The sequence below is a fragment of the Streptomyces sp. NPDC054883 genome, from assembly GCF_053610645.1.
Map to the genome: position 1 here is coordinate 171,625 of NZ_JBSGYT010000003.1, position 55,654 is coordinate 227,278.

Below are 55,654 nucleotides of genomic sequence, written 5' to 3' on the forward strand. Positions count from 1 at the left end.
GTCCGCGAGGACGGCCGGATCGGCGAGGAAGTCGGCGAACTGCTCGGGCGACAGCCCCTTGATCCCGTCGAGGGTGCAGGGCACGTTGACGGCCAGGCCCCGGGTGGTGGGTGCGCTCTGGGCGGCCGGGGGCTTTCCGCTCGGGTCCGTCCGCTGCGCGGAGGCGGTGGCACCCGCGGCCGGTGCGGCGCCGGGAACCTTGCCGTCGGATATCGCCCGGCCGCCGGGGGCCGGGGCCGGTGCGGCGGTGGTGGAGGACAGGGCGTCGGCGCGGTGCTCGACCTCGTCGAACGGGTTCGGCGCGATGGCGCCGGGGGCTCCGCCGGTGGCGGCGGCCGCCGAGCCGGAGGCGAAGGTGGCGGGTACCGGGGCACCCGCCCCTGCCGCGTGGGTCACGGCCTGGCCGGCGGAGGCGAGGAGCGTGACGGCGACGGCGGCGGAGAGGAAGGACGAACGCACGACTCTGTGCTGGGACACCAAGGACTCCTGTGGGGAAGGAAGGGCGAGGACATGCGCAGTGCATGAGGTGCGCGGTGCGGGAAGTGCCCTGCTTCACGCGGCGTTTGACGGGGATTAACGCGGCGCGGTGTGAGCTGTAACATAGTAATGTGAAATTGCACTGACAACCCCCGTGCGCCCACCAGTTCGCTTCTCTCTCAGGGAGCCCCTGTGACCGACGCCTCCGCCCGCCTCCACACAGGCAGCCACGACCTGCCCGTTTCCCGGGAGCTGTCCCGTTTCATGGCGGGCGGCTGGGCCCCTTCGCCGCTGCCCGGCTCGACCAGGACTCCGGCGTACGACGTCACTCCCGCCCGGCGGACCCGGCTCTCGGCGCTCTTCCCGGGCGAGCGGCTGATCGTCCCGGCCGGTGAGCTCAAGGTCCGCTCCAACGACTGCGACCACCGCTTCCGGCCGCACAGCGCGTACGCCTGGCTGACGGGCCTGACCGGCGAGGACCAGGTGGGTCACGTCCTGGTACTGGAGCCTGCGGGCCCGCACGGGCACGAGGCGGTGCTCTACCTGCGCCCGCGCTCGCCGCGCACCGGCGGCAACGAGGAGTTCTACCGGGACCGCCGGTACGGGGAGTTCTGGGTCGGCCGCCGCGCCGACCTGGCCGAGGCGGAGCGCCTGACGGGCATCCGCTGCGCACACCTGGACTCGCTCGGTTCACCGACCGGCCGAGACGCCTCCTCGGACGGTGAACTGGCCACGGCCCTGTCCGAGTTGCGCCTGGTGAAGGACGCCTGGGAGGTGGACCAGCTGCAACTGGCGGTGGACCACACGGCCGCCGGGTTCGAGGACGTCGTACGGGCCCTGCCGCGCGCGCTGGAACACCCGCGCGGCGAGCGCCGGCTCGAAGGGGTCTTCGGCCTGCGCGCCCGGGCGGAGGGCAACGGGACCGGGTACGACACCATCGCCGCCTCGGGTGCGCACGCCTGCGTACTGCACTGGATCCGCAACGACGGCCGGCTGGACCGCAAGGATCTCCTGCTGCTGGACGCGGGAGTGGAGACCGACACCCTGTACACGGCGGACATCACCCGCACCCTCCCGCTGTCGGGGCGGTTCTCCCCCGTCCAGCGGCAGGTGTACGAACTGGTCCTGGCCGCCCAGGAGGCGGGCATGGCGGCGCTGCGGCCGGGCGCCAGCTTCCGGGACTTCCACCGGGCGGGCATGCGGGTGATCGCGGAGGGGCTCGCGGAGTGGGGCGTGCTGAAAGACGCGGAGGGCGACCTGCACCGGCGCTACACGCTGTGCAGCAGCGGCCACATGCTGGGGCTCGACGTCCACGACTGCGCGCGGGCGCGGGCGCGCACCTACCTGGACGGCGTGCTGGAGGAGGGCCAGGTCCTCACCGTGGAGCCGGGCCTCTACCTCCAGCCCGACGACGAGACGCTGCCCGCGGAACTGCGCGGCATCGGGGTCCGCATCGAGGACGACCTCGTCATCACGGCGACGGGCGCCCGACTGATGTCGGGCGCCCTGCCGCGCACGGTCAGCGGCATCGAGGAGTGGATGGGCGCCCTGCTGGAAGGGTGAGCCCGCCGGCCGGTTCCCGCCGCAGGGACCGCCGCTAGAGTCCGCCGGGCGCGGCGCCGCATTCCGCGCACGGGGTGGGACGGGCCGGCTGGGCGACGGCCGGCGCTCCTTCCGCCCGGGGTTTCAGCGCCGGTTCCCGGCTGGACAGGACGTGCTTGAAACGTTGCTGGCGGCGCAGCTCACGGACGTCCATCGCGTGCATGCGGCCCACCCCGGACGAAGTCCAGGCGGCGCATCCCGTGCCCAGTACGGCACAGATCAGCGCGATTCTCAGGAGGGTGTCTGGCACAACAGCGGGTCCTCTCCGGTGATTGGTGACAAGGGCATGTGTCATGGGCCCTCTCGTACCTCGACATAACGCAGTGGCATATGCGGGGTTGCGCAGCGTCAGCCGATTGCATCCAGGGGAGGGAAGAGCGCCGGCCGCGGACGGAGCGGCCCCGGGGCGCGTGAGCGGGCACGCGCGCCCCGCTACGGCGCAGTATGCGCCGTCGGCCGGTGCGTTCCGTGCGGTCGCCGCCGCCGCGGTCCGCCGCCGGCCGTTCCGCACGGCCGAGAAATGATTAAACGCAATGGTCAAATGACGTTTACCAGGCTCGCCATCACCTGGATGGACCACACCCTCCCCGCCGCCGGGAGCGTTTATGGACTATGACAAATGCAAAGCACTCGGCAATGTTTCCGCAGCGCACGGAATGCGTCGGCGACGACCTCGGCACCCGGGCCACGAGGGCGGGCAAATGGACGTACACGGCCTGGACCCCTGAAAAGGGCGCGACCCTGCACCAGGAGGGACAGCAGGTGGATCTCCACTACTCGTCCTCGATCTTCGAGGACTTCCTGGAGACGATGAACCGGCTCCAGGCCGACTTCGGCCGGCGGTCGTCGGACGCGGGGCCCGGGCCGTCCGGGATCTCCACCGACGAGCGTCCGGGGAAGACCTCCTGTGTTTGAGCACTACGACGGGAACGGCTCCCACCACCCGCAGCCGGACACCTCCGCATTCTGGCCGGCTCCGGACCTGGAGCAACACCCCGCTCACCAGGAGCAGTTCCTCGGGCCGGGCGAAATGAACGCCCCGTGGGATCCGGCGGAGGAACTGGCCCAGCTCCTCCAGGAGGCCGGCCGGCCGAGACCGGCGAAGACGTTCGACCCGTTCGGCTTCGACGAAGCCGGCGATCCGGGCGCTCCCACCGGCCTGCTGGCCGATCCGCCACCGGTGACCGGCGAACGGCCGCCGCCCATCCGCCACGGGCACCGCAGGACGCCGTCGACGACATCGGTGGTGACCCTGCTCAGAACGGGGAGCTTTTTCACCGCCCTGCTGGTCGCCGTCATCGCGGCCGTGGTGAGCACCTTCAGCGGTCTGGCCATCTGCGAGGCCCTGCGGCTGAGCGCCGGCCCGCGCACGGCGAGCGACGTCGTCAGCTGGTGGCCGCTGCTGATCTACGGGCCCTGGCTGGTCGCCTCGCTGTCCATCCTCCGGGCCGCCCTACATCAACGCCGCGCCGTTCATTCATGGTCCATCGTCCTGTTGTTCTCCACCCTTGCCACGCTCCTGTGCGTGGCCCAGGCGTCCGGCACCTTCGCGGCGCAGGCGGCGGCCACGCTCCCGCCCATCGCAGCGCTGGCCTGCTTCCAGCAACTCGTACGCCAGATCACCCTCACCCGGCCGCCGCGCCAAGCCGCCCCGCGACACCGCCAGCGCCCGCTCTCGCTGCTGCGACCGCCGGCCGCCGGGCCCGCCCCGGACCCCGTACTGCCGAACTACCCGCTGCAGCGCGGTCGGGCGTGGCCGGCTTCGTGAACACGTGCGTCCCTCCCAGACTGAACGAGTGTGATCTTGCAACACAGGAACGAAGATCCAAACCCATAAGTCACGGGCTTCACACGGTCTCAGCCCTACGGGTAAGCCCCGCACCCCCGCACGTCTGCCGAAGGTCTCCCGAGGTCTCCCGCGAGAGGACACGATCATGCCCCACGAACCCACCCACGCCGAGCGGCTCCGGTACAAGCGGAGCCAGGACGCCGCCTACGAACTCGGCGAGGAAGCCGTCACGAACCTCCAGGCCGCCCTCGCGCTCGCCGGCCTGACCCTGCCTTCGCTCTGCAACGACGGGCCGGTGGGCTGCCGCGGCTTCGTGCGGCTCGGAGGCTGCAGCGCGGCCGTCGCCAACCGGCTCGCCGAGGTCATCGCCGCCGGCGCGCACGCGCTGCAAGACCTGTGAGCGTGCCGCCGGAAGGGCTCGACCCCTACCGGTTCCCGGGAATGCGCGGTCTGCCGGACGACGAGGCGGGCGAACACCCGTGGCTCCGGCTCCCGTACCCGCGGCCCACGTCCCCGGTCCGGCCATCGCCGGGATTCCTCAGCCCATCGCGCCGCCTCGACCTACAGGCTTGCCTGACCGTCGCGGGCATCACCCTCGTCGCGGAAGACCTGCACGCGATCGAAGCAATTGCCGGTCTCGACGAGACCACTTACGCGGCCGTCCGGCGATGGATCAGCAGCGCCCAGTGACACCCTCTCCCCCTGCCGTTCGAGCCGCATTAGTCCGAACTGATGATGCTGGGCGCGCGGATGCCCCGCGTGTCGGATCGGGTATGCACAATGCGTTTTGCCGATATCGGCCGTGGGGTGAGGTGACCTCTGCGTGATGTTCCTGAGCTGGAGGTACACCGCCCATGGCGGCCAACGGAAATCCCACGGTCAGAAGGCGCCGTCTGGGCGCGGAGCTTCGCCAGCTGCGCAAGGCCACGGGCATGACGTCCCTCCAGGCGGCGAAACACCTTATGGTGTCCCAGCCCAAGATCAGCCTCATCGAGACCGGACGCCGCCCGATCAACCCGCGTGACGTACGCGACCTGTGCCGGATCTACGGCATCACGGACCAGCCGTTCGTCGACTCGCTGATGCGCATGGCGAGGGAGTCGGGCCGCCAGGGCTGGTGGGTTTCCTGCGGGGACGTTCCGTACGGGGTCTACATCGGACTGGAGACGGAGGCCTCGTCCATCCACTCCTACGAACCCCTGGTGGTCCCCGGTCTCCTGCAGACTCCCCGCTACGCGGCCGCGGTCATCGCCGAGACGGTCCCGTGCCCCACGGCCGAGCAAGCCGCCATCAGCCTCGACGTTCGGCTGCGGCGCCAGCACCGCGTGCACCACCCGGCCCGGTCATTCCGTTTATGGACCATCCTGGACGAGTCCGTACTGCACCGGACCGTCGGCAACCGCGACGTCATGCGCGCACAACTGGAGCACCTGAACTCCCTGGGCGCGGAGCGCCACATCACGGTGCAGGTCCTTCCCCACAGCGCCGGGGCCCACCCCGGCGTCTTAGGGCAGTTCTCCATCCTCACGTATCCCGAATCGGACACGGGCGTCGTCTACCTGGAACGCTTCACCAGCGACCTGTACCTGGAGAAGCACGCCGACCGGCACCCGTACCAGGTCATGTACGACCACCTCCAGGCGCAGGCGCTCAACCCCGACGCCACGCGGCAGTTCGTCAACGACATGATCAGGGCGTACAGCAGGGCCCGTTGACACGGTCAGCGGGCCCTGCCCCGGCGTCACCAGTTATCGCCGTCACCGCCGTGGTGGTTCCGGCCGGACCCGTTGTCGTCCCATCCGGCGTTCTTCCAGCCGCCGTTGTTCCAGTGGCTCTGGGAGTCGTGGTTCCGGTTGCCGTTGCTCCGGTTGCCGTTGTCGTGGTGGTCGTTCCCGCACCGGTCGCGCCCGCCGTCCCCCCGCCACTGGTCGGAGCCGTGCTGGTGGTGTTGCGGGAGGGTCGCGGCGAACGCGCCGCTCACCGGCATCAGGCCGAGCGTTACTCCGGCGGCCCCTGCCACGACCGCAGCGATGATCCCACGGCGCATAATGATGCACCTCCGAGCATTGACGATGTTCTGGATGAAAAGGTCATTTCAACCCTCTCTCCTCTCCCCGCCGCTGTCAAAGGCGCCCGCGACGCGGGAGTCAGTCCAGGACGGCGATGCCGTCGAGTTCGACCAGGGCCTGTTCGTCCCACAGCCTGACGGCGCCGATCACCGCCATCGCCGGATAGTCGCGGCCCGCCAGGGCCCGCCAGATGCGGCCGAGTTCCGGGGCGTGCCGGCGGTACGCCTCCACGTCCACCGGATACACCGTCACACGGGCCAGCCGCTCGGGGCTCCCGCCCGCCGCCGCGAGCGCCGTGAGCAGGTTGGACAGCGCACGCTCGAACTGTTCCGGCAGGGTGTCCCCCACCACCTTGCCGGAGCCGTCCAGCGCGGTCTGGCCGGCCAGGAACACCAGCCGGGAGCCGGTCGCGGCGACGGCGTGCGAGAAGCCGGCCGGCGGGGCGAGGTCCGCCGGATTGACACGTTCCAGGCTCATCGCGCCGCCACCTCCCGGTAGAGCTCCTTGGCGATGATCGTGCGCTGGACCTCACTGGCCCCCTCGTAGATGCGCGGGGCACGGACCTCCCGGTACAGGTGTTCCAGCAGGTGGCCCCGCTGGAGGGCGATCGCGCCGTGCAGCTGGACCGCGTGGTCCACCACGTACTGGGCCGTCTCCGTCGCCAGGAGCTTCGCCATGGCCGCCCGTCGCGGCACCTCGGGGGATCCGCTGTCGTAGGCCCCGGCGGCCGCGTAGACCAGCAGCCGGGCGGCCTCGGTCCGCGTCGCCATCTCCGCCACCCGGTGCGCCACCGCCTGGAGGTCCGCCAGGACCCCGCCGAAGGCGGCGCGGCCCGCCGTGTGGGCGAGCGTCGCGTCCAGTGCGGCCCGGGCCATGCCCACGGCGAAGGCTCCGACGCTGGGCCGGAACAGGTTGAGGGTGTCCATCGCGACGCGGAACCCGCACCCCGGCTCGCCGAGCACGTCCTCGGGGCCGGCCGGCACCCCGTCGAAGGAGAGCGAGCCGATGGGGTGCGGCGAGAGCATGTCCAGCGCCTCGCCCGTCAGGCCCGGCCGGTCGGCGGGGACGAGGAACGCGGTGATGCCCTTGGCCCCCGGCCCCTCACCCGTACGGGCGAACACGGTGTAGAAATCCGCCTCGGGGGCGTTGGAAATCCACCGCTTCTCCCCCGTGAGCCGCCAGCCCTGGCCGTCCCGCCGCGCCGACAGGGCCAGCGCCGCCGCGTCCGAACCGGCGCCGGGCTCGCTGAGGGCGAACGCTGCCACCAGCCGGCCCGTCCGGACGCCCGGCAGCCACCGCTCCCGCTGCGCCGGGCTTCCGGCCCGCAGCACCGGGTACCCGCCCAGCCCCTGGAGGGCCAGCGCCGTCTCGGCCTCCGTGCAGCCGTACGCCAGCGACTCCCGCAGCAGGCACAGCTCCAGCGCGCCCGCGGCGAACACCCGCTCCAGCAGGCCCTCTTCCCCGAGCGCGGCCAGCAGCGGCCGGTTGACCCGGCCCGGGCCGCCCTTCTCGGCCAGCGGCCGCAGCCGCTGTGCCGACAGGGTGCGCAGCCGCCCGCACCATTCCTCTTCGTCCGCCCCGAGCGCGAATCCGGTCATGCAAACAACCCCGCATCTATCGCGTCCTGTTGACTGCCGTCACCGTCACGATACGCTCGTCCCGCGACCCGCGACCGTCCCGAGGGGGCGAACCAGCCTTGGAGCTCAAGCCTTCCGCGCACGTCGACACCTTTACCCGCGACCGCCTGCCGCCCGGCGGAGCCTGGCCGCGACTGCTGTTCGACCTGCCCGAGCTGGCCTATCCGGACCGGCTGAACTGCGGGGCCGAGCTGCTGGACGCCACCATCGACCGGTTCGGGCCGCACCGCCCCGCCTTCCGGGGCGGCGGCGGCGAGGTGTGGTCGTACGGGGAGCTGCGCGAGCGCGTCGACCGGCTCGCCCACGTCCTCACCGCCGAGCTCGGCGTCGTCCCCGGCAACCGGGTGCTGCTGCGCGGGCCGACCAGCCCGTGGCTGGCGGCCTGCTGGCTCGCGGTGCTGAAGGCGGGGGCGGTGGCGGTCACCGTACTGGCCCGGCAGCGCGCCCAGGAGCTGGCCACGGTGTGCGCGATGGCCGAGGTGCGCCACGCCCTGTGCCACGTGGACGTGCTGGACGACCTGGTCAAGGCCGAGGTGCCGGGGCTGCGGATCACTCCGTACGGCGGGGCGGCCCCCGACGACCTCCTCCGCCTCGCCGCAGGGCACGCGGAACCGTTTCCCGCCGTCGCGACCTCAGCCGACGACGTGGCCCTGATCGCCTTCACCTCCGGCACCACCGGCCGCCCCAAGGGCTGCCTGCACTTCCACCGGGACCTGCTCGCCGTGGCCGACACCTTCTCGCGCCACGTGCTGCGCCCCCGCCCCGACGACGTGTTCGCGGGCAGTCCGCCGCTCGGCTTCACCTTCGGGCTCGGCGGTCTGGTGGTCTTCCCGCTGCGCGCCGGCGCCTCCGCGCTGCTGCTGGAGCAGGCGGCGCCGCGGCAGCTGCTGCCGGCCCTCGCCGAACACCGGGTGACCGTCCTGTTCACGGCGCCCACCGCCTACCGGGCGATGCTGGACACCCTGGGTCCGTACGACGCCGGCGCCTACGACCTCGGCGCGCTGCGGCGCTGCGTCTCGGCGGGCGAGAACCTGCCGGCCGCCACCTGGCAGGCCTGGTACGAGCGCACCGGGCTGCGCATCATCAACGGCATCGGGGCCACCGAACTGCTGCACATCTTCATCTCGGCCGCCGACGAGGACATCCGGCCGGGCACCACGGGCCGGGCGGTGCCGGGCTGGGAAGCCCGCGTCGTGGATCCGGCGGGGCGGCCCGTGCCGGACGGGGAGCCGGGGCTGCTGGCCGTCCGGGGGCCGGTGGGCTGCCGCTACCTGGCCGATCCGCGGCAGGCGGAGTACGTACGGGAGGGCTGGAACCTGACCGGGGACACGTACGTACGCGACGCGGACGGCTACTTCCGGTACGTCGCCCGCGCCGACGACATGATCATCTCCTCGGGGTACAACATCTCCGGCCCGGAGGTCGAGGAGACGCTGCTGCGCCACCCGGACGTGGCGGAGGCCGCGGTGGTCGGGCGCCCGGACGAGCGGCGGGGCCAGGTCGTCGTGGCGTACGCCGTCCCGCGGGACGGCGCCACGCTGACGGAGGAGGCGCTGCGGGCCTTCATGCGGACCGAGCTGGCGCCGCACAAGTGCCCGCGCTCCTTCGTCTTCGTCCCGGCGCTCCCGCGGACGCCGACGGGCAAACTCCAACGCTTCCGGCTGCGCGATCTAGAGTGAACCCGTGGCCGAGCAGCACACCCCGCGATCCCTGATCGTCACGTTCTACGGTGCCTACGGGCGGGCCTTCGAGGGCCCGGTCCCGGTGTCCGCGCTGATCCGCCTGCTGGGCGCGGTCGGCGTGGACGCACCCTCCGTCCGCTCGTCGGTGTCCCGGCTGAAGCGGCGCGGCTTCCTGCTGCCCGCACGGGCGGCCGACGGGTCGGCCGGGTACGAGCTGTCCGAGGAGGCCCGGCAGCTGCTGGAGGACGGCGACCGGCGGATCTACGGGTCCCCGCCCCGGCTGTCGCAGGAGTGGCTGCTCGCCGTCTTCTCCGTCCCGGAGCAGGAGCGGCACAAGCGGCACCTGCTGCGTTCCCGGCTGGCCCGGCTGGGCTTCGGCGCGGTGGCGCCGGGCGTCTGGATCGCCCCGGCGCACCTGTACGAGGAGACCGGCCGCACCATGGAGCGGCTGCACCTGACGCCGTACGTGGAGCTGTTCCGCGGCGCCCACCTGGGTTTCGCGCCGACGGCCGAGGCGGTGGCCCGCTGGTGGGACCTGACGGCGCTGGCCAAGCAGCACGAGGAGTTCCTCGACCAGCACGAGCCGGAGCTGCGGGCGCTCCAGTCGGGCCCGGAGCCGACCCCGGAGCAGGCCTACCGGCGCTACCTGCCGGCCCTGGACAGCTGGCGCCGGCTCCCCTACGCCGACCCGGGGCTGCCGCGCGAGCTGCTGCCCGCGGACTGGCCGGGTGACCGCGCGGCGGCCGTCTTCGCGGAACTGCACGCCCGGCTGCGGGACGCCGGGGGCGGGTTCGTGCAGGCGTAGCACCCGAAAAGGGGGGTGCGGGCGCGCCGGGCGGTGGCCAAGATGGTCCGGCATGACGTGGACCTTCAGCTCCGACTTCACCGCCTTCGTGGCCGCCGCCGGCCCGGCCGTCGCATCGCAGCCCGTGGAGAACACCTCCCTCCTCACCGTCATGGATGCCTTGGAGCGGCGCGGCCCGACGGCCTACGGGTCCCACGCCCCTGTGTTCGGCTGGTGGACCGGCGCCGACGGGGGCGTGTCCGGAGCCCTGCTGTGCACCCCGCCGCGCCCGCTGCTGCTGGGCGTGGTGCCGGTCGGGGCTGCGGCGGCACTCGGGGCCGTGCAGGCCGTCGAACCGCTCCTGGCCGGGGTCGAGGGCTACAACGTCCGCCGCCCGGACGCGGCGGTGCTTGCCGGGGCGTGGGGGACGCCGCCGCGGATCGCGGAGGAACACCGGTTGTACCGGCTGGCGGGCCTGCACCCCCCGGTCCCGACGCCGCAGGGCGGGGCCCGGGTCGCCGGCGAGGCGGACCTGCCGCTGCTGGTCGACTGGGTCAACACCTTCAAGCGCCAGGCCGGCGAGCCCGGAAGCGCCTCCGAGGCGGTCCTGCGCCACCGGATCTCGTACGGCGGGATGCTGCTCTGGGAAGACGCGGGGGCGCCCGTGTCGATGGCGGGCTTCTTCCGCCCGATCGGCTCGGTCTCCCGCGTCGGGCCCGTCTACACCCCGCCGGAGCTGCGCGGCCGGGGGTACGCCGCCGGGGCCACCCACGCCGTGAGCGAGGCGGCGTACGCGGCCGGCGCCACGGAGGTGCTGCTCTTCACGGACCTGTCGAACCGCACCAGCAACGGCGTGTACCAGCGCCTCGGCTACACGCCGGTGGAGGACCGCGTCGTGCTGACGGCCGTATGACGCACCCGCACCCCTATCCGCGCCCGGTCGGCGGCTTGCGGCTGCCCGCCCGGTAGGGGGCCGGCCAGGGTGCGGCCGGGACGGTGTAGGACTGGTCGGCGGCGGCGTGCAGGGTCCAGTGCGGGTCGTAGAGGTGCGGGCGGCCCACCGCGCACAGGTCGGCGCGACCGGCCAGCAGCAGGGAGTTCACGTCGTCCCAGGAGGAGATCGCGCCGACGGCGATCACCGGGACGCCCAGGGCGTTGCGGATCCGGTCGGCGTACGGCGTCTGGTAGGAACGCCCGTACTCCGGGGACTCCTCCGCCACCACCTGGCCCGTGGACACGTCGATGGCGTCCGCGCCGTGTGCGGCGAAGGCGGCGGCGATGTGTTCGGCGTCCTCGGGGGTGGTGCCGCCGGGTGCCCAGTCGGTGGCCGAGAGCCGCACGGTCACCGGGCGGTCCTCGGGCCAGGCCTCGCGGACCGCGTCGAAGACCTCCAGCGGGAAGCGGAGCCGGTTCTCCAGGGAGCCGCCGTAGGCGTCGGTGCGCTTGTTGGTGAGCGGGGAGAGGAACCCGGACAGCAGGTAGCCGTGCGCGCAGTGCAGTTCGAGCAGGTCGAAGCCGCAGGCGGCGGCCCGGCCGGCGGCCCGGACGAATTCGGCCCGGATCGCGGCGAGGTCCGCGGTGGTGAGGGCGCGCGGGACGGCGGAGACGCCGGGCCGGTACGGCAGCGCGGACGCGGCCACCACCGGCCAGTTCCCCTCGGGGAGCGGGTCGTCCATGCCCTCCCACATCACCTTGGTCGAACCCTTGCGGCCCGAGTGGCCGAGCTGCACGCCGATCGCGGCTCCGGGCGCGCAGGTGTGCACGAAGTCGGTGATCCGCTGCCAGGCGGCGGCCTGCTCCGCCGTGTACAGGCCCGCGCAGCCGGGGGTGATCCGGCCTTCCGCGCTGACGCACACCATCTCGGTCATGACGAGGCCCGCGCCGCCCAGGGCCCGGGCGCCGAGGTGCACCAGGTGGAAGTCGCCCGGCACGCCCTCCCGCGCCGAGTACATGTCCATCGGTGACACCACGACCCGGTTGCGCAGGGTCAGCCCGCGCAGGGTGAGGGGGGTGAACATCGGCGGGGTCCGCTCGTCGGGGCAGCCGAAGTCGCGTTCCACGGCCCGCGTGAACCGTTCGTCGCGCAGGCGCAGGTTGTCGTGCGTGACCCGGCGGCTGCGCGTGAGCAGGTTGAAGGCGAACTGCCGGGCGGGCTGGTCCACGTACCCGGCGATCTCCTCGAACCAGCGCATGCTGGCGGCCGCGGCCCGCTGGGTGCTGGCGACGGCCGGTCGCCGCGCCGCCTCGTACGCGGCGAGGGCGGCCGGTACGTCCGGCTCGGTGCGGACCGCCTCGGCGAGGGCGAGGGTGTCCTCCACGGCCAGTTTGGTGCCGGATCCGATGGAGAAGTGCGCGGTGTGGGCCGCGTCGCCGAGCAGCACCACGTTGCCATGCGACCAGCGCTCGTTGACGACGGTATGGAACCGCGTCCAGGCCGAGCGGTTGCCGTGCAGCGGCCGCCCGCGCAGGGCCTCACTGAAGATCTTGGCGCAGCGGGCGGCGGACTCGGTCTCGTCGCACAGGTCGAAACCGGCCGCCCGCCACACCTCTTCGCGCATCTCGACGATGACGGTGGAGGCGTCCGCCGCGTACGGGTAGGCGTGCAGCTGCATCACGCCGTGCTCGGTCTCCGCGATCTCGAAGCGGAAGGCGTCGAAGGCGAAGTCGGCGGCCAGCCAGACGTACCGGCAGCGCCCACCGGTGACGGTCGGCGCGAACCGGTCGGCTCCGGCGTCGCGCGTCGCACTGTGTACCCCGTCCGCCGCCACCACCAGGTCGTGGGAGCCGGCCAGGGCGAAGGCGTCGGGTGCTTCGGCGCGGAAGCGGAGCCGGACGCCCAGCCCGGCGCAGCGCTCGTGCAGGATCTCCAGCAGCCGGCGCCGCCCGAGGGCCGCGAAGCCGTGGCCGCCGGAGGTCAGCAGCCGTCCGCGGTGCACGATGTCCACGTCGTCCCAGCGGACGAACTCGGCGCTCAGGGCCGCGTACACCGCGGAGTCGGCCCGCTCGATGCCGCCGAGCGTCTCGTCGGAGAGGACCACGCCGAAGCCGAAGGTGTCGTCCGGCGCGTTGCGTTCCCAGATGTCGACGCTGTGGCCCTGGCGGGCCAGCAGCGCGGCGGCGTACAGCCCGCCCGGTCCGCCGCCGACGACGGCGACCCGCATGGCGTCCGCGGACATGGGGCTACCTCCCCTTCCACTCCGGCGGCCGCTTCCCGGTGAAGGCGGCGTGGAACTCGGCGTAGTCCTCGCCGTGCATCAGCAGCGCCTGCGTGCTGGCGTCGAGCTCGACCGACGCGGCCAGCGGCATGTCCAGCTCGGCGGTGAGCAGCGCCTTGGTCTGCGCGTAGGCGAGGGCGGGTCCGGCGGCCAGGTGCGCGGCCAGCTCGGCGGCCCTGGCATGGGCCTTGCCCTCCTCGGTGACCTCGCTGAGCAGACCGATCCGCTCGGCCTCGGGCGCGCGTACGGGCTCTCCGAGCATCAGCAGCCGGGTGGCGTGCCCGAGGCCGACGACCCGGGGCAGCAGGTAGGCGGCGCCCATGTCGCCGCCGGAGAGGCCGACCCGGGTGAAGAGGAAGGCGAAGCGGGCGGTGGGGTCGGCGATGCGGAAGTCGGCGGCGAGCGCGAGGACGGCCCCGGCTCCGGCGGCCACTCCGTGGACGGCGGCGACGACGGGGAAGGGACATTCGCGGACGGCGCGGACCACCTGGCCGGTCATCCGGTTGAAGTCGAGGAGCTGGGCGGTGTCCATGGCCAGGGTGGCGCCGATGATCTCGTCCACGTCTCCGCCGGAGCAGAAGCCGCGTCCCTCGCCGCCCAGCACGAGGGCGCGCACCGAGCGTTCGCGGGAGAGTTCGGCGAGCAGATCGCGCAGGTCGGCGTAGGCGCCGAAGGTGAGCGCGTTCAGCTTCTCGGGCCGGTCGAGGGTGACGGTGGCCACGCCGTCCTGCCGGGTCACCCGGAGGTGGCGCCACCGTTCGGTCGCTGGGGTGGAACCGATGAAGGGGCTCACGGCTCCGACGGTATCACCGACTCGTGACTCCCGTCACAGAAACGCGATGCCGACGCGCCGCAAGACGCCGTGCCGGGCGCGGTCATGAGAACGGGGCCGGTCCTGCCGGACCGGCCCCGGGGGTGGATCCGCGTATGACTATGCGGGCAGCTGCGCGCCGGGCGCCGCGAGGGTCGCCACGAGGACGGCCTTGATGGTGTGCAGCCGGTTCTCGGCCTCGTCGAAGACGACGGAGTGCGGTGATTCGAAGACCTCGTCCGTCACTTCGAGGGACTCCAGGCCGTGCCGGGCGTGGATGTCGCGGGCCACCTGCGTGCCGAGGTCGTGGAAGGCGGGCAGGCAGTGCATGAACTTCACGTCCGGGTTGCCGGTCGCGCGCAGCACGTCCATGGTCACCGCGTACGGCGACAGCAGCCGGATCCGCTCGTCCCAGACCTCCTTGGGCTCGCCCATGGAGACCCAGATGTCGGTGATGACGAAGTCGGCCTGGGCGACGCCCTCGGCGATCTCCTCGGTCAGTGTGATCCGGGCGCCGCTGTGCTCGGCGAGGGCGCGGGCAGCCGAGACCACGGACTCGGCCGGCCAGTAGGCCTCGGGCGCGACGATCCGGACGTCCATGCCCAGCAGGGCGCCGGTCACCAGATAGGAGTTGCCCATGTTGAAGCGGGCGTCGCCGAGGTAGGCGAAGGCGATCCGCTCCAGCGGCCGGGCGCAGTGCTCGGTCATGGTGAGCACGTCGGCCAGCATCTGGGTGGGGTGCCAGTCGTCGGTGAGGCCGTTGAAGACGGGTACGCCCGCGCACGCGGCCAGTTCCTCGACGGCCGCCTGGCTGTCGCCGCGGTACTCGATCCCGTCGAACATCCGGCCGAGGACGCGGGCGGTGTCGCGGACCGACTCCTTGTGGCCCATCTGGGAGCCGGAGGGGTCGAGGTAGGTGGTGCGGGCGCCCTGGTCGGCGGCGGCGACCTCGAAGGCGCAGCGGGTGCGCGTGGAGGTCTTCTCGAAGATCAGCGCGATGTTCCGGCCCCGGAGGTACTGCTGCTCGGTGCCGGCCTTCTTGGCGGCCTTGAGGGCGGCGGCGAGCTCGATCAGACCGCGGAACTCGTCGGCGGTGAAGTCGAGCTCCTTGAGGAAACTGCGGCCGACGAGGTCGGTGGCCATGGGGACGCTCCAGGGTGACGCTAACAGGGGATGTTGGAAGTCTATACGACCAACCGTATTGATATACAGACCCCCCACGGCCCTCCCGCCCGGGGTCAGACGGCGTCCCGCTCCACCGGGCAGCTCATGCACCGCGGGCCGCCCCGGCCCCGCCCCAGTTCGCTGCCGGGGATCTCGATCACCTCGATGCCCTCCTTGCGCAGATGGGTGTTGGTCGTGACGTTGCGCTCGTAGGCGACGACCACACCCGGCTCCACCGCCAGCACGTTGCACCCGTCGTCCCACTGCTCGCGCTCCGCCGAGTGCACGTCCTGGGTGGCGGTGAGCACCCTGATGCCGCCGAGCCCGAGGGCCGAGGCGATGGCCCGGTGCATGTGCTCCGGCGGGTGGTCGGTCACCTTCAGCTCGCTCGCGCCGGCGCCGGGCTCGATCGTGTAGGAGCGCAGCATGCCCAGGCCCGCGTACTGGGTGAACGTATCTGCGTCCACCATCGTCATCACCGTGTCCAGGTGCATGAAGGCCCGCCGCTTGGGCATGTCCAGCGCCACGATGCTCGTCGCGGACCCGGCGGCGAACAGCCCGCGCGCCAGCATCTCCACCGCCTGCGGGGTGGTCCGCTCGCTCATCCCGATCAGCACGGCGCCGTTGCCGATGACCAGCAGGTCACCGCCTTCGATGGTGGACGGGTAGTCGGCCAGCCCCTGCGACCAGTAGTGGAAGGCGCCGGAGGAGGTGAACACCGGGTGGTGCTTGTAGATCGCCTCGAAGTGGACGGTCTCGCGCTGTCGGGCGGGCCAGCGCATGGCGTTGATGGAGACGCCGTCGTAGATCCAGGCGGAGGTGTCCCGGGTGAACAGGTGGTTGGGCAGCGGCTGGAGGAGGAAGTCGTCCAGCTCCAGCGCGTGGAAGCGGACGGAGACCGGCTCGGCGTGCCGCTCCAGGAACTCGCGCTTGGTCATGCCGCCGACCAGCGCCTCCGCCAGCCGGTCGGAGGTCAGGCCGTCGAAGATCTGGCGCAGGTGGTCGGTGGCGAGGGGCCCGTACTCCTTCTCGTGGAAGACCCGGTCCAGGACGAGGTGTCTCGCCTCCGGGATCTCCAGGGCCTCGCGCAGCAGGTCGCCGAAGAGGTGGACCTCGACGCCCCGGTCGCGCAGTACGTCGGCGAAGCCGTCGTGCTCCTGGCGGGCGCGGCGCACCCACAGCACGTCGTCGAAGAGGAGGGCGTCCTTGTTGCTTGGAGTGAGCCGCTTCAGCTCCAGGTCGGGCCGGTGGAGGATGACGCGGCGCAGCCGCCCGGTCTCGGAGTCGACATGGAATCCCATGCCGTACACGTTCCCAGACCGGACGGCGTTTGACCCGGGGTCGGCCGGGCCCTGTCCGCGGAGCGCTCAGCGCAGGCCGAGAAGCGCCGTCGGGGTGCCGACGAGTTCCGGGGCGAGCAGCCCCAGCTTGGGGGTGACGACGTTGGGGATCCCGAAGTTGCTGCCGTCCGGCATCGACAGCGGGGCACCGACGATCGCGCCGGGGGTGCGGGTGAGCAGCGTGGTCTCCTTGGCGTCCAGCGAACCCTCGCCGTCCGTCTCGGGGCTGCCCGCCAGGTTCGGCACCGGGGAGGTGACGAGGGTGCGACCGAGGTCCGTGCTGATCGGGACGACCGGCAGGAGCGGGGTCGGGAGCAGGTCGCCGGTGTGGAAGCGCGGCGCCTCCGGTGCGCCGACCATCGGTACCGGCACCCCGGTGGCCACGCGCGGGGTGTCCACGCCCAGCGTGGTCTTCACGGCGTCCAGCGGGACACCCACCGGAACCGAGTCGGCCACGGCCGGGGTGGCCGCGCCGGCCGCGGCCATACAGGTCATGAGCGCCGCAATGCTTCCGCGCGCGGTCATCTTCATAGGTGACGTTCCGTCCTTCCAGGGTCGCGGACATTCCGCTGCCCTGGATGAACGATCCCGCCGGTGGTTTTCCCGGAGTTCTCGGCGAAAGTTCCCCCATACGACCTAATTACCGGCCGTACGGGGGCGGCGCCTTTACGCTCCGGGTCACGGGCGGGGACCCGGGTGCATCCGTCCGCCGCGGTTGCGAGCAGGAGCGCCGCGTCGCGACCGAAGGGTTGACATCATGCGCGCAATGACGACCATCCCGTTTCGGCATGTCACCCACGTCGCTGATCTCGCAGCCGCCCCGGACCGGTTGGGCACCGTGTTCAGACGGTTCGACGAGCAGGGTTCCGGCTGCGTCTCCTACGGTCTGCTGGCTTCGGGGAAGCGTTGGTTCGTGAAGACCGCCACGACTGCGGAGGGGATCGCGTCCCTGCGCCGCGCGTTGTCGCTTCACGGCCAGGTGTCCCACGCGTCTCTCGTCCCCCTCGCGTACTCCTTCGCCACGGACGACGGCCTCGTACTCGTCCATCCATGGATGAGCGGCGAGGTGCTCTACCACCCCACCCGCTCACGGCGCGGGGGCCGGGCCGTTCCGGGCAGTCCCATGGCGCGGTTCAGGGCTCAGCCGCTCCCTCGTGTCCACGCCGCGCTGGAGTCCGTCCTCTCCGCCCACCGGGCGGTGGACGACGCCGGGTTCATCGCGGTCGACTTCTACGACGGATGCATGCTGTACGACTTCGACCTGCATCGGATGGTGTTGTGCGACCTGGACGAGTACCGGCCCGGCCCGTTCGTCCTGGAGGCGGACCGGCTGCCCGGGTCGACGCGCTACATGGCTCCGGAGCAGTTCGCGCGCGGATCGCTGATCGACTCCCGGACGACCGTGTTCGGCCTGGGCCGGGCGCTCCGTCTCCTCTTGGACGCGGGCGACGAGGAGAAGCAGTGGCGTGGGACGCCGGAACAACTGGCAGTGGTCCGACGAGCGACCGCCACCCTGCCGGAGCGCCGGTATCCATCCGTCCGCTCACTCATCGACGCATGGCGGGCAGCCACCTGAAGCACGACACCCTCAGGACAGGCGGGCCCCGAGGGCCGTGATGTCAGGGGGGCCGATGCGGCAGCAGCCGCCGAGGAGGCGGGCGCCGGTGGCGCGCCAGGCGGTTACCGGCCAGGGGAGCCGGGCCGGCGGGGGGTGCCAGCGGCCGGTGGCCGCGTCCCAGACCGAGCCGTCGTTCGGGTAGGCCAGCAGCGGCTTGCCGGTGACGGAGGCGGCCGCTTCGAGGGCGGGCCCCACGTCCTGGGGGTCGCAGCAGTTGACGCCGAGCGCGATGACCTCCGGGGTCCGCGCCGCCAGGGCGAAGGCCTCCGCGAGGGGCTGGCCGGCCCGGGTGCGGCCGCCGGCCACCGTGTAGCTCAGCCAGGTGGGCACGCCCGTCCCGGCGAGCACGCCGAGCAGGGCCTCGGCCTCGGTGGTGTCCGGGATCGTCTCCACGGCCAGCACGTCGGGTCCCGCCTCGACCAGCGCCTCGATCCGGGGCCGGTGGAAGGCGGCCAGCTCGGCGACGCCGAGCCCGTACCGGCCCCGGTACTCGGAGCCGTCCGCGCGCACCGCCCCGTACGGGCCGACCGAGGCTGCCACCCAGACCTCGTGGCCGGCCGCCCGGGCGGCGCGGTCGGCGAGGGCGACGCTGCGCCTCAGCAGTGCGCCGGCCTGCGGTGCCCGGTACCCGATCTGGTAGCTCGCGGTGATGAGCACCTCGGCGCCGGCCCGCACGTACGCGGTGTGGGCCGCCTCCACCTGGTCCGGGCGCTCGGCGAGCACCCGGCCCGTCCAGAGGCCGCCGGACAGGTCACAGCCCTGGGCGGCGAGCTGGTTGCTCAGACCGCCGTCCAGGAGCACGGCCCTGCGGGCGAGTACCTCGGCGAGCGGGCCGGCCGCACGGGGCACGGGTCGTCGCCTCCCTCAGCCGAGCTGGGACAGCACCTGGGAGGAGATCAGCTCCAGGTGGTCGAGGTCGTGGAGGTCGAGCAGCTGGAGGTAGACGCGGGAGGAGCCGATGGCGCCGTACGCGCCGATCTTCTCCACGACCTCGGCCGGGGACCCGGCCAGGCCGTTGGCCTTGAGTTCCTCCACGTCACGGCCGATGGCGGCGGCCCGGCGGGCCACCTCGGCGTCGTCCTTGCCGACGCAGACCACCAGGGCGTTGGAGTAGACCAAGTCCTCGGGCTTGCGGCCGGCTTCCCGGGCGGCCTCCCGGACCCGGCCGAACTGCCGCTCGCTGTCCGCGATCGAGGCGAACGGCATGTTGAACTCGTCCGCGTACCGGGCGGCGAGGCGGGGGGTGCGCTTCGCGCCGTGGCCGCCGATGAGCACGGGCACCTTCGACTGCGCGGGCTTGGGCAGCGCCGGGGAGTTCTCCACCTGGTAGTGGACGCCCCGGTAGTCGAAGGCGGCGCCGGGCTCGGTGGCCCACAGGCCGGTGACGATGGCGAGTTGCTCCTCCAGCCGGGCCATCCGGTCCGCCGGGAAGGGGATGCCGTACGCCTTGTGCTCCTCCTCGAACCAGCCCGCCCCGAGGCCGAGCTCGACGCGCCCGCCGGACATCTGGTCGACCTGTGCGACCTGGATGGCGAGCACTCCGGGCAGCCGGAAGGTGCCCGCGGTCATCAGCGTGCCCAGCCGGATCCGCTTGGTCTCGCGGGCCAGTCCGGCGAGGGTGATCCAGGCGTCGGTGGGGCCGGGCAGGCCGTCGGCGGAGCCCATGCTCAGGTAGTGGTCGGAGCGGAAGAACGCGTCGAACCCGAGTTCCTCGGTGGCGCGGGCGACCTGAAGGAGGGTCTCGTAGCTCGCGCCCTGCTGCGGCTCGGTGAAAATGCGAAGATCCATGCTCCCTATCCTGCCCCGCCGGCCCCTGCCGGGTGAATCCGCGTCAACCGGACGGCCCCCGGCGCGCCGCGCCAGTGACCGGCCCGACCGGTGATCGTTGGCTCGGACGGAGCCGGACCGCCCGGCCCGCGCGCCGGCGGCCCCGTCCGGCGCGTCCACCGCCCCTTCCCCCCCGTGGAAGGGCCAGGGCCGAGGAGGCCGCCATGTCCCACGAGGCCGTGCCGGAGACCCGCCGACAGAACCCGCAGGCCGGACCGGCCGCACCCGAGCAGGTCCCCGCCCAGGACGGCGGCGCGCCGAAGGGACTGCTCCAGCAGATGGAAGAACTGATGGCGGCGCTGAACGCGGACCTGTCCCAGCTCGACGCCGACCTCCAGTCCTCCACGGAGCGCACGCCGTCCAGCACCGCGCCGGCCCCGGGTGACATGACGGCCCCCGGCAGCACGACGCGGACCAGCCCGGCTCCGGGCAGCGACAACCCGTCGCCCCGGTCCGCCTGACCGGTACGCGCCGGCCCGGTGCGGAGCGTACGGCGCCGCCCGGCGTGTCAGGACACGCCCGAGGCGGAGCCGCGCTCGCGCACGCTGATGCGGCGAAGGAGGGCCCGGACCCGGTCGCTCGACTCATCAGCCGCGTCGATCGACTCTATGCACTGCCAGTACAACGTCTCGTCGTCCGTGCCGCAGGCCACTCCGACGAGCGCTATGCCGACCTCCCCGAGCAACGCCTGGAGGCCGAGCAGCGCCTGCCGGACGTCCCCCACTTCGGTCAGCTGCGCGGCTCGCGGCGGATAGTCCGGCATGCCGGCCTCACCGCGCACGGCCGCTCTGTCGAGCAGGCCGCAGCCTCTGCCTCCCGCCTCCCCCAGTACCCGTGCCTCCGCTCTCAGCTCCGGCGGCCCGGTGACCGCCAGCCAGCTCCCTATCCCCTGCGTCAGCGCCTGTGCCTGCCAGGCCTCGCCCACGATGTCCCACGCAGCCCCGCTCTGTGCCAGCGCGTGCCGGCCGGCCGCGATGAGCCGTACCGCATCCATATGCCGTCCCCCGTCCGCACGACATGCCGCCGTTCCCTCACTACCCAGAGTGAGGGCAACGAGCCAGTAAAGCCAGGGGTATTCGGAAATCTGTGGACACAAAGATGGTTGTGGATGAGGCCATCACTCCGAAGAGTGACGATTCGGGCTCGAACCACCCTTGGGAGGGAAGCGGAGCTCGTTCCGCTCGATCTTCGCGGCCAGCGCCTCCAGCACATCCACCCCGAGGACCTCACAGAACTGCAGCAGGTACGCCAGTACGTCGGCGACCTCATCGGTCACCCGATGCGCACTTTCGGGCCGCTCCATGACCTCGGCCGACTGTTCCGGCGTCAGCCACTGGAAGATCTCGACGAGTTCGGAAGCCTCCACGCTCAGGGCCACGGCCAGGTTCTTCGGTGTGTGGTACTCGGCCCAGTCGCGGGCGGCCGCGAAGTCGGCCAGCCGGCGCTGGAGCCGGTAGAGCCGTTCGTCCGGTTGCCCGCCACCGGTGTCGTCGGCGTCTCTCGTGCCGTGCGTGTCGTGCGTGTCGCTCATGGACCCAGGTCTACCACCGAGACGCCCGGGAGGGCGCGGGCGGTTCCCGCCGTCTCCTCGCCGATCGCCGCGACCAGCCGGATGTGGCCGCGCGCGCACGACAGGAGGGCGAGGCGCAGCAGTTCGGTGCGCTGGCGCCGGTCCAGGCCGAGGTCGAAGCCGTCGGCCAGCACGGTGAGCGCCTGCCGCGCGGAGAGCAGTTCGGCGGCGGGGTCCACGGCCAGTACGCCCGGGCCCGTCAGCAGCACGAGGGCCAGGGCGAGGAAGCGGAGCTCACCCGCCCCGAGGCGGCCGAGCGCCGTCGCGGGCCCGGTGGCGCCGCGGTCCAGCAGCGCCGTGACGGAGCCGTCCGGGCGCGGCCGTACGTCCAGGGCGGCCACCGGTCCCGCGCAGCCGGTACGGGCGGCTTGGGTGAGCAGCGCGTGGCGGGTGCCGCATTCGTGGCGGGTCCGGCGCAGTACGTCGGCCAGGTTCGCACAGTCGCCCCGCAGCCGCCCGGCTCCCGGCCGGACGGGCGCCCGCATCCGGTCCGGGCGGGGGTCGCAGGGGAACACCGAGCGCAGCGCCACCACCACCTGCTCGGCGGCGGCCAGCACCCGCCGCTGCCCGGCCGTGGCCCCGGCCACGCGCAGCGGGAGCAGGGCGGTGCCGAGCCGGTCGTCCGGGAGCGGGGCGCGGGTCATGCCGGTGGCTCCGCCGGTCAGCCAGGCCGCCTGGACGGAGCGCCGGCCGGGGTCGCGCAGTGCGGTGGTGAGCAGGACCTGCCCGTTGTGGGTGAGCCGTTCACCGACGAGGCGCAGGGCGGGCTCTGCCTGGACGGCGAGGTCGAGCCGGACCGGGCCGAGGGGTCCGTCGACGGTGCAGCCGAGCCGGAAGCCGCGCCGGCGTTCCGCGTCGGGCACGGCGCACTCGGGCACCCGGGCACGGGGGTCGGGGAACGCCTCGGCCAGGGTGTCGCCCGAGGCGAGCCGGGACAGTGCCTCGTAGCCGGCCAGGGCCTGGGACTTGCCGCTGCCGCTGGGCCCGGCGAACAGCGTGACCGGCTCCAGCGGGAACACGGCCGAACGGTGCGCGCCGAAAGCCGCGAGGCGTAACTCGGTGACGGCGGGCCGCTGGTGGCGGCCCGCTCGCAGCGCGCCCCCGGCGTCCGGAGGGGTGCCCGCGCCGGGTTCCGCGTACGTCCCGCTGTCGAGCCCGGTGTCCAAGGTGGCGTCCATGCGCCGGACAGTACGGGCCGCCGCGGCCGGCCCGGCCCCGGCGAACCGTTCCGCCGCCGGGACCTTCCTACGATCGGGGGACGGCCGCGGCCGCGATGCCCTCGACCTCGGTGCCGACCGGCGCCAGCAGGAACACGTTGCGGTCCACCCGGTGCATGCCGCTGCCCAGTCCGAAGACCACACCGCTGCTGAAGTCCAGGATCCGCTTCGCCACTTCGGTGTCCGCCCCCGTCAGGTCCAGCAGCACCGGGATCTGCGCGATGAGGTACTCCGCCACCTCACGGGCGTCCGCGAAGATCTGGACCCGGATCACCACGAAGCGCCGCTGCTGTTCGGCCGCCGAAGTCCCGGGCCGCGCGGGGATCGTGCGGTGGTCCACCCGCGAAGGCCACTCGTTGCGACTGCGCAGGGGGACCACCTGCGCGAGTCCCTCCCACTGTTCGTCCGTGACGTCGTACCTGCTCACCGGACCGCCTCGGCCGTGCGCTTCATGTGCATCCCGCCATCCTCTCGCGTTTCACCCGTTCAGCCCAACACCGACACGGGACACGTGGGGCCGGCCGGCCCCCGGACCGCCCGCCGGGCCCGCAGCACTACCGGAACGCCGGGATCCAGCCGAAAACAGACCGAAAACAGACCGAAGTGGGGCTGCCGGAAATAGACTCCGTCCGGCGCCGTTGGAACGTCCATGAAGGCAATCACATACAACGCGTACGGAAGTCCCGCAGCACTCTCGCTCGTTGACGTACCGCACCCCAGGGTCGGCCCCGGCGAGGTCCTCGTCCGGGTCAGGGCGGCCGGCGTCAACCCGGTGGACTGGAAGCTCGCCGCCGGCTTCCTCGACTCGACGCTCGAAGTGCGCTTCCCCGTCGTACCCGGCTGGGACGTCGCGGGCGTGGTCGAGGCCGTCGGCGACGACACCTTCGACTACGCCGTCGGCGACGAGGTGTACGGCTACGTCCGCAAGGAGTGGGTGGAGCTGGGGACTTACGCGGAGCTGGTCTCCGCCCCGGTCCGGACCATCTCCCACAAGCCGCGCAGCCTCGGCTTCGAGGAGGCGGCGGGCATCCCGCTGGCCGGCCTCAGCGCCTACCAGTCGCTGACCCGGGTCGGGGTGACGGCGGGCGAGACCGTCGTCATCCACTCCGCGGCGGGCGGCACCGGCTCCTTGGGCGTGCAGATCGCGGTGGCGCTCGGCCTGCGCGTCATCGGCACGGCCGGTGCGCACAACCACGATTACCTGCGCTCGCTCGGCGCCGAGCCAGTGCTCTACGGCGAGGGGGTGGCCGGCCGGATCCGCGAACTGGCGCCCGAGGGCGTCGACGCGGGCCTGGACTTCTTCGGCGACGGCATCGAGCTCCTCCAGTCGCTGGTCAAGAAGCGCGACCGGGTGGTATCCCTGGTCGACCCGGACGGCGCGGCCAAGGGCGCGCACCGCCCGTGGACCCGGCCCGACAGCGCCGACTTGGCCTTCCTGGCCGGCCTGGCCGACGCCGGGAAGCTGAAGGTGAACGTGGCGCACGCCCTGCCGCTCGAAGAGGCGGCCAGGGCGTGGGAGCTGAGCGCCACCGGCCGGATCCGGGGCAAGATCGTCCTCACCGTCCGATGACGGACGGCCCCGCACGCCGCCGGAGCGGAGCGCTCCGGCGGCGTGCGGGGCCGTGGCCGGCGGGGCGGCTCAGGCGGGTTCCTTGACGTAGCGGTTCACCGGGCGGCCCAGGCCGTAGTTCTCGCGCAGCGTGCGGCCCGTGTACTCGGTGCGGAACAGGCCGCGGCGCTGGAGGACCGGCACCACGTGGTCGACGAAGTCGGTCAGGCCGGTGGGCAGCACGGGCGCCATGATGTTGAAGCCGTCGGCGGCGCCCCGTGTGAACCACTCCTCCAGCTGGTCGGCGATCTGCTCCGGGGTGCCGGCGAAGACCCGGTGGCCGCGCCCGGCGCCGAGGCGGGCGATCAGCTGGCGCAGGGTGAGGCCGTCGCGCCGGGCGAGTTCCGCGACGAGGGTGAAACGGCTCTTGTTGCCGTTGATGTCGCGTTCCTCGGGGAGTTCGGGCAGCGGACCGTCGAGGGGGAGGCCGGTGAGGTCGGTCCCGAGCATGCCGGAGAGCTGCGCGAGTCCGTACTCGGGCACCTGGAGGTCGGTGAGCTGCTGCTCCAGGGCCTTGGCCTCGGCCTCGGTGGAACCGATGACGGGCGCGATGCCGGGCAGGACCAGCAGGTCGCTCTCGGCGCGGCCGTACTTCGCGAGGCGGTACTTGAGGTCCTTGTAGAAGGTCTGGCCGTCCGCGAGGGTCTGCTGGGCGGTGAAGACCGCCTCGGCGTACTGGGCGGCGAACTCCTTGCCGTCCTCGGAGGAGCCGGCCTGCACCAGGAGCGGGTGGCCCTGCGGGGAACGCGGCACGTTGAGCGGCCCGGCCACGCCGAAGTGCTCGCCGCGGTGCGCGGCGGGGTGCAGCTTGTCGGTGTCGGCGTAGATCCCGCGCTCCTTGTCGAGGACGATCGCGTCGTCCTCCCAGCTGTCCCAGAGCTTGGTGGCGACGTCGAGGAACTCGCGGGCGCGCTCGTAGCGCAGGTGGTGCTCCAGGTGCTCGTCCCGGTTGAAGTTGCGGGCTTCGTCCACGGTGCCGGAGGTGACGATGTTCCAGCCGGCCCGGCCGTTGCTGATGTGGTCGAGGGAGGCGAACTTGCGGGCGGTGTGGAAGGGCTCGTTGAAGGTGGTCGAGACGGTGGCGATCAACCCGATGTGCTCGGTGACGGCGGCGATGGCGGAGAGCAGGGTCAGCGGCTCGAAGCCGCCGAGGGCGTTGTAGCGGGCCTTGCCCCAGAGCGCGAGGCCGTCGGCGAAGAAGATCGAGTCGAGCCGGCCGCGTTCGGCGGTACGGGCCAGTTCCTGGAAGTACCGCAGGTCGGTGACGCGCTCGGGGCTGCTGTCGGGATGGCGCCAGGCGGCGTCGTGGTGCCCCGCGTTCATCAGGAAGGCGTTGAGGTGGAGGGTCCGCGGTGCGGTCATGGTCTGTTCCTCGGGGTGGGTAAGCGGGCGGGTGCGCGGGTCGGGCGGGGACGCCGCGGGCCGGGCCGGGACGCCGCGGGCCGGGACGCCGGACGTCAGGCGGGGACGCGCCAGAGGCTGAGGCGGCGTTCGACGGTGACCAGGAGCTGGTTGAAGGCCACACCGATCGCGGAGATCGTCACGATGCCCGCGTACATCTGAGGGATGGCGAAGTTGAACTGCGAGGCGTTGATCAGATAGCCCAGCCCCGCCTTGGCACCGATCATCTCGGCGGCGACGAGGACCAGGATCGACACCGCGCCCGCCAGCCGGATGCCGGTGAAGATGGCGGGCACCGAGGCGGGCAGGATCACCTTCTGGAAGAGCCGCGGGGTGGACAGGTCCATCGAGCGGGCCAGTTTCACCAGCGTCGGGTCCGCGTTGCCCACCGCGCTGATGGTGTTCAGCAGGATCGGCCAGACGCAGGCGTAGACGACGATCGAGACCTTGGACGTCTCGCCGATGCCCAGCAGCAGGACGAAGACCGGCAGCAGCGCGAGGGCCGCCGTGTTGCGGAAGACCTCCAGCAGCGGCCCGAGCAGGACGGCGACCGGCCGGTACCAACCGATCAGCAGGCCCAGCGGGACCGCGATGGCGACGGCGATGGCGAAACCGCCGAACGAACGGACGAGGCTGGCCTGGGTGTGTTCGGCGAGCTGTCCGTCGCCGAACAGCTCCCACCAGGCGCGGGCCACTTCGCTGACCGGGGGCAGGAACGTCGCGTCGACCAGGCCCAGCCGCGGCGCCGCCTCCCAGACCGCCAGCAGGGCGATGATCGCCGCCGAGCGCAGCAGCGCCGAGCCCAGCCGGCGCAGCGCCGACGCGCCGACGGCTGCCGCGGGGCCCGTCCGGCGGGCGGGGGCCCGCGGGACGGGACTTCGTACCGCCTCGACCGTCGCGGTGGCGGCGAGCGGCGCGGCGAGGGGCGCGGTGTCGGTTCCGGTGCTCATACGGTGGCCTCCTCCTTCTCCAGTTGCTGGGCGCGGGCCACTTCGTCGTGGAGCAGCGTCCAGATCTCGTGTCGGTAGCGGGCGAACTCCGGGCTGGAGCGCAGGTCCTCCCCCGTCGCCCCGGCGCTGCGGGCGCCGAACGACACCGGGACGACGGCCTTGACGCGGCCGGGGCGGGAGGTGATGACGGCAACCCGCTGGCCCAGGTACACGGCCTCTTCGATGCCGTGGGTGATGAACACGACCGTCTTTCCGGTGCGCTGCCAGATGCGCCGCAGCTCGTCCTGGAGGGACTCGCGGGTCTGGGCGTCGAGGGCGGCGAACGGCTCGTCCATCAGCAGCACGTCCGGGTCGTAGGCGAGCGAGCGGGCGATCGCGACGCGCTGGCGCATGCCGCCGGACAGCTCGTGCGGGTGCCGGTCGCCGAACCCGGTCAGGCCGACGAGGTCCAGGAACTCCCGGGCCCGTTCCTTTCGTTCACCCCGTGGGACGCCCCGCGCCTCCAGGCCGAACTCGATGTTGCCGAGGGCGGTCCGCCAGGGCAGCAGCGCGTACTGCTGGAAGACGATGCCCCGGTCGAGGCCGGGGCCGGTGACGGGCTCGCCGTCGAGCAGGATCCGGCCGGAGGTGGGCCGGGTGAGGCCTCCCAGGAGGTCCAGGAGGGTGGACTTGCCGCAGCCGCTGGGGCCGACGACCACGAGGAACTCGCCCGCCTCGATCTCCAGGTCGATGCCGTCGAGGGCGGTGAACTCCCCCTCGCTCCTGCCGTCCTTCTTGTGCTTGGTCGGGAAGGTCTTCGTCACGGAGTCGAACACGATCTTCGCCATGGCGGCCGTCAGCCCTTCCCCAGCGCATTGAACTCGTTGGTGTAGAGATCGCCCGGCTTCAATTGGCCCTTCTTGATCTCGCCCCGGCCGCCGAGCCAGTCCAGCCAGAGCTGGAACTCCTTGTCGGCGATACGGCCGCCGGTCTCGGCGACCCCGTACGAGCGCCAGTACTGGAGCGTCGAGGTGTCCTCGTTCCGGCCGCGCTTCTTGATGATCTCCGTCATCCGGGTGATGACCTCCTCGCGCGGGGTGGTGCGGGACCACTCGATGGCCTTGGCGACCCCGGTGGTGAAGGTCCGGACGGTGTCGGGGTTCTCCTTGATGAAGCGCCGCGTCATCACGTACGAGCCGGCGCTGAATGCACCGAGCAGCTCGAAGTCCTTGAACAGCGGGCGTATCCCGCCGGTCGCCAGGGCCTTGTCGCGCAGGACGCCGCTGAGCACACCGACCTCGATCTGCTTCTGTCTGAGGGCCTGTTCCGTGTTGACGGGCGGCACGACGAGCGATTCGACCTTGTCCCCGTCCGTCTTGGAGAGGCCGTTGCGTTCCAGGTAGATGTCGAGGAGGGCCTGGGCGTGGGCGCCCAGGGTGTTCATGCCGACCTTCTTGCCGATCAGGTCGCGGGCGGAGCGGATCGGGCTGTCCTCCAGGACGTAGTAGCCGAGGTACGTGTCCTTGTCGGAGCCGTAGTAGGAGACGACGGCCTGGATCTGGGCCTTGCTGGCGGCCAGCTTGACGATCGCGCCGTTGAAGGCTCCGCCGAAGTGGGTCTGGCCGGTGGCGGCGGACTGGATGTCCTGGGGGCCGCTGATGGTGTTGCCGACCCATTCGAGGCTGAGTCCGCCGAGGTAGCCGAGGTCGGCGGCCAGCTCGGGGAGGGTGACCGCGCCGACGGCGCCCTGGTACTTCAGGGTGGTGACCTGCTTGCCCTGGCCGCCGGAGCCGCCGGTGGCGGTGGCCGTGCCGCAGCTCACCGCGGCCGCCGAGATGCCGAGCAGGGTGAGGAACTGGCGCCGGGAGGTGGGAGTCGAGGTGAAGGCTGCGGGCATGGCTGGTCCTTGTCGCGGGGCTGTGAAGGGTCGCGGGATCTGTGGAGGGTTACGGGGCGGGGGTGAGGGCGGCCGGGTCGGCGGCGCGCAGGGCGTCGGCGAACTCGTCGACCGCCTGGAAGAGGTCCAGCTCGGCCTCCGGGCGCAGCCGGTCGGGGCCGGCCCCGCGTTCGACGGCGGCGTCCAGGACGAACCGGCCGGCGGTGACGTGGCGGGCGCCGAGCGCGGCGAGGACCGGGCGCAGGGCGTAGTCGATGGTCAGGACGTGGGCGAGGCTGCCGCCGGTGGCGAGCGGCAGGACGGTCTTGCCCGCGAGGCCGTCCTGCGGGAGCAGGTCGAGGAAGGCCTTGAGCAGGCCGGTGTACGAGGCCTTGTAGACCGGCGTCGCGATGACCAGGCCGTCCGCTTCGGCCACGGCTTCGAGGGCGCGGCGGATCTCCGGCTCGCCGCGGCGGGCGGAGAGCAGGTCGGCGGCGGGCAGCTCGCGCAGGGCGAGGTGCGCGGTCTCGAAGCCGGCGTGGGTGAGGCGGCGCAGGACGTGGTCGGCGACGACGGCGGTACGGGAGTGGACGGAGGGGCTGCCGGTGAGGGCGAGCAGTCTGGGCACGGGGAGCTCCTGGTACGACGGGGCGGGGAAGGGACGGTCGGCGGAGACCGGGGCGGAGGTCGGTCAGGCCGTGGCCGTGGAGGCGCCGGAGGCGATTCCGAAGGCGGGGTCGGGCACGTTCTCCGGGCTGATCAGGCGGGACGGGACCCCGTCCGGGCCGACCGGGACGTCGCCGTCGACGGTGACGCGGCGCAGGGTGCGCTCGTGGTCGTCGGAGTCGTCGACGCCGTAGTGCTGGGTGGCCCGGTTGTCCCAGATCGCCACGTCACCGGTCTGCCACCGGTGCCGGACGGTGTTCTCGGGGCTCTCGACGTGCGCCTGGAAGAGGTCGAGCAGGAGGCGGGAGTCGTGGCCGGTGAGGCCGCTGATCCGCTGGACGAAGTTGCCGAGGAGCAGGGTGCGTTCGCCGGTCTCGGGGTGGACGCGGACGACCGGGTGCTCGGTGAGGAACTTGGTGGAGGTGAACACCTCGCGGTACTGGGCCAGTGCCTCGGGGAGGGCGTCGGGGCGCAGGGCCGCGTAGTCGTACTCGTTGGAGTGGACGGCGCGCAGGCCGTCGGCGAGGGCGCGGAGCGGCTCGGGGAGGTGGGCGTAGGCGGTGGCGGTGTTGGCCCAGAGGGTGTCGCCACCGTACGGGGGGATGGTGACGGCGCGCAGGATGGAGAAGGCCGGGTACGCGGGCACGAAGGTGACGTCGGTGTGCCACTGGTTGGCGCGGGCGCCGTGGTGGGAGTCGATGCCGAGGGCGTAACGGCCGTCCGCGGAGGGGACGGTGGGGTGCGCGACGGGGCTGCCGAGCAGTCGGGCGAAGGCTTCGTGGCCGGCCTCGTCGAGGTGGTCCTGACCGTGGAAGAAGACGACCTTGTGGGCGAGGAGGGCGGCGCGGATCTCGGCGACGGTGGTGGCGTCGAGGTCGCCGCCGAGGCGGACGCCGTCGATGCGGGCGCCGATCCGGCCGCCGATCTTGGTGACGGTGGCGGTGGCGGTGGCGGTGGTCATGGGAGCTCCCTGGAGGTGCGTACGGGTTCGTTTTCCGCAGCGGAAGGGACACCGGCACGGGGAAGGTGCCGGTGCGGGGCAGGGGTGATGAAGGGGCGCGCGGCGGGCATGGCGGGGCGCGGTGGGGGCGCGGCGCTCAGGCCGGGCGGGGGTGCGACGGGGTCGCGGCGGGTTCGCGGCGCTCAGGCGCGGCGGGGGGCCGGACAGCGGCCCTGACACTCGCCCGGCGCGGTACAGGAGCCGGGGGTGTGGAGCCGCGGGGCGAGGTGCTCGTTCGCGGACATGTCCCGGAGCGTGTCAGCGGCCCGGCCGGTGGTCAACCCCCGCGCGGCGGCCTCGGAACGGGCCGCACCGAGGGTGCCCGCGGGAGGCTGACCTGGGCCTTCGTACGCTCCCGGGGGCATGGCGGGATATCCGGAACGGCCGAAAAGGGTGGCCGGATTTCATGCCTCTGCAACGCCCCCGCCACGGTGACCTCCGCGCCCCGTCGACCGGCGGGCCCGCACGCCTGCCCCGCGTGCACGGGTGGGCGGCCCGGTGGTCGCCCTTCCCGGCGCCCGTGCCCCGCGCGCCGACCGGGCCGCCACCCGATCCTGCCCGCCCCCCGCACCGCGTCGCCGCGCCGGGCGGGCCGAAGGCGAACGGCCGGCCGGGGCGGACGCCGGGCCGACCGCCCGTGGCCGGGCGGCACGCCGGGCCCGAGGGGCAGCGGGGCACCGTCGGCCCGGGTGGCCGCCGGGCTCGGCGGACATGGCCGGCGGGGCCGGGACGCGACGCCGGAGGGTAGGGGTCTGACCTGCGAGTGCGAGATCACATCCGGCGGTTATGGTCTCGATTGAGCGGCCCCCCTAGCATTCGAGCCATGACGGTCCTGCCTGACGACGGGCTCTCCCTGGCCGCCGAGTTTCCTGACGCGACACATGAGCAGTGGCAGCGCCTGGTTGAGGGCGTACTGCGCAAGTCGGGCAAGGAAGTCACCGGCGAGGCAGCTGAAGACGCGCTGTCCACGACGCTCGAGGACGGGCTCCGCACCCGCCCGCTGTACACCGCACGCCCCGGCGAGGACGCGACCGGTTTCCCCGGCTTCGCCCCCTTCGTACGCGGCGGCCGGCCCGAAGGCACCTCCGCCTCCGGCTGGGACGTGCGCCAGCGGATCGCCGGGACCGATCCGGCGCGGGTCAACGAGGCCGCGCTGGCCGATCTGGAGAACGGCACCACCTCCCTGTGGCTCACCGTGGGCGAAGGCGGCTTCCCCGTCGCCGGCCTCGGCCGCGCCCTGGAGGGGGTCTACCTCGACCTCGCCCCGGTCACCCTCGACGCCGGCGCCGGATACGCCGAAGCCGCCCGCGCGTTGCTGGCCCTGTACGCCGAGCGCGAGGTGGCCCCCGAGGCCGCCCGCGCCTCCCTCGGTGCGGACCCGCTCGGCCATGAGGCCCGTACGGGCGAACGGCCGGCCCTCGCCGACGCCGCCGCCCTTGCCGCCGAGGCGGCCGGCGCCTGGCCCCACGTACGGGCCCTGACCGTGGACGCCCTGCCCTATCACGAGGCCGGGGGCAGCGCCGCCGAGGAGCTGGGCCTGTCGCTGGCCACCGGCGTGGCGTACCTGCGGGCCCTCATGGAGGCCGGTCTGGGCATCGACGCGGCCCTCGGGCAGCTGGAGTTCCGCTACGCCGCGACCGCCGACCAGTTCCTGACCATTTCCAAGCTGCGCGCCGCGCGCCGCCTGTGGGCCCGCGTCGCCGAGGCCTGCGGGGCCCCGGAGGCGGGCACGCAGCGCCAGCACGCGGTGACCTCGCCGGTGATGATGACCCGGCGCGACCCGTGGGTGAACATGCTGCGCACCACCGTCGCCTGCGTGGCGGCGGGCGTGGGCGGTGCGGACGCCGTCACCGTGCTGCCCTTCGACCACGAACTGGGGCTGCCGGACGCGTTCGCGCGCCGCATCGCCCGCAACACCTCCACCATCCTGCTGGAGGAGTCGTACCTGGCGCGGGTGATCGACCCGGCCGGCGGCTCGTACTACGTCGAGCAGCTCACCGACGAACTCGCCAACGCCGCCTGGGAGTTCTTCCAGACCGTCGAGAAGGCGGGCGGCCAGGCGGCCGCCCTGCGCTCCGGCCTGGTCGCCGAGCGGCTCGCCGCCACCTGGGCGGAGCGGTCCAAGAAGCTGGCCGAGCGCCGCGAACCCATCACCGGCGTCAGCGAGTTCCCGCTGCTGTCGGAGAAGCCGGTCGTCCGGGAACCCGCCCCGGCGGGCCCGACGGGCGGTCTGCCGCGCGTGCGGCGCGATGAGGCGTACGAGGCGCTGCGCGCGCGCAGCGACGCGCACCTGGCGGCGACCGGCGCCCGGCCGCGGATCTTCCTCGCCGCGCTGGGCCCGGCGGCCGCGCACACCGCGCGCGCCACCTTCGCCGCGAACCTGTTCCAGGCGGGCGGCGTCGAGCCGGTCCACGACCCGGTGTCCGTGGACCCGCGGACGGTGGCCGCGGCCTACGCCGCGAGCGGCGCGGACGGCATGGCGGTGCTGTGCTCCAGCGACGCCCTGTACGAGGAGCAGGCCGCGGCGGTGGCCGAGGCGCTGCGCTCGGCCGGCGCGACGACCGTGTTCCTCGCCGGGAAGCCCGGCACCGCCCAGGACGCAGTGGACGAGTACGTCTTCGCCGGCTGTGACGCCGTCGCCGTACTGTCCTCCGTACTCGACCGGATGAAGGTGGCGTCTTGAGCACCGCGATCCCCGATTTCTCCGACCTCCCGCTGAACTCCGTGGCGGCCCCGGCCGGTTCCGAGGAGCAGTGGCGGGCCGCCGTCAAGGAGTCCACCGGGACGGCCGCCGCGGACCTGCTGTGGGAGACCCCGGAGGGCATCGGCGTGCAGCCGCTGTACACCGGGGCCGACCTGGAGGGCCTGGACTTCCTGCGGACGTACCCGGGCGTGGCCCCGTACCTGCGCGGCCCGTACCCGACGATGTACGTCAACCAGCCCTGGACCATCCGCCAGTACGCGGGTTTCTCCACGGCGGAGGAGTCCAACGCCTTCTACCGGCGCAACCTCGCGGCCGGCCAGAAGGGCCTGTCGATCGCCTTCGACCTGCCCACGCACCGCGGCTACGACAGCGACCACCCGCGGGTGACGGGCGACGTCGGCATGGCGGGCGTGGCGATCGACTCCATCTACGACATGCGGCAGCTGTTCGACGGGATCCCGCTGGACAAGATGACGGTGTCGATGACGATGAACGGCGCGGTGCTGCCGGTCCTCGCGCTGTACATCGTGGCGGCGGAGGAGCAGGGGGTCTCCCCCGACAAGCTCGCCGGGACCATCCAGAACGACATCCTCAAAGAGTTCATGGTCCGCAACACGTACATCTATCCGCCGAAGCCCTCGATGCGGATCATCTCGGACATCTTCTCCTTCACCTCGCGGAACATGCCGAGGTACAACTCCATCTCCATCTCCGGCTACCACATCCAGGAGGCCGGGGCCACGGCCGACCTGGAGCTGGCGTACACCCTGGCGGACGGCGTGGAGTACCTGCGCGCCGGGCAGGCGGTGGGGCTGGACGTGGACGCGTTCGCGCCGCGCCTGTCGTTCTTCTGGGCGATCGGCATGAACTTCTTCATGGAGGTCGCGAAGCTGCGCGCCGCGCGTCTGCTGTGGGCGCGGCTGGTCAAGCAGTTCGACCCCAAGAACGACAAGTCCCTCTCGCTGCGCACCCATTCGCAGACCTCCGGCTGGTCGCTGACCGCACAGGACGTCTTCAACAACGTGACGCGCACCTGCGTCGAGGCGATGGCCGCGACCCAGGGCCACACCCAGTCGCTGCACACCAACGCGCTGGACGAGGCCCTCGCCCTGCCGACGGACTTCTCGGCGCGCATCGCGCGCAACACGCAGCTGCTGCTCCAGCAGGAGTCGGGGACCTGCCGGTCGATCGACCCGTGGGGCGGCAGCGCGTACGTGGAGAAGCTGACGTACGACCTGGCGCGCCGGGCGTGGCAGCACATCCAGGAGGTCGAGGCGGCCGGCGGCATGGCGCAGGCCATCGACGCGGGCATCCCGAAGCTGCGCGTGGAGGAGGCCGCGGCGCGTACGCAGGCGCGGATCGACTCGGGGCGGCAGCCGGTGATCGGCGTCAACAAGTACCGGGTGGAGAACGACGAGGCGATCGACGTCCTCAAGGTCGACAACTCCTCGGTGCGCAGCCGGCAGATCGAGAAGCTGCGGCGGCTGCGCGAGGAGCGGGACGAGGAGCGTACGCAGGACACCCTGCGGGCGCTGACGAACGCGGCCGGGCGCGGGGACGGCAACCTCCTCGCGCTGGCGGTGGAAGCGGCGCGCGCCAAGGCGACGGTCGGTGAGATCTCCGACGCACTGGAGAAGGTGTACGGGCGGCACGCGAGCCAGATCCGTACGATCTCCGGTGTGTACCGCACCGAAGCAGGCGAGTCGCCGTCCGTGGAGCGCACGCGTGCGCTCATCGACCGGTTCGAGGAGGCGGAGGGCCGTCGTCCGCGCATCCTGGTGGCGAAGATGGGCCAGGACGGGCACGACCGCGGTCAGAAGGTGATCGCGACGGCCTTCGCCGACCTGGGCTTCGACGTGGACGTCGGCCCGCTGTTCCAGACCCCGGCGGAGGTGGCCCGCCAGGCCGTCGAGGCGGACGTCCACGTGGTGGGCGTGTCCTCGCTGGCGGCCGGTCACCTGACCCTCGTACCGGCGCTGCGCGAGCAGCTGGCGGAGGAGGGCCGCGAGGACATCATGATCGTGGTGGGCGGGGTGATCCCGCCGGCGGACGTCCCGACGTTGCTGGAGATGGGCGCGACGTCGGTCTTCCTGCCGGGCACGGTGATCCCGGACGCGGCGCGCGACCTGGTGACGCGGCTGGCCGCGGATCTCGGTCACGAGCTGTAGGCGCCGGCGCGAGACGATGACTCCGAAGATCGACATCGAGGCGTACGCCAAGGGGGTGCTCGACGGGAAGCGCGCGTTCATCGCGCGCGCCATCACGCTCGTCGAGTCCACCCTGCCCGCCCACCGGCCGCTGGCGCAGGCGCTGTTGACGGAGCTGTTGCCGCACGCGGGGCGGGCCCGGCGGATCGGCATCAGCGGGGTGCCGGGCGTCGGCAAGTCGACGTTCATCGACGCGTTCGGCACGATGCTGACGGGCCTGGGCCACCGGGTGGCGGTGCTGGCCGTCGACCCCTCGTCCACCCGGACGGGCGGCTCGATCCTGGGCGACAAGACCCGGATGGAGCGGCTCGCCGTCGACCCGGCGGCCTTCGTACGGCCCTCGCCGTCGGCGGGGACGCTGGGCGGGGTCGCCAAGGCGACGCGCGAGTCGATGATCGTGATGGAGGCGGCGGGTTACGACGTGGTCCTCGTCGAGACGGTCGGCGTGGGCCAGTCGGAGACGACGGTGGCGGGGATGGTCGACTCGTTCCTGCTGCTGTCGCTGGCCCGTACCGGCGACCAGTTGCAGGGCATCAAGAAGGGCGTCCTGGAACTGGCGGACGTCCTGGCGGTCAACAAGGCGGACGGTCCGCACGAGCGCGACGCGAAGGCGGCGGCGCGCGAACTGTCGGGCGCGCTGCGGCTGATGCACCCGGCGGACGCGGCGTGGACGCCGCCGGTCCTGACGTGCAGCGCCCGCGAGTCGGCGGGCCTGGACGAGGTGTGGAACCGGCTGGAGCAGCACCGGCGGCTGCTGGACGCGGGCGGCCGCCTCGCCGCCAAGCGGGCGGCGCAGCAGGTGGAGTGGACGTGGTCGATGGTCCGCGAGGAACTGCTGGAGCGGCTCCGCGGGAACGCGGCGGTACGGACCCTCGCACCCGACCTCGAAGCGGCGGTCCGGGACGGGTCGATGACCCCCACGCTGGCGGCGGACCGGATCCTGGCGGCCTTCGGCGGGAGCTGACCGGGCGCGGGCGCCAGGCCCTCGGCCCCCCGGCCCCGCCGGTGTTCGAGGCGCGGGGCCGGGGAGCCGGGGCGGGGCGGCGGCGCCGCGCCCGGGCGGCTTCGGTCAGGCCCCGACGAGCACCGGGTCGCCCGAGGACAGGGCGGCGCGGAGCACCTGGGACCGCTCGGCAGGGTCTTCGGTGGCGAGCAGCGCGGACAGCACCGCGATACGGGCCTGGCCGGCCCGCAGGGTGCCGGTGGGCACGGCTCCGGCGGCGACCAGGTCGACCGCGCCGCCGTGCGTGTAGATCTCGGTGACCGGACCGGCTGCCACGCGCGTGGTGAGCGCGACGAGTACGCCGCGGGAGACGGCGGCGGCGACCGCGTCGACGATCTCCGGCGTGGCGTTGCCGGCGCCCGTCCCGATCAGGACGATGCCGCGGGCGCCCGCCTCCACCGCGGCGTTCAGCAGCGTCGCGTCACCGTCGGCGTGGTGCATGACCATGTCCACCCGCGGCGGCAGTTCGGGCATCGCGGGCAGGGCGAGCGGGGCCGGGCGCTGCGGGGTGCGCAGCACGGTGACCTTGCCGAAACCGATCTTGCCGAGGAGCTCCTTCGAGGGGTCCGCGAACGCGTCCAGGGCCACGGCCTGGGTCTTGACCGTGCCGCGGGCGGCGTGCACCCGGCCGGCGAAGGCGATCAGCACGCCGAGTCCGCGCGTGGTGGCGGCGGTCAGCAGCGCGTCGTAGAGGTTGCCGGGGCCGTCGCCGTCGGCGGAGCCCATGGGGAGCTGCGACCCGGTGAACACCACGGTGCGCGGGTCGTGGTGGTGCAGGTCGAGCAGGAAGGCCGACTCTTCCAGGGTGTCGGTGCCGTGCGTGACGACGATGCCGTCCACGTCCGGGTCGGCCAGCACCTCGTGGACCGTGCGCAGCAGGGTGAGCTGGTGGGCGGTGGTCAGCCGGGGGCTGTTCACGCTGAACAGGTCGACGACGTCGACGGTGACGCCCTCGGGCAGCGGCGCGGTGGCGATCACCTCGCTGCCGTCGGCGTCGGCGGCGAACCCGGAACCCTGCCAGCGGCTGGCTATCGTTCCGCCGGTGCTGATGACGACGACGCGTCCCATCCCTGCCCCACCCTTCACTCGTACGACGTCCGCACAGATTTGCTACAACCGGCAATGATAGAGCGATCTACGCGCAATGCGATTGCTGATTCTGGCTGGCCTGCAATACCCAGTAGGGGATGATTGCCCAATGGACGCGATTGACCGAGAAATCTTGCGCGAGCTCCAGCAGGACGGCCGCCTCAGCAACCAGGAGCTGGCCCAGCGCGTGGGCCTGACCCCGTCCCCCTGCATGCGCCGGGTGCGGCAGCTGGAGCAGGACGGGGTGATCCAGGGCTACCGCGCGGTGATCGACCCGGAGGCGGTGGGGCGGGGCTTCGAGGTGCTGGTGTCGGTCGAGGTGCGCCGCGACCGCGCCGCGGTGGAGGCCTTCGAGGCGGCGCTCCAGGACATCCCCGACGTCATCGAGGCCTACCGCCTCTTCGGCAGCCCCGGCTGTCTGCTGCGCATCGCCGTGGCGGACCTGCGGGCGTACGAACGCCTGTGGATCGAGCAGCTCACGGCCCTGTCGGGGGTCACCGAGGTGAACTCGCAGATCATCATGAAGCGGATCAAGGAACCGACCGGGCTGCCGGTGTAGCGGGAGCGCGGGCCCGCGCTCCCCTCACCCGGCGACGGCCCGTGCCGTCGTGGCGCGCCCGCCCGCCCCGTACCCGCCCGCCCCGTACCCGCCCGCCCCGTGCCCGTCCGCCCCGTGCAGGTCCGCACCGTGCAGGTCCGCCCCGTGCAGGCCCACTGCGTCCACCGGCAGCTCCGGGTCGGTCCGCACCTGGCGCAGCACCCGGGCGAAGGACGCCGCGAGCGCCTCCACCGCGCCGCGCTCGTAGGCATCGGAGCGGGCGTCGAGCGTGATCCGCGGGCCGGCCCCGGCGACGCGCAGCGTCAGCGGGTACGGGGAAGGCGCGCAGCGGCGGATCCCGCTGACCGTGATGCCGGCCGCCGCGGTGGTCCCGCGGAGACCGTCCAGGGGGTCCGGACCCGGCTCGTGGACGACCAGCGAGTCGAACGGCGCCTTCGGGCCCGGGTGCCGCCCGATCTCCGCCAGGCCGTGGCCGGGGCGCCGCTCGAGTGCCCGCAGGAGCTGCCCCACCGTGTCGCCCGGGCCGTAGGAGACCCGTACCGGGACGGTGTGGGCGAACAGCCCGACCGTCTCGTGGACACCGGGCACTCCGGCCGGACGGCCGGGGACGGTCACGCCGAACACCACGTCGCGGCTGCCGCCGAGCCGGGCGAGCAGGATCGCCCACGCGCCCCGCACCAGCGTGTCCGGCGCGATCCCGAGTTGCGCGGCGCACCGGGACAGCCCGCGCGCATCGCCCGCCGCCACCTCCGCCTCCACCCGGCCGCCGGCCTGCGTTCCCGTCCCGTCCGGCGGAGCGGCGGGCCGCGGGCGCCACAGGACCGGGACCGCGGTCCTGCCGAGCGCGCCCAGGCAGTCCCCGTAGCCCGGCGCGGCCGTCGGCAGCGACGCGTCGCCGCCCACGCGGTACAGCCGGAGCAGATCCCGCACCAGAACCGCCGCGGACCGGTCGTCGAAAAGCACGGGATGCCCCGTGACCACCAGCTCCGCGCGCCCTCCCAGCCCGATCAGGGCGAGCCGGAGCAGCGGCGGGGCGAGCGGGTCGAACCGGGCGGCGCGCTCCGCGGCGAGGAGCCGCCCCGTCTGCGCGTCGCGGACGTCCTCGGCGGCCGCCGCCAGGTCGAGGTACCGCCAGGGCAGCCGTACGTCCTCGGGGACGATCTGGACCGGCTCCCCGGATGCGGCCGTACCGAAGCCCGCGCCCAGGTTGGGGTGGCGCACCGGCAGGGCCTGCCCGGCCGCCCGCATCCGTACGGGGTCCACCCGGCCCTCCACCGGAATGACGAACTGCACGGGGGACGGGCCGGGCGGGGACCCGGCAGGGCCCGCCGGACGCAGCACCGCCGCCTGGACGGGCGACACCGGCCACACCTCGGCCAGCCGCCCGTACCGTGCCTCCCACTCCTCGATCTCCGCCTGGGCCACCCGCACCAGCGGCGCGTCCGAGGGCGTCAGCCCCCCGGCGCCCGGCTGCCGCGCGTGCCGGGCGAGACCGGTGAGCGCGGTGACCCACAGGCCGGCCAGCTCCGCCACCTGCGCCTCGGACAGCACACCCGCCGGGAAGCCGAAGGACGCGGTCAGTTCGGGGCCCGACCCGCCTTCCGTGGTGCGGGCGGCGACCTCCAGGGCCGACGGCGCGGGCGCCTGCCCGTCCGGGGCCGGGGCCGGCCCGGGCGCCGGCGCCCAGCCCGAGCCCCGCAGGCCCACCGGCAGGTCGTCGGCGCCGAAGGCCCGGTGGTACCCGAACCCGATCTGCGGGTCCGGGTACCCGGCCAGTTCGGCGGCCGTCCGCGGATTGAGGTGGCGCAGCAGCCCGTAACCGAGGCCCTCGTCCGGGACGGCGCGCAGCTGCTCCTTGACCGCTTTGAGCGCGCGGCCGGCGGCGGGGCCCCCGGCGAGCGCCTCGTCCAGGTCCGTCCCGCCGACGTCCAGGAGTACGGGGAACGCCGCGGCGAACGGGCCCACCGTCCGGGTGGGGTCGGCGTCCGGCACCACGTCGCGCGGCCGGCCGTGGCCTTCGATGCGGATCAGCGAGGAGGTCTGGCCGTCGCCCCTGCCGCGGCGCCACCGGGCCAGGGCCAGGACCAGGGCGGTGAGCAGTACGTCCTCGATCCGGCAGCGGAAGGCGGCGGGGACCGCGGTCAGCAGGGGTTCGCTCACCGCTGCCGGGACGCGGACCCGTACGGTCTGCACGGTGGCCGTCACGTCCACGGCCGGGTCGGGGCGGCGGCGGCCGAGGACGGTGTCCGGCGCCGCGAGGACCTCGCGCCAGACCGCCAGCTCGGCCACCCGGTCCGCACTGGCCGCCTCGCGTTCCAGCGCGTGCGCCCAGCGGCGTACGGAGGTTCCCGCCCGGGGCAGCGAGGGGACCCCGCACCGGGCCCGGGCCCAGGCGTCGGCCAGGTCGGGCAGCAGGATCCGCCACGACGCCGCGTCGGCGACGAGGGGGTGCAGGACGACCAGCAGCCGTCCGGTGCCGCCCCGGCCCACGGCGCTGCGGTCGAACCAGACGAACTGGACCATCACCCCGGCGGCCGGGTCCAGCCGGCCGACGGCCGCGTCCAGTTCGGCGGCGGTCAGCGCGTCGTCCCACGGGCCGCCGCACGGGATCCGGCGCACCAGCGAGGCGGGGTTCACCAGCCCGGCGGGCTCGACCCGCAGCCCGGGCTGCGGGTCGCGCACCAGCCGGGAGCGCAGCACGTCGTGCCGGTCCAGGACCGCACCGAGGGTCGCCATCAAGGTGAACAGGTCGATGTCCAGCGGGAGTTCGAGAAGTTGCGCCAATGCGAGCCGGTTCCCGGCGCCGCGGGCCGGAAGTCGGCGGGCCGCCGGGAGCAGCGGCATCCAGCCGACGCCGCCGCCCTCCGGTTCGGCGGGTTCCGGGGCAGCCCGGGTGCGTCCGGCGGCGAGCACCGCCAGGTCGGCCACCGTGCGGTGCTCGAAGATCTCGCGCGGGGTCACGTCCGCGCCCCGGGCGCGGGCCCGTGCGGCGGCCTGGACGGAGCGGATGCTGTCGCCGCCGGCGGCGAAGAAGTCGTCGTCGACACCGACCCGTTCCAGCCCGAGCACCTCCCCCACCGCCGCTGCCAGCGCCTCCTCGGCGGCGGTGCGCGGGGCGCGGTACCCGCCGCCGTCGGGGTCGGCTGCGGGCAGCGCCGCCCGGTCGAGCGTGCCGCCGGCCGTCAGCGGCATCCGGTCCAGCACGGTGAAGGCGGCCGGCACCAGGTAGTCGGGCAGCCGCGCGGAGACGAACCGCCGCAGCTCGGCCCGGTACCCGTGGACGTCCTCCCCGGCGTCGAGGCCGGCTCCGCCGCCGGGTACGACGTGGGCCACGAGGCACGGGCTGCCGCCGCGGCCCTCGCGGGCGACGACCACGGCCTGCGAGACGCCCGGGTGGGCCGTCAGCGCGGCCTCCACCCGGGCCGTCTCGCTGCCCGGTCCGCCCGCGGTGACCCGGTCGGCGGCGGGGCCGAGGTGCTCCAGCCGTCCGTCGGCGTTCCGGCGCGCCAGGTCGCCCGTACGGTACATCCGCCCGCCGGGCGGCCCGAAGGGGTCGGCGACGTACCGCTCCGCCGTCGTTCCGGGCCGCCCGGGGCAGCCGCGGCCGACGGGGCCGCCGACGTACAGTTCGCCGACCGTCCCCGGCGGTACGAGTGCCAGGCCGGGCCCGAGTACGTACGTCCGCAGGCCGGCGGAGTCGCCGGCGCCGGGCCCGGCCGCGGGGGTGCAGAAGGCGTCGGCCCGACCGTGGGCTTCGATCACCCGGACGCCGGGAAGGGCGGCCCGCGCCCGGTCCGCCAGCGACGCGGGCAGCGGCTCCCCGCTGAAGACGACCGCCTGTACGCCGGTCCGTGCCGGGATCCGGTCGACGAGGGCGGCGAACGCCGAGGGGGTCGTACCGAGCACCTGCGCGGGCCGGCCGCGCCCCTGCGTCAACGCCTCGGGGCCGCGGGCCACTTCGACGCTGCCCCCGGCGCAGAGCGGGGTGAGGAGTTCGTACACCGACGCGTCGGAGCCGGACGGGGAGGCCGCGAGCATCCGCCGGCCGGTGAGCACGCCGAGGCGCCCGGTCAGCCGGCGGACACCGTCGGCCAGGTTGCGGTGGGTGACGACGGTGCCGCCGGGCGCCGCGGTGCCCGGGAGTACACAGGCGGGGTGGTCCGGCCGTGGGGTGGCGGCCCGGACGGCCGGGTCTCCCGGTGCGTCGGCGCCGATGTCCTCCAGGCACAGTCGTGGAACGCCGCCGGGGGGCAGGCCCGCCGCGGTGGCGGAGTCGGTGAGGACCAGCAGCGGGCGCGGGCCGGCGGGGACGGCGTCGAACGGCGCCGGGCCGGGCCGGGCGGGATCGAACGGCAGGCAGCCAGCTCCGGCCTTGAGCACGGCGAGCAGGCCGACGACGAGTTCGGCCGTCCGGGGCAGGGCGAGACCGACGAGGCCCTCCGGACCGGCCCCGCGCCGGACCAGTTCCCGGGCCACCCGGTCGGCCCGGGCGTCGAGCTGCCCGTAGCTGAGCGAGCCGTCCGCGTCGAGGACGGCGGGGGCGTCCGGGGTCGCCCCGGCCTGCCGTTCGAAGAGCGCGACGACCGTCTCCCCGGACCCCTCGGCGGCCGGGTCGCCGGCCGGCCACGACAGCCGTGCGCGCTCCTCGCCGTCGAGGACGTCCACGGCGCCGACCGGGATGTCCGGGTCCGCGACGATCCGGCGCAGCACGCGCAGGAACCGGGCCGCGAGCCCCCCCACCGTGGCGCGGTCGAACAGGTCCGTGGCGTAGGTGAGCCGGACCCGCGCTCCGCCGGCCGGATCCGGGACGATGACGAAGGACAGGTCGCAGGTGGCGGTTCCGGTGCAGGCGGGTTCGACGGCGACCCGGAGCCCGGGGACCTCGATCGCGGGCGGGGCGGGCTGCCAGGCGCACCGCACCTGGAACAGCGGGTGGTAGGCCGTCGAACGCTCGGGGGCGATCAGTTCCACCAGTCGCTCGAAGGGCACGTCGTGCAGGTCGTTCGCGTTCAGCGCCTTGGTCGCGGCCGTCCCGAGGAGCTCCGCGAAGGAGGGGTTGCGGGACAGGTCCAGCCGCAGCACCCAGGTGTTGACGAAGAACCCGACGAGGTCCGCGAGGGCCTCCTCGGTGCGGTCGGTGACGGGGCAGCCGATCGTGAGGTCGTCGCCGGCGCCGAGCTGGTGCAGCAGGACGGCCAGGGCGGACTGCACCGCCACCGCCGCGCTCGCGCCGTGGTCGGTGGCCAGCTTCTCGACGGCGGTCAGCAGCTGCGGTTCGACGGCGAACTCGTACAGGTCGCCCCGGTAGCTCGCCGCCGGGGGCCGGGGGCGGTCGGTGGGCAGCGCCGAGGGCTGCGGTACGCCCGCCAGTTCCTCGCGCCAGTAGGACACCTGGGCGGCCGCGAGGCCGGCGGGGTCGTCCTCGTCGCCCAGCAGGTCGCGCTGCCAGAACGTGTAGTCCTGGTACTGCACGGGGAGTTCGCCCTGGCCGGGGGCGTGTCCCGCGCGCCGTGCCGCGTAGGCGGTGAACAGGTCGCGGGTGAGGGGCCTGCCCGACTCCTCGTCGCAGGCGATGTGGTGGACGACCAGCACCAGCAGGTGCTCCTCGGGTGAGCACCTGAGCAGGGTCGCCCGTACGGGGATCTCCGCCGTGAGGTCGAACGGGTAGGACACGGCCCGCGCCACGGCGGTCGCCAGCTCCTCCGGTGCCGCGTCCGTCACCGGCACGGTCAGGGACACGCCGGCGGGGGGCGCGATGCGCTGGAACGCGTCCCCGTGGTCGTCCTCGACGAACACGGTGCGCAGGCTCTCGTGCCGGGCCACCAGGTCCCGTACGGCCGCTTCGAGCGCGTCCGTGTCCAGTTCGCCCCGCAGCCGCAGGACGAACGGCACGTTGTAGGTGGCCGAGGGGCCTTGCAGCCGGTGGAGGGCCCACAGGCGCCGCTGGGCGAACGACAGGGGGATCATCTCTGGTCCCGGGGGCGGGGACCGTTGGTGCGCGCTTGCCGGGTGACCGGATCGCCCGTGGTGCCGATGTCAGACATCTCGCCCCATCCCCACGGCCGACCGGCCGTGTCCGCGTCTCGTCGCGATGCCCTGCCGGACCCGCCGGGAGGTGCTCGGAACCTTCTGACGGGCAGGTTAGGGAAGGGCGCCGTATCGACCGGCCGAGCGGCGCTCGAACCCCGCACGAGGCCCGCTGGAAGGCGGCTGCCGCCCTGGCGGGGCGGGGTGTGCGCGGGAAGGGCCGTGGGGCGCGCCCCCTAGTGCGTGTGTCCGCCCTGCTCGGGGGCGGGCGGGAGCACCGCGGCGGGGGTCTGCGCGGCCGCCTGACCGCCGCCCGCCCGGACCGTGAAGGCGGCGGTGCGGACCGTGCCCTCGTGCTGGAAGTCCAGGAAGAGCCGGTAGGTGCCCGCGCTGGGGGCCGTCGCCGTGAACGAGACGTCCGGCCCGGGGCCACCGGCGTTGGGGTGGACGTGGAGGTAGGCCAGGTCCCCGTCCCGCAGGGCGACGAGGTGGCCGTAGGCGCCGAGGTAGGGCTCCAGATCGGTGACCGGCTTGCCGCCCTTGCTGACGGTGAGCCGCAGCTCGCCCGCCTTGCCCGGGTCCAGGGTGCCGGCCAGCGCCACCTGGTAGCCGTCCACCTCGGTGGTGGGGGCGGCCGGGGGCAGCGGGCCGGGGGTGTACGGGCCCGGCACGGCCAGGTCCGCGCCGAGGGTGACGCCCTTCGCGTCGGCGGCGGACGGGGTGAAGTCGGCGAAGACCTTGTAGGCGCCGGGGGCCGGCAGGTCCACCGGGGTCGACCAGGTGCCGTCCTGCGCGCGGACCGGGTGCAGGTGCCGGTAGACGGTCAGGTCGCGCGAGGCCACGATGAAGTGCAGCTCCTTGCCGTGCTCGCTCCGGTACCCGGTGACGTTGCGGCCTTCGCGGTCCTTGACGGAGAACCTCAGTTCCCCCGGCCCGGGGGCCGCCTGCGGGGTGTCCAGGGCGAGGGTGTAGCCGCCGTCCGAGACCTGCAGGCCGCCCGCGGCCGGCCCCTGGGCCGCCTCCTCGTGGCCCGCGTGGGCGCCGCCGGCGGCGGGCGCCTTCGCCCGGGTCGCATGGCTCGCGTGCTCCGGGGACGCGGGTGCCCCCACGGGGCCGACGCCCTTGCCGACCCCGTACGCGGCTGCGAATGCCGCGGCGAGCGCGGCGGCATAAGCGGTGATCCTCACTCCGGTGTTCATGACTGCTCTCCCGTACGACGTGCTGCCGCGTTCGGCGGTTCGATGCACTTCACCATACCCCTGGGGGGTATCAAGTCAAGCGCGGCGAACGCTTGCGCCGAATACCCACGGGGGGTATATCTTGAAGCGAACCGGGATACCCCCACAGGGTATCCCGACCTCGCTGAGCACCAGACCCGACGAAGGAGAGATCCATGTCTTCCTGCTGCACTCCCGACGGCAGCTGCGGCACCGGCACCGGCGAAACGGCCGTGGCCGTCGCCGACAGCACCGCCACGACCTACCGCGTCTCCGGCATGACCTGTGGCCACTGCAAGAGCGCCATCACCACCTCGGTGAGCGCGCTCGCCGGCGTCCTGTCCGTCGACGTCGACGTCGACGGCGGCCTGGTCACCGTGACCACGGCCGGCGGGGCCGACGACGCGGCGATCGCCGCCGCGATCGACGACGCCGGCTACGAACTCACCGGCCGGGCCGCCTGACACCCGCCCGACCCGGCCGCCGGGGCCCGTCCCTCCGCCCCGCGTCACCGCCCGAACCGCCGGGCCCCGGCCCCCACCCCGCTCGAACGAGGAGCAGTTCTCATGACCACCACCACAGCCGGCGCCGCCCAGGTCGAGCTCGCCATCGGCGGCATGACCTGCGCCTCGTGCGCGGCCCGCATCGAGAAGAAGCTCAACCGCATGGACGGGGTCGAGGCCACCGTCAACTACGCCACCGAGAAGGCGAAGGTCACCTTCGACGCCGACATCTCCGTGGCCGACCTGATCGCCACCGTCGAAGCCACCGGCTACACCGCCCGGGAGCCGGTGCGCGCCCCCGTGGACGGCGGCCCTCAAACGCCGGCGGAGGAGCCCGACGAGCTGCGCCCCCTGCGCCAGCGGCTCGTCGCCGCCGTATCGCTCGCGGTGCCGGTCATCGCGCTGGCCATGGTCCCGGCGCTCCAGTTCGAGTACTGGCAGTGGCTCTCCCTGACGCTGGCCGCGCCCGTGGTCACGTATGCCGCCTGGCCCTTCCACCGCGCCGCGTGGACCAACGCCCGGCACGGCGCCGCCACGATGGACACCCTGATCTCGGTGGGCACGACGGCCGCGTTCCTGTGGTCGCTGTGGGCGCTGTTCTTCGGGACCGCCGGCACGCCCGGCATGACGCACGCCTTCGAGTTCACCATCGCCCGCACCGACGGCGCCGGGAACATCTACCTGGAGGCGGCCGCCGGGGTCACCGCCTTCATCCTGGCCGGCCGGTACTTCGAGGCCCGCTCCAAGCGCAAGGCCGGCGCCGCGCTCAAGGCGCTGCTGGAACTGGGGGCCAAGGAGGTGACGGTGCTGCGCGGCGGCCGCGAGGTCACCGTCCCCACCGCCGAGCTCCAGGCCGGCGACCGCTTCCTGGTCCGCCCCGGCGAGAAGATCGCCACCGACGGCACGGTGGTGGAGGGCTCCTCCGCCGTGGACGCCTCCATGCTCACCGGGGAGTCCGTGCCCGTCGAGGTCGGGGTCGGGGACTCCGTCACCGGCGCCACCCTCAACGCGGGCGGGCGCCTGGTCGTCGAGGCCACCCGGGTCGGAGCCGACACCCAACTGGCCCGGATGGCCAAGCTGGTCGAGGACGCCCAGAACGGCAAGGCCGCGGCCCAGCGCCTCGCGGACAAGATCTCCGCCGTGTTCGTACCGGTCGTCATCGGCCTCGCGCTGGCCACCCTCGGCTTCTGGCTCGGCTCCGGCTCCGGTCTCACCGCCGCGTTCACCGCAGCCGTCGCCGTACTGATCATCGCCTGCCCGTGCGCCTTGGGCCTGGCCACCCCTACCGCGCTGATGGTCGGCACCGGCCGCGGCGCGCAGCTCGGCATCCTGATCAAGGGCCCCGAGGTCCTGGAGACCACGCGCAAGGTCGACACGATCGTCCTGGACAAGACCGGCACGGTCACCACCGGCAAGATGACCCTCCTCGCGGTGCACACCGCCGAGGGCACCGCCGAGGACGACGTACTGCGGCTGGCGGGCGCACTGGAGCACGCCTCCGAGCACCCGATCGCACAGGCCGTCGCCTCCGGCGCGGCCGCCCGGGTCGGCGTCCTGCCCGTTCCCGGGGACTTCGCCAACATCCCCGGCCTCGGCGTCCAGGGCGTCGTGGACGGCCATGCCGTCCTGGTCGGCCGCGAGAAGCTGCTGACCGAGTGGGCGATGACCCTGCCGGCTGCGCTGGAGCGCGCCAAGGCCGCCGCCGAAGCCGCGGGCCGCACGGCGATCGCCGTCGCCTGGGACGGCGAGGCCCGCGCGGTCCTGGAGGTCGCCGACGCGGTCAAGGACACCAGCGCCGAGGCGATCCGGCGGCTGCGCGCCCTCGGTCTCACCCCGATCCTGCTCACCGGCGACAACAAGGCGGTGGCCGAAGCCGTCGCCGCGGAGGTCGGCATCGACGAGGTCATCGCGGAGGTCATGCCGCAGGACAAGGTCGACGTCGTCAAGCGGCTCCAGTCCGAAGGGCGCAGCGTCGCCATGGTCGGCGACGGGGTCAACGACGCGGCCGCGCTCGCCCAGGCGGACCTCGGCCTGGCCATGGGCACCGGCACGGACGCCGCGATCGAGGCGGGCGACCTGACCCTGGTACGCGGGGACCTGCGGGCCGCCGCCGACGCCATCCGGCTCGCCCGCAAGACACTCGGCACCATCCGCTCGAACCTGTTCTGGGCCTTCGCCTACAACGTGGCCGCCCTGCCGCTCGCCGCGGCCGGACTGCTCAACCCGATGATCGCCGGAGCGGCCATGGCCTTCTCCTCCGTCTTCGTCGTCGGCAACAGCCTGCGTCTGCGCGGCTTCCGGGCCGCCGCCAACTGAGGAGTCCCCGTGGCCGGTTACTCAGCACACAAGGAAGACGTCATCAGACGGCTGCGGCGGATCGAGGGCCAGGTCCGCGGCGTGCAGCGGATGGTGGACGACGACGTCTACTGCATCGAGGTACTGACCCAGGTGTCCGCGATCAACGCCGCGCTCCAGTCCTGCGCGGTGACGCTGCTCGACGAACACCTCGCCTGCTGCGTCACCGAGGCCATCGCGCAGGGCGGCGACCAGGCGAAGGCCAAGGTCGGTGAGGCCACCAAGGCGATCGCCCGCCTGATCCGCACCTGACGCCCTACGGCGCAACTGCCCTTCCGCGGAGGAGATTTCGCGGGAGGGCAGTGCGCCGTTCCGGCCCCGCCGGGCCGCCCGGCTACCCGGCCGGGGTATGCCCCCGGGGGACGGGCGGCCCGTACGATGAGCCGCTCGCGAGGGGTGAGGGGCCGAAAGGAATGCGCGTGCGCCGACTGGGAGATCTGGAGGCCGAGATCATGGACCGGCTCTGGTTGTGGCAACGGCCCGCCTCCGTCCGCGAGGTCGTCGACGACATCAACCTGGGCCGCCGGGTCGCCTACACTACCGTCATGACCGTGGCCGACATCCTGCACCGCAAGGGCTGGCTGCGCCGCGAGAAGTCCGGCCGGGCCTGGATCTACGAGGCGGTCCGCAGCCGCGAGGAGTACACCGCTGCGCTCATGCAGGACGCGTTGGGTGACAGCCAGGACCGCAAGGCCACCCTGCTGCGGTTCGTGGAGCGCATGTCCCGCGAGGACGTCGAAGCCCTGGACGCCGCCCTGCGGGCCGCCCGGCCCGGCCGGTCGGGCGACGCGCCCGCCGACGGCGCGGGACGCGAACGGTGAACCACCACGTGCTGCCCCCGCTCGGCCTGGTCCTGGTCACCGGCCTGGCGGCCCCCTGGCTGCTGGCCCGGGCCCGCTGGGCGCAGCAGGCCCCGCGCCTGGCGCTGGCCGTCTGGATCGCCTGCGGCACCGTGTTCGCGCTGGCCGCGGCGATGCTGCCGGCGCAGCTGTTGCTCCCGGCGCGCACCAGCCACCGGCTCGCCGACCTGGCCCTGACGTTCAGCGCGCCCTCCCCGCACCGGCTGGCGGCCGCCACGGCCCGGGAGTTCCTCGCCGCGGCTGCGGCGCTCGCCGTCGCGGCGCTGCCCGCGACCGGCTTCGTACGGGAACTGCTGCGGGCGCGGCGGGCCCGGACGCGCCACGCCGACCTGCTGCGGCTGGTCGGCCGGGCCGACCCGCAGCTCGGGGTGACGGTACTGGAGGACGATCGGCCCGCCGTGTACTGCCTGCCCGGACGCTCGCGCCGGGTGGTGGTCTCCTCGGGCGCAGTGGCGATGCTGACGGGACCGCAGCTGGCGGCGGCGCTCGCCCACGAGCGGGCCCACATCGGCGGCCGGCACCACCTGCTGGTCGCCGCGGCCGGGGCGTACTCGGCGCGGGTGTTCCGCGGCCTGCCGCTGGTCCGGATCGGCGGGAAGGCGGTACCGCTGCTGCTGGAGATGGCCGCCGACGACCGGGCACTGCGCGGCTGTTCCCGTGACGCACTGGCCCAAGCGCTGTACGCCCTGGCCGCCGGACAGGCACCGCACCGGGCGTTCGCGGCGGGCGGCCCCTCGGCCGCGCTGCGCATGAACCGCATCCTAGCCCCGCCCGCTCCGGGTCACCCCGCCCTGCGGGGGCTGCTCGCGGTGGCCGCCGCCGTCTCGGTGATCACGCCGCTGGTCTTCGCCTGCTGCTCGGTCCCGGGATAGCCGGTACCCCAATCCCCTGAATTACTAAGCGAATTCGTAGATTTAGCACCGCCACCGGTCCCTTGAATTCCCCGCTATTGTGGGCTCGGACGGGCTCAGGACCGGGACGGCGAGGGGTGCGGGACGGATGCTGCTGGCTGACGTGCGATCGGCCGCGCCCGGTGACGCGACGGCGATATCCCGGCTGCTGGCGGCCGCGATTCGCGCGGGCTACGAAGGCACGCTCGGAGAAATCCGCACCGCCCGCCTCGTGTCGGAGCAATGTTCACTGCCCCGCATTAGAGCGGAAATTGAAATTCCCGGCGGGGCGCCCGGCCGGCTCGGCTGGCTGGTCGCGGCCGACGCGGCCGGGCGGGTCGTGGGGGCCGTCTCGGGCGGTGTCCCCGTCGCCGCCGAAGGCGAGCTGTACTCCCTGTGCGTGGCGGCGGACCGGCGCCGCGCCGGGATCGGCACGGCGTTGCTGGCGGCGGCGACGGAGCGGATGCGGGCGCACGCGGCGGCCGCCCAGTGGATCGGCCTGCCCGTCGAAGCCGATCCCTCTGTCCCGTTCTTCGCCCGCCACGGCTTCACCGACGCCCTCCCGCTCCGCCTGCGCCGCCCGCTCTGACACCCGGCCGCTGCCCGGCCACTCCCCCGGGCCGCGTGGCAGATCCACGCCATCGCGTGTTCACGCAGCCCGTTCCCCCTGGTGGGGAGCACGCCCACCGGACAGGATTTCCTCAGCGGCGCGGTCCCGGCGGCACGGGAGCCACGCCCCGGACGGCCGGACCGAGCGAGCCCCTGGAGGAGCGATGCACACACCGAGCGGCACTTCCCTGCCCGTCGGGGCCGCCGCGCTCGCACCGGTCCTGCCGTCCGCGCGCCCCGGGGGGCCCGGCGCCCCGACGCGCGTCTGCACCGGGATCCGCGACGCCGCGGAGTACCTGCCCGGCCTGGAGTCGGTCTCGCCCGTGGCGGAGCCCGCGGCCTGGTTGCACGGCGCGCTGCTCGGCCCGTACAGCGCCGACATCGTGCGCTGCCTCAGGCTGGCGCGCGGCGTCGGCGGCCCCGTACTGGACCTGGGCTGCGGCGCCGGGCGGCTCGCGGTGCCCTTCGCCCGGCACGGCTTCGAGGTCGAGGGCGTGGACCGCGACCCGGAGTCCCTGGAGCGGCTGCACGCCTGGGGCCGGCGGATCGGCCCGCAGGTCGCGGACCGGCTGGCCACCACCCGGGCGGACCTGGCCTCCCTGCGGCTGCGGCGGGGGTACCGGCTGGTGCTGCTGGCCGGGGCGATGGTCTCGGCGGTACCGCCCGACGCGCGGCCGGGGCTGCTGCGCGAGATCGCCGCCCACCTGACCCCCGGCGGCGTCCTGGCCCTCGACTACACCGCGCACCGGCTCCGCGACCTGGCCGAGGATCCGCAGCGGACCTGGGCCTTCCAGGTTCCCCGGTTCGACGGCGTCGAGGAGTGGGCCGTGGCCCGGCAGGTCTTCGGGCTCGAGGAGATGAGCGAACGGATCACGTACTACACGGTGCGGACCGGCAAGCGGAGCAGCGAACGGGTGGTCCTGACGACCGACAAGTGGATCGTCGACGCGGGCCGGCTGACCGCCGAACTGCACGCGGCGGGCCTGCGCGTCGAGCGCCGCTCGCGCCACCGCATCGACGAGCGGACCGAGAGCGTCTTCCTCGTCTGCCGGGCCGCCGGCTGACTCCCGGCCGCGCGCGCCCGTACCCCCCTGCCCCCGTCGGGCAAGAGGTACGATGCACCCAAAGGTTTGGGCGGACCCAGACAGCGGACCGATGGCGGAGCGGGTGGCGGAGGAATGGCTGTCGTGGAGGAGTCGACGGGCCGCGAGGCGGTCATCCAGCGCCTCCGTGACGTGGGGCTGCGCGTCACCGGACCGCGCCTCGAAGTGCTGCAAGTCCTGTCCGCCGGCGGCCACCTGGACGTCGAGGCCATCACCGCGGCCGCCCGCGCCCGGCTCGGCACGCTGACCAGCCAGGCCGTCTACGAGATGCTGCGCCACTTCCTGGAGACCGGGCTGGCGACGAAGTTCGACCGCCCGGGTCTGCCCGCCGTCTTCGAGATCGCCGGCCCGCCGCACCAGCACGCGCTCTGCCTGCGCTGCGGCCGGGTGGAGAACGTACGGGCCGAAGTCCCGCAGCCGGCCGACGAGGTGCTGCTGGAGTGGCGGATGGGCGGCGGCGCGGAAGTGGTGTTCAAGGGCCTCTGCCCCGACTGCCTCCGGGCGGAAGGGGCGTCGTAGCGACACCCGTTGGGCGCCCGACAGGGCGGCGAATGGTCCAGGTGACGCCCGTCACATGCGAATCGAGGGAGCGAGAGCCCCTCCAGCCGCATGTGTCAAAGTGTGACTGTCGATTCGCAAGACGAGGGGGTCACTGCGCGATGGCAGCGGGCGATGGCAGGGACGGCATCCAGTCGGCCGACAGGGTGTTCGCCCTCTATCAGGAGCTGCGCCTGCGCGGGGTGTCCGACCTGGGCGACGTGTCCCGCGAACTCGGCCTGGCCCCCGAGGAGTACGAGCGGCGACGGGCCGAACTGATCGGGCTCGGCCTGATCGTGCCGACCGGGACCACTCACGCCACGCGGGCCGATCTCCAGGCCGGCACCTGGGAGTCGGGGACCGACGCCGTCGCCGTGGTCGACCCCGAGATCGCCCTGCTGCGCATGCTGCGACGGGAACGCGAGCGGCTGCGCGAGCACCTGGACGAGTCCGACCGGGCCTACGCCTCCCTCGAAACGCTGGTCGGCACGTTCCTGCGGCCCGGTTCGCTGAGCGGCTCCGAGGTCGAGGTGGAGATCCTCGACGACTACGGCCGGATCCAGCAGGTGCTGGAGGACATCACCGACGTCATCCAGCACGACCTGGCCTCGATGCACGTGACCGCCCTGGTCCGGGAGGTCGCCGACCGCGTCCTGAGCCGGGACCGGCGCCAGATCGACAACGGCGTGCGCATCCGGGCCATCTACCACCAGCGCATCACCACCTCGCCGGAGGCGACGGAGATGCTGCGCCGGCGGGTCGAGGCGGGGGTCGAGATCCGCATGTCGCCCGCCGTCCCGATGAACATGATCATCGCCGATCAGCAGTTCGCCGTGCTGCCCGTCCACCCCGAGGACCGGGCGGCCGGCGCGATCCTCGCCCGCGGCCCGGCGCTCGTGCGCTCCTACCGGGCGCTGTACGAGCACTGTTGGCACGCGGCGACACCGTACGGTGACGACGCCGCCCCCGAAGTCGGCGGGGACGGGCTGTCCGAACAGCAGCGGGCGGCCTTGAAGATGCTCGCTTCCGGCATGAAGGACGAGAAGGTGGCGCGGACACTGGGCGTCTCCCTGCGCACGGTCAGCCGCATGCTGTCCGAACTGATGCAGGAGATGGGGGCGTCGAGCCGGTTCGAGGCCGGAGTGCGCGCCCAGCGCCTCGGCTGGCTGGACTGACGCACCGACCGACCGCACCGCGGCGGAAAAGCCCCGCCGCCGCCCGACCCGTGGGGGTAGGCGTGCGCGGGGCTTTCGCCGTACGGCAGGCGGGCGGAACCCGCGCGGGACACTAGTCCCAGCCGTTGCCGTTCGACGCGGTGGTGACGGCCGCGGTACAGAACAGGCGAGCGGACATGATTCCTCCAGGAAGCCGGAATGGGTTCGGGGTCTTCGCTACCCGTGCCGCCGGGATCGCGTGAAGACCTCTCCATTGTCCTACGCCTCACGGGGCGGGGCCCGATTCCTGTAGTGCGTCTGAGGCGGAACTGGAGCCGTCCGGACCGGAGTTCACATTGACGTTACGCTTACATACCTTTGGTCAAGTCAAAAGAGCTGTTAGGCTGGCATTCCGGCCTTCTCGACCCTCCAGGAGAGAGGCGTCGGCGAGGCAGGAGCGTGCCGCCGCTCCTGCCTCACTCGTTCCCGGCGCCCCGCCGCCGCCCGCGCCCGGTGCTCCTCCCCCAGCGCATCCCGGTAGACCTCCAGCGTCCGGGCGGCGGCGGCCTGCCAGCTCATGGCCCGCGCGTGGGCCACGGCCGCCTCCCCCATCGCGACGCCCACCGCGGGATCCTCGACGAGCCGGCGCAGCCGCCGCGCGTACTCGGCCGGATCGTGGCCGTCCACCAGCATCCCGGTCACCCCGTCCCGCACCGCGGTCGGCAGACCGCCGACCGCAGCCGCCAGGACCGGGGTTCCGCAGGCCTGCGCCTCCAGCGCGACCAGCCCGAACGACTCGCTGCGCGAGGGCACCACCAGGACGTCCGCCGCCCGGTACCACTCGGCCAGCTCCCCCTGCGGCACGGGCGGGGAGAGCCGCAGTACGTCCGCCACCCCGAGCTCGCGCGCCAGCTCCCGGGCCCCGCCACGGGGCCCGGCCCCCGAATGCCCGCCCACCACGGGGACGACCAGGCGCGGGCGGAGCCCCGGAACCGCCGACAGCAGCTCGGCGACCGCCCGCACCATGACGTCGGGGCCCTTGAGCGGCTGGATCCGGCCCGCGTACATCGGGACGAACGCGTCCGCCGGCAGGCCGAGCCGGGCCCGCGCCGCCGCCCGCCCCCGGCCCGGCCCGAAGGTGCGCAGGTCCACGCCCGGCCGGACGATCTCGGTCCGGCGGGCGGTGGCCCCGTACAACTCCCGCAGCGCCCGGGCCTCGTCCGCCGTGTTGGCGATCAGCCGGTCCGCGGCAGCCGCCATCTGGTGCTCGCCCCGGATCCGCAGCTCCGGCTCCGGCCGGTCCCCTTCGGCGAGCGCGGCGTTCTTCACCCGGGCGAGCGTGTGGGCGGTGTGCACGAGGGGGATCCGCCAGCCCGCGGCGGCGATCCGGCCGGCCTGGCCGGACAGCCAGTAGTGGGAGTGGACCAGGTCGTAGCGCCGGTCCTCCTTGAGCAGCGCCAGCGAGAACGGCACGACCAGCCCCGGCATGTCCTCCTTGGGCAGTGCCGCGCGCGGACCGGCCGGCAGGTGGCGGACCTGCACGCCGGGGGCGAGGTCGACCCGGGCCGGTCCGCCCTCGCCCCGGCAGCGGGTGTACAGGTCGACCTCGACGCCGCGTTCCGCGAGGGCCCGGGAGAGCTGGACCATGTAGACGTTCATGCCGCCCGCGTCCCCGGTGCCGGGCTGGTGCAGCGGCGAGGTGTGGACGCTGAGCATGGCGACGCGCAGGGACACGTGGATCTCCTAGCGGAAAGTGGGGGTCAGAAGCCGAACACCGGCCCCGAGGGGGGTGCCAGCCGGGTGCCGGGCCGGGGTGGCGCGAGCGCCTCGGCCGAGACGGGCAGTCCCGGTGCGGCCCCGAGCGCCGAGGCCAGCCGGTCCGCGCCCTCCGGCATCACCGGCCGCGCCCACGCGCTGAGCGCCCGGGCGACGGCCAGTTGCGCCGACAGGGCGGGCAGGTGCCGGCCATCGCGGCCGGGGCGGTGTACGTCGTGTGCGTTGACGTGACCGAAGTCGGCGGCCGAGCGCACCACTTCGTCCAGCAGGGCGACCGCCCTGCGCGGGTCGAAGGCGTCCGGCCCGTACGCCTCGCGCAGGTCCGCCACGGCGCGCAGCAGCCGCCGCTCCAGGACCGGCCAGCCCGTGCCGCCGGGGAGCGCGGCCGGGACCAGGCCGGCGCACTGCTCGCGGACGGCGGCGAACAGCCGGGAGAGCCAGCTGTTCCAGTTCTCGTCCAGCTCCTGGCGGGCCGCGGCGAGCCGGTCGGTACGGAAGTGCGTGCGCCGCCCCACGGGGCGGGCCGCCAGGACGTGCCGGCGCAGGGTGTCGGACCCGTATTCGGTGATCAGGTCCAGCGCCCAGGCCTGGTGGCCCTCGCCGTGGCCGGCGGCCGGGTCATCGATGACGTACGCCTCGTTGACGCAGAACTCCTGCGCCGGCACCGCGCCGCGGGCGGCCAGCAGGACCGGCAGCAGCACGGCGTGGCAGAAGGCGTGCCCGAAACCGCAGAAGTGGACGGCGCGTCCGGGCACGGGCCGGCCCTCCCCGTAGCCGA

Annotated in this window: 52 protein-coding genes (2 of these 52 running past the window's edge); 25 read left to right on the forward strand and 27 right to left on the reverse strand. The window is 73.7% G+C overall.

What is annotated here, in order from left to right:
• Positions 1–477, reverse strand: partial view of a collagenase gene (locus ACWGH1_RS04375; protein WP_453356623.1) — the beginning only. Its footprint begins 1,938 nt before the window's first position; the window shows 477 of its 2,415 coding nt (coding positions 1–477); the start codon lies at positions 475–477; its stop codon lies beyond the left edge, outside the window.
• 192 nt (positions 478–669) lie between these two features.
• Between ACWGH1_RS04375 and ACWGH1_RS04380 the strand changes: the two genes are divergently transcribed.
• Complete coding sequence (locus ACWGH1_RS04380; RefSeq protein WP_453408410.1) at positions 670–2,040, forward strand: aminopeptidase P family protein; 1,371 nt, start codon at positions 670–672, stop codon at positions 2,038–2,040.
• Positions 2,041–2,074: 34 nt separating this feature from the next.
• Here the strand turns inward: ACWGH1_RS04380 and ACWGH1_RS04385 are convergent, their stop codons facing one another.
• Positions 2,075–2,329 carry a hypothetical protein gene (locus tag ACWGH1_RS04385; protein WP_453353562.1) on the reverse strand — a complete coding sequence of 85 codons (255 nt, stop codon included), beginning with the start codon at positions 2,327–2,329 and terminating at the stop codon, positions 2,075–2,077.
• 362 nt (positions 2,330–2,691) lie between these two features.
• Between ACWGH1_RS04385 and ACWGH1_RS04390 the strand changes: the two genes are divergently transcribed.
• From ACWGH1_RS04390 to ACWGH1_RS04410, 5 genes are all read left to right on the forward strand, one after another.
• The gene (locus ACWGH1_RS04390; RefSeq protein WP_453408411.1) at positions 2,692–2,994 is read left to right on the forward strand and encodes a hypothetical protein; all 303 of its coding nucleotides are present in this window, start codon (positions 2,692–2,694) and stop codon (positions 2,992–2,994) included.
• Complete coding sequence (locus ACWGH1_RS04395; RefSeq protein WP_453353560.1) at positions 2,987–3,847, forward strand: hypothetical protein; 861 nt, start codon at positions 2,987–2,989, stop codon at positions 3,845–3,847. Before ACWGH1_RS04390 ends, ACWGH1_RS04395 begins: the two co-directional genes overlap by 8 nt.
• A 166-nt stretch (positions 3,848–4,013) precedes the next feature.
• Positions 4,014–4,268, forward strand: coding sequence for a hypothetical protein (locus ACWGH1_RS04400; RefSeq protein WP_453353559.1), 255 nt, complete (start codon positions 4,014–4,016; stop codon positions 4,266–4,268).
• A 2-nt stretch (positions 4,269–4,270) separates the two neighbouring features.
• Positions 4,271–4,558 carry a hypothetical protein gene (locus ACWGH1_RS04405; RefSeq protein WP_453353558.1) on the forward strand — a complete coding sequence of 96 codons (288 nt, stop codon included), beginning with the start codon at positions 4,271–4,273 and terminating at the stop codon, positions 4,556–4,558.
• A gap of 164 nt (positions 4,559–4,722) precedes the next feature.
• Positions 4,723–5,583, forward strand: a complete 861-nt coding sequence (locus ACWGH1_RS04410; RefSeq protein WP_453353557.1) for a helix-turn-helix domain-containing protein — start codon at positions 4,723–4,725, stop codon at positions 5,581–5,583.
• 26 nt (positions 5,584–5,609) lie between these two features.
• Here ACWGH1_RS04410 and ACWGH1_RS04415 read toward each other — a convergent pair whose 3' ends face one another.
• The 3 genes from ACWGH1_RS04415 to ACWGH1_RS04425 all read right to left on the reverse strand — a co-directional run bounded on the left by ACWGH1_RS04415 (position 5,610) and on the right by ACWGH1_RS04425 (position 7,535).
• Complete coding sequence (locus ACWGH1_RS04415; protein ID WP_453353556.1) at positions 5,610–5,915, reverse strand: hypothetical protein; 306 nt, start codon at positions 5,913–5,915, stop codon at positions 5,610–5,612.
• Positions 5,916–6,015: 100 nt separating this feature from the next.
• Positions 6,016–6,414, reverse strand: coding sequence for a RidA family protein (locus ACWGH1_RS04420; RefSeq protein WP_453353555.1), 399 nt, complete (start codon positions 6,412–6,414; stop codon positions 6,016–6,018).
• Complete coding sequence (locus ACWGH1_RS04425; protein WP_453353554.1) at positions 6,411–7,535, reverse strand: acyl-CoA dehydrogenase family protein; 1,125 nt, start codon at positions 7,533–7,535, stop codon at positions 6,411–6,413. Before ACWGH1_RS04425 ends, ACWGH1_RS04420 begins: the two co-directional genes overlap by 4 nt.
• A gap of 98 nt (positions 7,536–7,633) precedes the next feature.
• On the opposite strand from ACWGH1_RS04425, the gene ACWGH1_RS04430 reads away from it, so the two are divergent.
• Genes ACWGH1_RS04430 through ACWGH1_RS04440 form a run of 3 tightly spaced genes read left to right on the forward strand, consistent with a single transcriptional unit; the run spans position 7,634 to position 10,953 of the window.
• Positions 7,634–9,253 carry an AMP-binding protein gene (locus tag ACWGH1_RS04430; RefSeq protein ID WP_453353553.1) on the forward strand — a complete coding sequence of 540 codons (1,620 nt, stop codon included), beginning with the start codon at positions 7,634–7,636 and terminating at the stop codon, positions 9,251–9,253.
• A gap of 4 nt (positions 9,254–9,257) precedes the next feature.
• Positions 9,258–10,061, forward strand: coding sequence for a PaaX family transcriptional regulator (locus ACWGH1_RS04435; RefSeq protein WP_453353552.1), 804 nt, complete (start codon positions 9,258–9,260; stop codon positions 10,059–10,061).
• A 52-nt stretch (positions 10,062–10,113) separates the two neighbouring features.
• Positions 10,114–10,953, forward strand: coding sequence for a GNAT family N-acetyltransferase (locus ACWGH1_RS04440; RefSeq protein ID WP_453353551.1), 840 nt, complete (start codon positions 10,114–10,116; stop codon positions 10,951–10,953).
• Between the two features lie 13 nt (positions 10,954–10,966).
• Here ACWGH1_RS04440 and ACWGH1_RS04445 read toward each other — a convergent pair whose 3' ends face one another.
• From ACWGH1_RS04445 to ACWGH1_RS04465, 5 genes are all read right to left on the reverse strand, one after another.
• Positions 10,967–13,216, reverse strand: a complete 2,250-nt coding sequence (locus ACWGH1_RS04445; protein ID WP_453353550.1) for a bifunctional salicylyl-CoA 5-hydroxylase/oxidoreductase — start codon at positions 13,214–13,216, stop codon at positions 10,967–10,969.
• A gap of 4 nt (positions 13,217–13,220) precedes the next feature.
• A complete protein-coding gene (locus ACWGH1_RS04450) occupies positions 13,221–14,048 on the reverse strand; it encodes an enoyl-CoA hydratase family protein (protein WP_453408412.1) in 828 nt (275 codons plus the stop codon).
• 138 nt (positions 14,049–14,186) lie between these two features.
• Positions 14,187–15,209, reverse strand: coding sequence for an ornithine carbamoyltransferase (gene argF / locus ACWGH1_RS04455; protein WP_453353906.1), 1,023 nt, complete (start codon positions 15,207–15,209; stop codon positions 14,187–14,189).
• Between the two features lie 95 nt (positions 15,210–15,304).
• The gene (locus ACWGH1_RS04460; RefSeq protein WP_453353905.1) at positions 15,305–16,531 is read right to left on the reverse strand and encodes an arginine deiminase; all 1,227 of its coding nucleotides are present in this window, start codon (positions 16,529–16,531) and stop codon (positions 15,305–15,307) included.
• A gap of 66 nt (positions 16,532–16,597) precedes the next feature.
• On the reverse strand, positions 16,598–17,095 hold the full coding sequence (locus ACWGH1_RS04465) for a hypothetical protein (RefSeq protein WP_453353904.1): 498 nt from the start codon (positions 17,093–17,095) through the stop codon (positions 16,598–16,600).
• 241 nt (positions 17,096–17,336) lie between these two features.
• Here ACWGH1_RS04465 and ACWGH1_RS04470 point away from each other — a divergent pair, with 241 nt between their 5' ends.
• Positions 17,337–18,146 carry a serine/threonine protein kinase gene (locus tag ACWGH1_RS04470; RefSeq protein WP_453353903.1) on the forward strand — a complete coding sequence of 270 codons (810 nt, stop codon included), beginning with the start codon at positions 17,337–17,339 and terminating at the stop codon, positions 18,144–18,146.
• Between the two features lie 12 nt (positions 18,147–18,158).
• On the opposite strand, the gene mmuM is transcribed toward ACWGH1_RS04470, so the two are convergent.
• The gene (mmuM, locus tag ACWGH1_RS04475; RefSeq protein ID WP_453353902.1) at positions 18,159–19,037 is read right to left on the reverse strand and encodes a homocysteine S-methyltransferase; all 879 of its coding nucleotides are present in this window, start codon (positions 19,035–19,037) and stop codon (positions 18,159–18,161) included.
• Between the two features lie 15 nt (positions 19,038–19,052).
• Positions 19,053–19,976: an LLM class F420-dependent oxidoreductase gene (locus ACWGH1_RS04480; protein ID WP_453353901.1), complete on the reverse strand. Its 924-nt coding sequence runs from the start codon at positions 19,974–19,976 to the stop codon at positions 19,053–19,055.
• A gap of 203 nt (positions 19,977–20,179) precedes the next feature.
• Here ACWGH1_RS04480 and ACWGH1_RS04485 point away from each other — a divergent pair, with 203 nt between their 5' ends.
• Positions 20,180–20,476, forward strand: a complete 297-nt coding sequence (locus ACWGH1_RS04485) for a hypothetical protein (RefSeq protein ID WP_453353900.1) — start codon at positions 20,180–20,182, stop codon at positions 20,474–20,476.
• A gap of 47 nt (positions 20,477–20,523) precedes the next feature.
• On the opposite strand, the gene ACWGH1_RS04490 is transcribed toward ACWGH1_RS04485, so the two are convergent.
• The 4 genes from ACWGH1_RS04490 to ACWGH1_RS04505 form a co-directional block, all read right to left on the reverse strand.
• Entirely contained in the window at positions 20,524–21,009 is a 486-nt protein-coding gene (locus tag ACWGH1_RS04490) for a DUF6099 family protein (protein ID WP_453353899.1), read from the reverse strand.
• Between the two features lie 123 nt (positions 21,010–21,132).
• Entirely contained in the window at positions 21,133–21,546 is a 414-nt protein-coding gene (locus tag ACWGH1_RS04495; protein ID WP_453353898.1) for a nucleotide pyrophosphohydrolase, read from the reverse strand.
• The gene (locus tag ACWGH1_RS04500; RefSeq protein ID WP_453353897.1) at positions 21,543–22,763 is read right to left on the reverse strand and encodes an ATP-binding protein; all 1,221 of its coding nucleotides are present in this window, start codon (positions 22,761–22,763) and stop codon (positions 21,543–21,545) included. The genes ACWGH1_RS04495 and ACWGH1_RS04500 overlap by 4 nt, the downstream gene beginning before the upstream one ends.
• Before the next feature lie 67 nt (positions 22,764–22,830).
• Positions 22,831–23,229 (reverse strand): cell division protein SepF, encoded by a 399-nt coding sequence (locus ACWGH1_RS04505; protein WP_136212627.1) that lies wholly within the window; start codon positions 23,227–23,229, stop codon positions 22,831–22,833.
• A 222-nt stretch (positions 23,230–23,451) separates the two neighbouring features.
• On the opposite strand from ACWGH1_RS04505, the gene ACWGH1_RS04510 reads away from it, so the two are divergent.
• The gene (locus ACWGH1_RS04510; RefSeq protein WP_453353896.1) at positions 23,452–24,372 is read left to right on the forward strand and encodes an NADP-dependent oxidoreductase; all 921 of its coding nucleotides are present in this window, start codon (positions 23,452–23,454) and stop codon (positions 24,370–24,372) included.
• A gap of 69 nt (positions 24,373–24,441) precedes the next feature.
• Here ACWGH1_RS04510 and ACWGH1_RS04515 read toward each other — a convergent pair whose 3' ends face one another.
• From ACWGH1_RS04515 to ACWGH1_RS04540, 6 genes are all read right to left on the reverse strand, one after another.
• A complete protein-coding gene (locus ACWGH1_RS04515; protein WP_453408413.1) occupies positions 24,442–25,773 on the reverse strand; it encodes an LLM class flavin-dependent oxidoreductase in 1,332 nt (443 codons plus the stop codon).
• A gap of 95 nt (positions 25,774–25,868) precedes the next feature.
• Entirely contained in the window at positions 25,869–26,762 is an 894-nt protein-coding gene (locus ACWGH1_RS04520) for an ABC transporter permease (protein WP_453354630.1), read from the reverse strand.
• Positions 26,759–27,589 (reverse strand): ABC transporter ATP-binding protein, encoded by an 831-nt coding sequence (locus ACWGH1_RS04525; RefSeq protein WP_453354629.1) that lies wholly within the window; start codon positions 27,587–27,589, stop codon positions 26,759–26,761. Before ACWGH1_RS04525 ends, ACWGH1_RS04520 begins: the two co-directional genes overlap by 4 nt.
• Before the next feature lie 8 nt (positions 27,590–27,597).
• Positions 27,598–28,638 carry an ABC transporter substrate-binding protein gene (locus tag ACWGH1_RS04530; protein WP_453354628.1) on the reverse strand — a complete coding sequence of 347 codons (1,041 nt, stop codon included), beginning with the start codon at positions 28,636–28,638 and terminating at the stop codon, positions 27,598–27,600.
• Between the two features lie 49 nt (positions 28,639–28,687).
• Complete coding sequence (ssuE, locus tag ACWGH1_RS04535) at positions 28,688–29,245, reverse strand: NADPH-dependent FMN reductase (RefSeq protein WP_453354627.1); 558 nt, start codon at positions 29,243–29,245, stop codon at positions 28,688–28,690.
• Positions 29,246–29,308: 63 nt separating this feature from the next.
• Complete coding sequence (locus ACWGH1_RS04540) at positions 29,309–30,244, reverse strand: TauD/TfdA dioxygenase family protein (protein WP_453354626.1); 936 nt, start codon at positions 30,242–30,244, stop codon at positions 29,309–29,311.
• Between the two features lie 862 nt (positions 30,245–31,106).
• Here ACWGH1_RS04540 and ACWGH1_RS04545 point away from each other — a divergent pair.
• Genes ACWGH1_RS04545 through meaB form a run of 3 tightly spaced genes read left to right on the forward strand, consistent with a single transcriptional unit; the run spans position 31,107 to position 36,158 of the window.
• On the forward strand, positions 31,107–32,966 hold the full coding sequence (locus tag ACWGH1_RS04545; protein ID WP_453408414.1) for a methylmalonyl-CoA mutase family protein: 1,860 nt from the start codon (positions 31,107–31,109) through the stop codon (positions 32,964–32,966).
• Complete coding sequence (gene scpA, locus ACWGH1_RS04550) at positions 32,963–35,155, forward strand: methylmalonyl-CoA mutase (RefSeq protein ID WP_453408415.1); 2,193 nt, start codon at positions 32,963–32,965, stop codon at positions 35,153–35,155. The genes ACWGH1_RS04545 and scpA overlap by 4 nt, the downstream gene beginning before the upstream one ends.
• 16 nt (positions 35,156–35,171) lie before the next feature.
• Positions 35,172–36,158: a methylmalonyl Co-A mutase-associated GTPase MeaB gene (meaB, locus tag ACWGH1_RS04555; RefSeq protein WP_453408416.1), complete on the forward strand. Its 987-nt coding sequence runs from the start codon at positions 35,172–35,174 to the stop codon at positions 36,156–36,158.
• Between the two features lie 105 nt (positions 36,159–36,263).
• Here the strand turns inward: meaB and ACWGH1_RS04560 are convergent, their stop codons facing one another.
• Complete coding sequence (locus tag ACWGH1_RS04560; protein WP_453408417.1) at positions 36,264–37,265, reverse strand: asparaginase; 1,002 nt, start codon at positions 37,263–37,265, stop codon at positions 36,264–36,266.
• A gap of 130 nt (positions 37,266–37,395) precedes the next feature.
• Here ACWGH1_RS04560 and ACWGH1_RS04565 point away from each other — a divergent pair, with 130 nt between their 5' ends.
• Positions 37,396–37,845 (forward strand): Lrp/AsnC family transcriptional regulator, encoded by a 450-nt coding sequence (locus ACWGH1_RS04565; RefSeq protein WP_453357042.1) that lies wholly within the window; start codon positions 37,396–37,398, stop codon positions 37,843–37,845.
• A gap of 24 nt (positions 37,846–37,869) precedes the next feature.
• Here ACWGH1_RS04565 and ACWGH1_RS04570 read toward each other — a convergent pair whose 3' ends face one another.
• Both ACWGH1_RS04570 and ACWGH1_RS04575 read right to left on the reverse strand, forming a co-directional pair.
• The gene (locus tag ACWGH1_RS04570; RefSeq protein ID WP_453408418.1) at positions 37,870–43,812 is read right to left on the reverse strand and encodes a condensation domain-containing protein; all 5,943 of its coding nucleotides are present in this window, start codon (positions 43,810–43,812) and stop codon (positions 37,870–37,872) included.
• A gap of 296 nt (positions 43,813–44,108) precedes the next feature.
• The gene (locus ACWGH1_RS04575; RefSeq protein WP_453353322.1) at positions 44,109–45,071 is read right to left on the reverse strand and encodes a hypothetical protein; all 963 of its coding nucleotides are present in this window, start codon (positions 45,069–45,071) and stop codon (positions 44,109–44,111) included.
• Between the two features lie 194 nt (positions 45,072–45,265).
• Between ACWGH1_RS04575 and ACWGH1_RS04580 the strand changes: the two genes are divergently transcribed.
• From ACWGH1_RS04580 to ACWGH1_RS04620, 9 genes are all read left to right on the forward strand, one after another.
• Positions 45,266–45,553, forward strand: a complete 288-nt coding sequence (locus ACWGH1_RS04580; RefSeq protein WP_453353321.1) for a cation transporter — start codon at positions 45,266–45,268, stop codon at positions 45,551–45,553.
• 102 nt (positions 45,554–45,655) lie between these two features.
• Complete coding sequence (locus ACWGH1_RS04585) at positions 45,656–47,908, forward strand: heavy metal translocating P-type ATPase (protein ID WP_453353320.1); 2,253 nt, start codon at positions 45,656–45,658, stop codon at positions 47,906–47,908.
• A gap of 9 nt (positions 47,909–47,917) precedes the next feature.
• Complete coding sequence (locus ACWGH1_RS04590; protein ID WP_453353319.1) at positions 47,918–48,199, forward strand: metal-sensitive transcriptional regulator; 282 nt, start codon at positions 47,918–47,920, stop codon at positions 48,197–48,199.
• Positions 48,200–48,366: 167 nt separating this feature from the next.
• Positions 48,367–48,768: a BlaI/MecI/CopY family transcriptional regulator gene (locus tag ACWGH1_RS04595; RefSeq protein ID WP_453353318.1), complete on the forward strand. Its 402-nt coding sequence runs from the start codon at positions 48,367–48,369 to the stop codon at positions 48,766–48,768.
• On the forward strand, positions 48,765–49,679 hold the full coding sequence (locus ACWGH1_RS04600; RefSeq protein WP_453353317.1) for a M56 family metallopeptidase: 915 nt from the start codon (positions 48,765–48,767) through the stop codon (positions 49,677–49,679). Before ACWGH1_RS04595 ends, ACWGH1_RS04600 begins: the two co-directional genes overlap by 4 nt.
• A gap of 127 nt (positions 49,680–49,806) precedes the next feature.
• On the forward strand, positions 49,807–50,286 hold the full coding sequence (locus ACWGH1_RS04605; RefSeq protein WP_453353316.1) for a GNAT family N-acetyltransferase: 480 nt from the start codon (positions 49,807–49,809) through the stop codon (positions 50,284–50,286).
• 184 nt (positions 50,287–50,470) lie between these two features.
• Positions 50,471–51,370 (forward strand): SAM-dependent methyltransferase, encoded by a 900-nt coding sequence (locus ACWGH1_RS04610; RefSeq protein ID WP_453353315.1) that lies wholly within the window; start codon positions 50,471–50,473, stop codon positions 51,368–51,370.
• Positions 51,371–51,493: 123 nt separating this feature from the next.
• Positions 51,494–51,928: a Fur family transcriptional regulator gene (locus ACWGH1_RS04615; protein ID WP_453353314.1), complete on the forward strand. Its 435-nt coding sequence runs from the start codon at positions 51,494–51,496 to the stop codon at positions 51,926–51,928.
• Positions 51,929–52,068: 140 nt separating this feature from the next.
• Positions 52,069–53,121, forward strand: coding sequence for a LuxR C-terminal-related transcriptional regulator (locus ACWGH1_RS04620; RefSeq protein WP_453353313.1), 1,053 nt, complete (start codon positions 52,069–52,071; stop codon positions 53,119–53,121).
• Positions 53,122–53,499: 378 nt separating this feature from the next.
• On the opposite strand, the gene mshA is transcribed toward ACWGH1_RS04620, so the two are convergent.
• Positions 53,500–54,816, reverse strand: a complete 1,317-nt coding sequence (gene mshA / locus ACWGH1_RS04625) for a D-inositol-3-phosphate glycosyltransferase (RefSeq protein ID WP_453408422.1) — start codon at positions 54,814–54,816, stop codon at positions 53,500–53,502.
• Between the two features lie 44 nt (positions 54,817–54,860).
• Positions 54,861–55,654: the 3' portion of a class I tRNA ligase family protein gene (locus tag ACWGH1_RS04630; protein ID WP_453356448.1), read on the reverse strand. The gene runs 784 nt beyond the window's last position; only the last 794 of its 1,578 coding nucleotides appear in the window; its start codon lies beyond the right edge, outside the window; it ends in the stop codon at positions 54,861–54,863.

Excerpts from the sequence above, each read along its gene's own strand:
- ACWGH1_RS04390 (WP_453408411.1), top strand. The coding sequence starts at position 2,692 with ATGACAAATGCAAAGCACTCGGCAATGTTTCCGCAGCGCACGGAATGC.
- mshA (WP_453408422.1), bottom strand. The coding sequence starts at position 54,816 with ATGCTCAGCGTCCACACCTCGCCGCTGCACCAGCCCGGCACCGGGGAC.
- ACWGH1_RS04440 (WP_453353551.1), top strand. The coding sequence starts at position 10,114 with ATGACGTGGACCTTCAGCTCCGACTTCACCGCCTTCGTGGCCGCCGCC.
- ACWGH1_RS04545 (WP_453408414.1), top strand. The coding sequence starts at position 31,107 with ATGACGGTCCTGCCTGACGACGGGCTCTCCCTGGCCGCCGAGTTTCCT.
- ACWGH1_RS04530 (WP_453354628.1), bottom strand. The coding sequence starts at position 28,638 with ATGCCCGCAGCCTTCACCTCGACTCCCACCTCCCGGCGCCAGTTCCTC.
- ACWGH1_RS04445 (WP_453353550.1), bottom strand. The coding sequence starts at position 13,216 with ATGTCCGCGGACGCCATGCGGGTCGCCGTCGTCGGCGGCGGACCGGGC.
- meaB (WP_453408416.1), top strand. The coding sequence starts at position 35,172 with ATGACTCCGAAGATCGACATCGAGGCGTACGCCAAGGGGGTGCTCGAC.
- ACWGH1_RS04465 (WP_453353904.1), bottom strand. The coding sequence starts at position 17,095 with ATGACCGCGCGCGGAAGCATTGCGGCGCTCATGACCTGTATGGCCGCG.
- ACWGH1_RS04500 (WP_453353897.1), bottom strand. The coding sequence starts at position 22,763 with ATGGACGCCACCTTGGACACCGGGCTCGACAGCGGGACGTACGCGGAA.
- ACWGH1_RS04400 (WP_453353559.1), top strand. The coding sequence starts at position 4,014 with ATGCCCCACGAACCCACCCACGCCGAGCGGCTCCGGTACAAGCGGAGC.
- ACWGH1_RS04570 (WP_453408418.1), bottom strand. The coding sequence starts at position 43,812 with ATGATCCCCCTGTCGTTCGCCCAGCGGCGCCTGTGGGCCCTCCACCGG.
- ACWGH1_RS04525 (WP_453354629.1), bottom strand. The coding sequence starts at position 27,589 with ATGGCGAAGATCGTGTTCGACTCCGTGACGAAGACCTTCCCGACCAAG.
- ACWGH1_RS04425 (WP_453353554.1), bottom strand. The coding sequence starts at position 7,535 with ATGACCGGATTCGCGCTCGGGGCGGACGAAGAGGAATGGTGCGGGCGG.
- ACWGH1_RS04580 (WP_453353321.1), top strand. The coding sequence starts at position 45,266 with ATGTCTTCCTGCTGCACTCCCGACGGCAGCTGCGGCACCGGCACCGGC.
- ACWGH1_RS04515 (WP_453408413.1), bottom strand. The coding sequence starts at position 25,773 with ATGACCGCACCGCGGACCCTCCACCTCAACGCCTTCCTGATGAACGCG.
- ACWGH1_RS04485 (WP_453353900.1), top strand. The coding sequence starts at position 20,180 with ATGTCCCACGAGGCCGTGCCGGAGACCCGCCGACAGAACCCGCAGGCC.
- ACWGH1_RS04410 (WP_453353557.1), top strand. The coding sequence starts at position 4,723 with ATGGCGGCCAACGGAAATCCCACGGTCAGAAGGCGCCGTCTGGGCGCG.
- ACWGH1_RS04415 (WP_453353556.1), bottom strand. The coding sequence starts at position 5,915 with ATGCGCCGTGGGATCATCGCTGCGGTCGTGGCAGGGGCCGCCGGAGTA.
- ACWGH1_RS04470 (WP_453353903.1), top strand. The coding sequence starts at position 17,337 with ATGACGACCATCCCGTTTCGGCATGTCACCCACGTCGCTGATCTCGCA.
- ACWGH1_RS04575 (WP_453353322.1), bottom strand. The coding sequence starts at position 45,071 with ATGAACACCGGAGTGAGGATCACCGCTTATGCCGCCGCGCTCGCCGCG.
- ACWGH1_RS04520 (WP_453354630.1), bottom strand. The coding sequence starts at position 26,762 with ATGAGCACCGGAACCGACACCGCGCCCCTCGCCGCGCCGCTCGCCGCC.
- ACWGH1_RS04460 (WP_453353905.1), bottom strand. The coding sequence starts at position 16,531 with ATGGGATTCCATGTCGACTCCGAGACCGGGCGGCTGCGCCGCGTCATC.
- ACWGH1_RS04585 (WP_453353320.1), top strand. The coding sequence starts at position 45,656 with ATGACCACCACCACAGCCGGCGCCGCCCAGGTCGAGCTCGCCATCGGC.
- ACWGH1_RS04480 (WP_453353901.1), bottom strand. The coding sequence starts at position 19,976 with ATGGATCTTCGCATTTTCACCGAGCCGCAGCAGGGCGCGAGCTACGAG.
- ACWGH1_RS04565 (WP_453357042.1), top strand. The coding sequence starts at position 37,396 with ATGGACGCGATTGACCGAGAAATCTTGCGCGAGCTCCAGCAGGACGGC.
- ACWGH1_RS04560 (WP_453408417.1), bottom strand. The coding sequence starts at position 37,265 with ATGGGACGCGTCGTCGTCATCAGCACCGGCGGAACGATAGCCAGCCGC.
- argF (WP_453353906.1), bottom strand. The coding sequence starts at position 15,209 with ATGGCCACCGACCTCGTCGGCCGCAGTTTCCTCAAGGAGCTCGACTTC.
- ACWGH1_RS04620 (WP_453353313.1), top strand. The coding sequence starts at position 52,069 with ATGGCAGCGGGCGATGGCAGGGACGGCATCCAGTCGGCCGACAGGGTG.
- ACWGH1_RS04495 (WP_453353898.1), bottom strand. The coding sequence starts at position 21,546 with ATGAGCGACACGCACGACACGCACGGCACGAGAGACGCCGACGACACC.
- ACWGH1_RS04610 (WP_453353315.1), top strand. The coding sequence starts at position 50,471 with ATGCACACACCGAGCGGCACTTCCCTGCCCGTCGGGGCCGCCGCGCTC.
- ACWGH1_RS04540 (WP_453354626.1), bottom strand. The coding sequence starts at position 30,244 with ATGACCACCGCCACCGCCACCGCCACCGTCACCAAGATCGGCGGCCGG.
- ACWGH1_RS04510 (WP_453353896.1), top strand. The coding sequence starts at position 23,452 with ATGAAGGCAATCACATACAACGCGTACGGAAGTCCCGCAGCACTCTCG.
- ACWGH1_RS04490 (WP_453353899.1), bottom strand. The coding sequence starts at position 21,009 with ATGGATGCGGTACGGCTCATCGCGGCCGGCCGGCACGCGCTGGCACAG.
- ACWGH1_RS04605 (WP_453353316.1), top strand. The coding sequence starts at position 49,807 with ATGCTGCTGGCTGACGTGCGATCGGCCGCGCCCGGTGACGCGACGGCG.
- ACWGH1_RS04420 (WP_453353555.1), bottom strand. The coding sequence starts at position 6,414 with ATGAGCCTGGAACGTGTCAATCCGGCGGACCTCGCCCCGCCGGCCGGC.